This window comes from Flavobacterium sp. LMO8 (genome assembly GCF_009495755.1).
GTDB lineage: Bacteria > Bacteroidota > Bacteroidia > Flavobacteriales > Flavobacteriaceae > Flavobacterium.
The window spans coordinates 1-56,560 of sequence record NZ_WIBJ01000033.1; the positions used below are offsets into that span (position 1 = coordinate 1).

The 56,560-nt window shown below is 30.7% G+C and carries 61 protein-coding genes, 1 other RNA gene and 1 riboswitch (1 of these 63 cut by a window edge); of the genes, 22 read left to right on the plus strand and 40 right to left on the minus strand.

Annotation, left to right across the window (positions count from 1 at the left end):
* Positions 1–125: 125 nt before the first annotated feature.
* The 10 genes from GFJ94_RS11450 to rmuC all read right to left on the minus strand — a co-directional run bounded on the left by GFJ94_RS11450 (position 126) and on the right by rmuC (position 13,724).
* On the minus strand, positions 126–977 hold the full coding sequence (locus GFJ94_RS11450) for a sulfurtransferase (protein ID WP_153199845.1): 852 nt from the start codon (positions 975–977) through the stop codon (positions 126–128).
* A 97-nt stretch (positions 978–1,074) separates the two neighbouring features.
* Positions 1,075–2,817, minus strand: coding sequence for a tyrosine-type recombinase/integrase (locus tag GFJ94_RS11455; protein ID WP_153201669.1), 1,743 nt, complete (start codon positions 2,815–2,817; stop codon positions 1,075–1,077).
* A 358-nt stretch (positions 2,818–3,175) separates the two neighbouring features.
* Positions 3,176–3,847, minus strand: a complete 672-nt coding sequence (locus tag GFJ94_RS11460) for a hypothetical protein (RefSeq protein ID WP_153201670.1) — start codon at positions 3,845–3,847, stop codon at positions 3,176–3,178.
* Positions 3,848–3,936: 89 nt separating this feature from the next.
* Entirely contained in the window at positions 3,937–6,081 is a 2,145-nt protein-coding gene (locus GFJ94_RS11465; protein ID WP_153201671.1) for a DUF3857 domain-containing protein, read from the minus strand.
* 9 nt (positions 6,082–6,090) lie between these two features.
* Positions 6,091–7,998 carry a transglutaminase family protein gene (locus tag GFJ94_RS11470; RefSeq protein ID WP_153201672.1) on the minus strand — a complete coding sequence of 636 codons (1,908 nt, stop codon included), beginning with the start codon at positions 7,996–7,998 and terminating at the stop codon, positions 6,091–6,093.
* A gap of 102 nt (positions 7,999–8,100) precedes the next feature.
* Positions 8,101–10,161 (minus strand): FG-GAP-like repeat-containing protein, encoded by a 2,061-nt coding sequence (locus GFJ94_RS11475; protein WP_153201673.1) that lies wholly within the window; start codon positions 10,159–10,161, stop codon positions 8,101–8,103.
* Positions 10,162–10,194: 33 nt separating this feature from the next.
* Positions 10,195–11,322, minus strand: a complete 1,128-nt coding sequence (locus GFJ94_RS11480) for a hypothetical protein (RefSeq protein ID WP_153201674.1) — start codon at positions 11,320–11,322, stop codon at positions 10,195–10,197.
* Between the two features lie 78 nt (positions 11,323–11,400).
* Positions 11,401–11,958, minus strand: coding sequence for an acyl-CoA thioesterase (locus GFJ94_RS11485; RefSeq protein WP_153201675.1), 558 nt, complete (start codon positions 11,956–11,958; stop codon positions 11,401–11,403).
* Between the two features lie 3 nt (positions 11,959–11,961).
* Positions 11,962–12,330, minus strand: a complete 369-nt coding sequence (locus GFJ94_RS11490; protein WP_153201676.1) for a 6-phosphogluconate dehydrogenase — start codon at positions 12,328–12,330, stop codon at positions 11,962–11,964.
* A gap of 11 nt (positions 12,331–12,341) precedes the next feature.
* Positions 12,342–13,724: a DNA recombination protein RmuC gene (gene rmuC, locus GFJ94_RS11495; RefSeq protein ID WP_153201677.1), complete on the minus strand. Its 1,383-nt coding sequence runs from the start codon at positions 13,722–13,724 to the stop codon at positions 12,342–12,344.
* 397 nt (positions 13,725–14,121) lie between these two features.
* Between rmuC and GFJ94_RS11500 the strand changes: the two genes are divergently transcribed.
* The gene (locus tag GFJ94_RS11500; protein WP_153201678.1) at positions 14,122–14,688 is read left to right on the plus strand and encodes a pseudouridine synthase; all 567 of its coding nucleotides are present in this window, start codon (positions 14,122–14,124) and stop codon (positions 14,686–14,688) included.
* A 55-nt stretch (positions 14,689–14,743) separates the two neighbouring features.
* On the opposite strand, the gene GFJ94_RS11505 is transcribed toward GFJ94_RS11500, so the two are convergent.
* The 5 genes from GFJ94_RS11505 to GFJ94_RS11525 all read right to left on the minus strand — a co-directional run bounded on the left by GFJ94_RS11505 (position 14,744) and on the right by GFJ94_RS11525 (position 19,288).
* Positions 14,744–15,505, minus strand: a complete 762-nt coding sequence (locus GFJ94_RS11505) for a dienelactone hydrolase family protein (protein WP_153201679.1) — start codon at positions 15,503–15,505, stop codon at positions 14,744–14,746.
* 69 nt (positions 15,506–15,574) lie between these two features.
* Positions 15,575–16,360, minus strand: coding sequence for an ABC transporter ATP-binding protein (locus tag GFJ94_RS11510; RefSeq protein ID WP_153201680.1), 786 nt, complete (start codon positions 16,358–16,360; stop codon positions 15,575–15,577).
* 84 nt (positions 16,361–16,444) lie between these two features.
* A complete protein-coding gene (locus tag GFJ94_RS11515; protein ID WP_153201681.1) occupies positions 16,445–16,855 on the minus strand; it encodes a GxxExxY protein in 411 nt (136 codons plus the stop codon).
* A 146-nt stretch (positions 16,856–17,001) separates the two neighbouring features.
* Positions 17,002–18,027, minus strand: coding sequence for an iron ABC transporter permease (locus GFJ94_RS11520; RefSeq protein WP_153201682.1), 1,026 nt, complete (start codon positions 18,025–18,027; stop codon positions 17,002–17,004).
* 130 nt (positions 18,028–18,157) lie between these two features.
* Entirely contained in the window at positions 18,158–19,288 is a 1,131-nt protein-coding gene (locus GFJ94_RS11525) for an ABC transporter substrate-binding protein (protein ID WP_153201683.1), read from the minus strand.
* Positions 19,289–19,604: 316 nt separating this feature from the next.
* Positions 19,605–19,806: riboswitch (cobalamin riboswitch) on the plus strand.
* A 79-nt stretch (positions 19,807–19,885) separates the two neighbouring features.
* On the opposite strand from GFJ94_RS11525, the gene GFJ94_RS11530 reads away from it, so the two are divergent.
* The 5 genes from GFJ94_RS11530 to GFJ94_RS11550 all read left to right on the plus strand — a co-directional run bounded on the left by GFJ94_RS11530 (position 19,886) and on the right by GFJ94_RS11550 (position 23,950).
* Positions 19,886–21,823 carry a TonB-dependent siderophore receptor gene (locus GFJ94_RS11530; RefSeq protein ID WP_153201684.1) on the plus strand — a complete coding sequence of 646 codons (1,938 nt, stop codon included), beginning with the start codon at positions 19,886–19,888 and terminating at the stop codon, positions 21,821–21,823.
* 115 nt (positions 21,824–21,938) lie between these two features.
* Positions 21,939–22,454 (plus strand): RNA polymerase sigma factor, encoded by a 516-nt coding sequence (locus GFJ94_RS11535; RefSeq protein ID WP_153201685.1) that lies wholly within the window; start codon positions 21,939–21,941, stop codon positions 22,452–22,454.
* On the plus strand, positions 22,435–22,878 hold the full coding sequence (locus tag GFJ94_RS11540; RefSeq protein WP_153201686.1) for a hypothetical protein: 444 nt from the start codon (positions 22,435–22,437) through the stop codon (positions 22,876–22,878). The genes GFJ94_RS11535 and GFJ94_RS11540 overlap by 20 nt, the downstream gene beginning before the upstream one ends.
* 7 nt (positions 22,879–22,885) lie before the next feature.
* A complete protein-coding gene (locus tag GFJ94_RS11545) occupies positions 22,886–23,413 on the plus strand; it encodes a DUF4252 domain-containing protein (protein ID WP_153201687.1) in 528 nt (175 codons plus the stop codon).
* A 3-nt stretch (positions 23,414–23,416) separates the two neighbouring features.
* Positions 23,417–23,950 carry a DUF4252 domain-containing protein gene (locus GFJ94_RS11550; RefSeq protein ID WP_153201688.1) on the plus strand — a complete coding sequence of 178 codons (534 nt, stop codon included), beginning with the start codon at positions 23,417–23,419 and terminating at the stop codon, positions 23,948–23,950.
* Between the two features lie 25 nt (positions 23,951–23,975).
* Here the strand turns inward: GFJ94_RS11550 and GFJ94_RS11555 are convergent, their stop codons facing one another.
* From GFJ94_RS11555 to GFJ94_RS11570, 4 genes are read right to left on the minus strand one after another with little or no spacing between them, the layout of a single operon-like run.
* Positions 23,976–24,419 carry a sterol desaturase family protein gene (locus GFJ94_RS11555; protein WP_153201689.1) on the minus strand — a complete coding sequence of 148 codons (444 nt, stop codon included), beginning with the start codon at positions 24,417–24,419 and terminating at the stop codon, positions 23,976–23,978.
* Between the two features lie 13 nt (positions 24,420–24,432).
* Positions 24,433–25,272, minus strand: coding sequence for a phytoene/squalene synthase family protein (locus tag GFJ94_RS11560; RefSeq protein WP_153201690.1), 840 nt, complete (start codon positions 25,270–25,272; stop codon positions 24,433–24,435).
* A 2-nt stretch (positions 25,273–25,274) separates the two neighbouring features.
* A complete protein-coding gene (locus tag GFJ94_RS11565) occupies positions 25,275–26,735 on the minus strand; it encodes an oleate hydratase (protein ID WP_162523857.1) in 1,461 nt (486 codons plus the stop codon).
* 55 nt (positions 26,736–26,790) lie between these two features.
* Entirely contained in the window at positions 26,791–27,690 is a 900-nt protein-coding gene (locus GFJ94_RS11570; RefSeq protein WP_153201691.1) for a MerR family transcriptional regulator, read from the minus strand.
* A gap of 101 nt (positions 27,691–27,791) precedes the next feature.
* Here GFJ94_RS11570 and GFJ94_RS11575 point away from each other — a divergent pair, with 101 nt between their 5' ends.
* Entirely contained in the window at positions 27,792–28,400 is a 609-nt protein-coding gene (locus tag GFJ94_RS11575) for a hypothetical protein (RefSeq protein WP_162523858.1), read from the plus strand.
* Between the two features lie 62 nt (positions 28,401–28,462).
* Here the strand turns inward: GFJ94_RS11575 and GFJ94_RS11580 are convergent, their stop codons facing one another.
* Positions 28,463–28,837: a PUR family DNA/RNA-binding protein gene (locus GFJ94_RS11580; protein ID WP_133607344.1), complete on the minus strand. Its 375-nt coding sequence runs from the start codon at positions 28,835–28,837 to the stop codon at positions 28,463–28,465.
* A 70-nt stretch (positions 28,838–28,907) separates the two neighbouring features.
* On the minus strand, positions 28,908–30,674 hold the full coding sequence (locus GFJ94_RS11585) for an ABC transporter ATP-binding protein (protein ID WP_153201692.1): 1,767 nt from the start codon (positions 30,672–30,674) through the stop codon (positions 28,908–28,910).
* A gap of 194 nt (positions 30,675–30,868) precedes the next feature.
* Here GFJ94_RS11585 and GFJ94_RS11590 point away from each other — a divergent pair, with 194 nt between their 5' ends.
* The 4 genes from GFJ94_RS11590 (at position 30,869) to yajC (ending at position 33,763) form a co-directional block, all read left to right on the plus strand.
* Positions 30,869–31,972, plus strand: a complete 1,104-nt coding sequence (locus tag GFJ94_RS11590) for a Glu/Leu/Phe/Val dehydrogenase dimerization domain-containing protein (protein WP_153201693.1) — start codon at positions 30,869–30,871, stop codon at positions 31,970–31,972.
* Between the two features lie 83 nt (positions 31,973–32,055).
* Positions 32,056–32,997: a transcription antitermination factor NusB gene (gene nusB / locus GFJ94_RS11595; RefSeq protein WP_238989463.1), complete on the plus strand. Its 942-nt coding sequence runs from the start codon at positions 32,056–32,058 to the stop codon at positions 32,995–32,997.
* 11 nt (positions 32,998–33,008) lie between these two features.
* Positions 33,009–33,494 (plus strand): DUF1573 domain-containing protein, encoded by a 486-nt coding sequence (locus GFJ94_RS11600; RefSeq protein ID WP_153201694.1) that lies wholly within the window; start codon positions 33,009–33,011, stop codon positions 33,492–33,494.
* Positions 33,495–33,496: 2 nt separating this feature from the next.
* Entirely contained in the window at positions 33,497–33,763 is a 267-nt protein-coding gene (gene yajC / locus GFJ94_RS11605; protein WP_153201695.1) for a preprotein translocase subunit YajC, read from the plus strand.
* Positions 33,764–33,839: 76 nt separating this feature from the next.
* Here the strand turns inward: yajC and pepT are convergent, their stop codons facing one another.
* Both pepT and ssrA read right to left on the minus strand, forming a co-directional pair.
* A complete protein-coding gene (pepT, locus tag GFJ94_RS11610) occupies positions 33,840–35,084 on the minus strand; it encodes a peptidase T (RefSeq protein ID WP_153201696.1) in 1,245 nt (414 codons plus the stop codon).
* Between the two features lie 206 nt (positions 35,085–35,290).
* Positions 35,291–35,688: a transfer-messenger RNA gene (ssrA, locus tag GFJ94_RS11615) on the minus strand.
* A 154-nt stretch (positions 35,689–35,842) separates the two neighbouring features.
* Between ssrA and GFJ94_RS11620 the strand changes: the two genes are divergently transcribed.
* Both GFJ94_RS11620 and GFJ94_RS11625 read left to right on the plus strand, forming a co-directional pair.
* A complete protein-coding gene (locus GFJ94_RS11620) occupies positions 35,843–37,066 on the plus strand; it encodes an NAD(P)-dependent oxidoreductase (RefSeq protein WP_153201697.1) in 1,224 nt (407 codons plus the stop codon).
* Positions 37,067–37,276: 210 nt separating this feature from the next.
* Entirely contained in the window at positions 37,277–39,058 is a 1,782-nt protein-coding gene (locus tag GFJ94_RS11625; protein WP_153201698.1) for an MFS transporter, read from the plus strand.
* Positions 39,059–39,127: 69 nt separating this feature from the next.
* On the opposite strand, the gene creD is transcribed toward GFJ94_RS11625, so the two are convergent.
* The 6 genes from creD to GFJ94_RS11655 all read right to left on the minus strand — a co-directional run bounded on the left by creD (position 39,128) and on the right by GFJ94_RS11655 (position 42,659).
* A complete protein-coding gene (gene creD / locus GFJ94_RS11630; protein ID WP_153201699.1) occupies positions 39,128–40,423 on the minus strand; it encodes a cell envelope integrity protein CreD in 1,296 nt (431 codons plus the stop codon).
* A 9-nt stretch (positions 40,424–40,432) separates the two neighbouring features.
* On the minus strand, positions 40,433–40,750 hold the full coding sequence (locus tag GFJ94_RS11635; protein WP_153201700.1) for a hypothetical protein: 318 nt from the start codon (positions 40,748–40,750) through the stop codon (positions 40,433–40,435).
* A 92-nt stretch (positions 40,751–40,842) separates the two neighbouring features.
* Positions 40,843–41,307, minus strand: a complete 465-nt coding sequence (locus GFJ94_RS11640) for a hypothetical protein (protein WP_153201701.1) — start codon at positions 41,305–41,307, stop codon at positions 40,843–40,845.
* Positions 41,308–41,362: 55 nt separating this feature from the next.
* On the minus strand, positions 41,363–41,659 hold the full coding sequence (locus GFJ94_RS11645) for a transcriptional regulator (protein WP_133606851.1): 297 nt from the start codon (positions 41,657–41,659) through the stop codon (positions 41,363–41,365).
* On the minus strand, positions 41,660–42,034 hold the full coding sequence (locus GFJ94_RS12630) for a hypothetical protein (protein WP_203228658.1): 375 nt from the start codon (positions 42,032–42,034) through the stop codon (positions 41,660–41,662). It abuts the gene before it with no gap.
* A gap of 1 nt (position 42,035) precedes the next feature.
* Positions 42,036–42,659 (minus strand): hypothetical protein, encoded by a 624-nt coding sequence (locus GFJ94_RS11655; protein WP_153201703.1) that lies wholly within the window; start codon positions 42,657–42,659, stop codon positions 42,036–42,038.
* An 86-nt stretch (positions 42,660–42,745) separates the two neighbouring features.
* On the opposite strand from GFJ94_RS11655, the gene GFJ94_RS11660 reads away from it, so the two are divergent.
* Positions 42,746–43,093 carry a DUF1801 domain-containing protein gene (locus tag GFJ94_RS11660; RefSeq protein ID WP_153201704.1) on the plus strand — a complete coding sequence of 116 codons (348 nt, stop codon included), beginning with the start codon at positions 42,746–42,748 and terminating at the stop codon, positions 43,091–43,093.
* 53 nt (positions 43,094–43,146) lie between these two features.
* On the opposite strand, the gene GFJ94_RS11665 is transcribed toward GFJ94_RS11660, so the two are convergent.
* The 4 genes from GFJ94_RS11665 to GFJ94_RS11680 form a co-directional block, all read right to left on the minus strand.
* Positions 43,147–43,992 (minus strand): hypothetical protein, encoded by an 846-nt coding sequence (locus GFJ94_RS11665; RefSeq protein ID WP_153201705.1) that lies wholly within the window; start codon positions 43,990–43,992, stop codon positions 43,147–43,149.
* Between the two features lie 13 nt (positions 43,993–44,005).
* Complete coding sequence (kdsA, locus tag GFJ94_RS11670) at positions 44,006–44,824, minus strand: 3-deoxy-8-phosphooctulonate synthase (RefSeq protein ID WP_153201706.1); 819 nt, start codon at positions 44,822–44,824, stop codon at positions 44,006–44,008.
* Between the two features lie 95 nt (positions 44,825–44,919).
* The gene (locus GFJ94_RS11675) at positions 44,920–45,381 is read right to left on the minus strand and encodes a 2-dehydro-3-deoxyphosphooctonate aldolase (protein ID WP_153201707.1); all 462 of its coding nucleotides are present in this window, start codon (positions 45,379–45,381) and stop codon (positions 44,920–44,922) included.
* A 1-nt stretch (position 45,382) separates the two neighbouring features.
* Positions 45,383–45,886, minus strand: coding sequence for a DUF4199 domain-containing protein (locus GFJ94_RS11680; protein ID WP_153201708.1), 504 nt, complete (start codon positions 45,884–45,886; stop codon positions 45,383–45,385).
* A gap of 101 nt (positions 45,887–45,987) precedes the next feature.
* On the opposite strand from GFJ94_RS11680, the gene GFJ94_RS11685 reads away from it, so the two are divergent.
* From GFJ94_RS11685 to GFJ94_RS11695, 3 genes are all read left to right on the plus strand, one after another.
* On the plus strand, positions 45,988–46,554 hold the full coding sequence (locus GFJ94_RS11685; protein ID WP_153201709.1) for a YeeE/YedE family protein: 567 nt from the start codon (positions 45,988–45,990) through the stop codon (positions 46,552–46,554).
* A 2-nt stretch (positions 46,555–46,556) separates the two neighbouring features.
* Positions 46,557–46,970, plus strand: a complete 414-nt coding sequence (locus GFJ94_RS11690; RefSeq protein ID WP_153201710.1) for a DUF6691 family protein — start codon at positions 46,557–46,559, stop codon at positions 46,968–46,970.
* Between the two features lie 77 nt (positions 46,971–47,047).
* A complete protein-coding gene (locus tag GFJ94_RS11695) occupies positions 47,048–47,314 on the plus strand; it encodes a heavy-metal-associated domain-containing protein (RefSeq protein WP_153201711.1) in 267 nt (88 codons plus the stop codon).
* A gap of 35 nt (positions 47,315–47,349) precedes the next feature.
* Here GFJ94_RS11695 and GFJ94_RS11700 read toward each other — a convergent pair whose 3' ends face one another.
* Positions 47,350–47,625: an ATP-dependent Clp protease adaptor ClpS gene (locus GFJ94_RS11700; protein ID WP_153201712.1), complete on the minus strand. Its 276-nt coding sequence runs from the start codon at positions 47,623–47,625 to the stop codon at positions 47,350–47,352.
* Positions 47,626–47,771: 146 nt separating this feature from the next.
* Complete coding sequence (gene prmA, locus GFJ94_RS11705; protein ID WP_153201713.1) at positions 47,772–48,605, minus strand: 50S ribosomal protein L11 methyltransferase; 834 nt, start codon at positions 48,603–48,605, stop codon at positions 47,772–47,774.
* Positions 48,606–48,682: 77 nt separating this feature from the next.
* On the opposite strand from prmA, the gene GFJ94_RS11710 reads away from it, so the two are divergent.
* The 3 genes from GFJ94_RS11710 to GFJ94_RS11720 all read left to right on the plus strand — a co-directional run bounded on the left by GFJ94_RS11710 (position 48,683) and on the right by GFJ94_RS11720 (position 51,143).
* On the plus strand, positions 48,683–49,897 hold the full coding sequence (locus tag GFJ94_RS11710; protein ID WP_153201714.1) for a porin: 1,215 nt from the start codon (positions 48,683–48,685) through the stop codon (positions 49,895–49,897).
* Positions 49,898–50,023: 126 nt separating this feature from the next.
* Positions 50,024–50,860, plus strand: coding sequence for a S1 RNA-binding domain-containing protein (locus GFJ94_RS11715; protein ID WP_153201715.1), 837 nt, complete (start codon positions 50,024–50,026; stop codon positions 50,858–50,860).
* A gap of 1 nt (position 50,861) precedes the next feature.
* Positions 50,862–51,143, plus strand: coding sequence for a hypothetical protein (locus tag GFJ94_RS11720; RefSeq protein WP_153201716.1), 282 nt, complete (start codon positions 50,862–50,864; stop codon positions 51,141–51,143).
* On the opposite strand, the gene GFJ94_RS11725 is transcribed toward GFJ94_RS11720, so the two are convergent.
* The 5 genes from GFJ94_RS11725 to GFJ94_RS11745 all read right to left on the minus strand — a co-directional run bounded on the left by GFJ94_RS11725 (position 51,140) and on the right by GFJ94_RS11745 (position 55,383).
* The gene (locus tag GFJ94_RS11725) at positions 51,140–51,523 is read right to left on the minus strand and encodes a hypothetical protein (protein WP_153201717.1); all 384 of its coding nucleotides are present in this window, start codon (positions 51,521–51,523) and stop codon (positions 51,140–51,142) included. The genes GFJ94_RS11720 and GFJ94_RS11725 overlap by 4 nt on opposite strands.
* Positions 51,524–51,595: 72 nt before the next feature.
* A complete protein-coding gene (locus GFJ94_RS11730; protein ID WP_153201718.1) occupies positions 51,596–52,777 on the minus strand; it encodes a serine hydrolase in 1,182 nt (393 codons plus the stop codon).
* A gap of 5 nt (positions 52,778–52,782) precedes the next feature.
* Positions 52,783–53,214, minus strand: a complete 432-nt coding sequence (locus GFJ94_RS11735) for a PH domain-containing protein (protein ID WP_153201719.1) — start codon at positions 53,212–53,214, stop codon at positions 52,783–52,785.
* Positions 53,204–54,265 carry a hypothetical protein gene (locus GFJ94_RS11740; protein WP_153201720.1) on the minus strand — a complete coding sequence of 354 codons (1,062 nt, stop codon included), beginning with the start codon at positions 54,263–54,265 and terminating at the stop codon, positions 53,204–53,206. Before GFJ94_RS11740 ends, GFJ94_RS11735 begins: the two co-directional genes overlap by 11 nt.
* Complete coding sequence (locus tag GFJ94_RS11745) at positions 54,265–55,383, minus strand: C1 family peptidase (RefSeq protein WP_203228659.1); 1,119 nt, start codon at positions 55,381–55,383, stop codon at positions 54,265–54,267. The genes GFJ94_RS11740 and GFJ94_RS11745 overlap by 1 nt, the downstream gene beginning before the upstream one ends.
* 118 nt (positions 55,384–55,501) lie before the next feature.
* Between GFJ94_RS11745 and GFJ94_RS11750 the strand changes: the two genes are divergently transcribed.
* A complete protein-coding gene (locus GFJ94_RS11750) occupies positions 55,502–55,870 on the plus strand; it encodes a four helix bundle protein (protein WP_153201722.1) in 369 nt (122 codons plus the stop codon).
* A gap of 76 nt (positions 55,871–55,946) precedes the next feature.
* Positions 55,947–56,560: the 5' portion of a 1,4-dihydroxy-2-naphthoyl-CoA synthase gene (locus tag GFJ94_RS11755; protein ID WP_153201723.1), read on the plus strand. Its footprint extends 226 nt past the window's final position; the window shows 614 of its 840 coding nt (coding positions 1–614); its start codon is at positions 55,947–55,949; the stop codon falls past the right edge of the window.

The window sequence follows — 56,560 nt, forward strand, 5'->3', positions numbered from 1 at the left end:
CTAACGTTTCGGGGCTTTGCGTTCGGGCGGGAAATCGAAGCACAAAAGCTGATATTATTACTAATGTTCAATTGAAAATCTGCCGTTGAATTTTGCACTTCAGCCCGCCTGACGCAAAACCCTTGTTAGGCGTTCGTTTTTTCTATCTGTTTGTTGTTTCTACTCCATTCACTCCACGAACCGACATATAGCTTTGGGGTTTCCATTTCAGCATATGTCAGTGCTAATAAAGTATGACAAGCTGTTACTCCTGAACCACAATGAACTATAATGTTTCCAATGCTAATATCTCCAAATATTGTTTCATATTTATTTTTTAGTTCGTTGGGTTTAAGGAATAATCCGTTCTGGTCTATATTTTCCGTAAATGGAACATTTATTGCACCTGGAATATGTCCTGCAATTAAATCGATTGGTTCGGTTATTCCGTCATATCGTTCTTTGTCCCGAACATCAACTACTAAATAATTAGGATTTTGCGATACGCTTTCTACCTCATCAATTTCGATTGTTGGTAAATTCCATTGGTTAAACTGATATAGTTCTGAATTTCTTTTAATGTTTTCGGTTTTCGAACTCAATGGAAAATGTAATTCTTTAGCCGTCTTTAATCCACCATTTAATACTTGTACTTTTTCGTGTCCAATTGATTTTAGCATCCACCAAAATCTTGCAGAAGCATTTGAACCATTTTTATCGTCATAAATAATAATATGCTTGTCGTTGGAAATGCCAAAATCTGACAAAGTTTTTGCAAAATTTTCTATTTTAGGTAATGGGTGGCGTCCTCCGTCCGAAAAATCAGTTTTAATATCTGCCAATTGAGAATTTAAGTCAATAAAAAAAGCACCTTCTAAATGTTCTGTTTCGTAGTTAGCTTTAGCATTTTTACCGTTGCTAACATCGAAAGTCATCACATCAGGATTTTTGTATATTTTCAGTAATTCGTCCACTTCTATTATTGGTGATATTTTCATTTTTTCTTTAAATTTCTATTTCTGACCGTGGTTGTGCAAAATGACGCCTAACTAGTAAATATCATCAAATATATACAACTTTTTTAAATCTTTAAAATTATTCTTCAAGTTTTTTCTTACTTTTTAAATCAACCATACGATCTAGAGGACTTTGTATTTTATCTACAGCAGTTTTAGTTAAATGGGTATAAATAGTAGTGGTTTTAATGCTTGAATGGCCTAAAAATTGCTGAATGTAGCGTATATCGGTTCCATTCTCTAATAAATGTGTTGCAAAACTGTGACGTAAAGTATGAACTGTTGCTTTTTTTTCTAATCCCGTTAGTTTTAAAGCATTTCGCATCACTTGTTGCACGCTTCCAGTGCTATAAGGCTCGCCAGCAAATTGGCCTTCAAAAACATAATGCTTGCCCTTGTAAAGCTCTCTATAAAGTTGTAACGAGGTTACAATAGAATAGGGCAACATAACCATTCTATCTTTTTTTCCTTTAGCATTTTTAATATGAATTTTTTGCTCTTCAAATAAAATATCACTCCATTTTAAACTCACAATCTCACTAACACGCAAGCCAGCTCCATAACCTATTAATAATAATAGTTTGTGTTTTGGATTATCTACAACTTTAAAAATCTGTAAACATTCCTCCATAGTCAATACAACAGGTAATTTTTTCTCTTTTTTTGGTCGAGGTAAAACAAAACTATAATCAACTTTTCCCAATACTTGTTGGTAATAAAATTGAACACCATTCACCATGCTATGTCCACTTGTGGCCGATAAGCCACGTTCCATTAATGAACCTAAAAATCGAATAATTTCTTCTCTATTAATACTTTCTGGATTTCGAAATTCAAAATAACGCAAAAACTGAATAAAAGCACCGCAATACGTTCGCAATGTCGAACTACTGTAATTCAAAGCTAACAAGGTGTCAATCATACTACTTAAGTAAGTTTGCGCTTGTACCGGAACCATGTCTAACAAACTTTTCTTTGTTTTAGATAAATCTAATTGTTTTTTATTAGGCAAATTTCGCTTATCTAAATAGTTTTTTGGAAGCAAATTCTCAATGTCAATTCCAGTAGATTCAAATTGCAAATGCAACGAATCCATTACAATTGGTGCTGCCGGAAGTAAATAACAATTTTTAGATTTGCTAAAACGTGCCAAAGAAAAACGTTTTAATTTTTCATGAACCGCCACTAGTTTCGGAACATAAACTTCCATCCATGAGGTTGCTTCTGTGTGTGGTAAAATCTTAATCTTTCCTTTAACAGGTAGTAAATCTTTGGTAAAATAATCTGATCCAAAAAAGGAACCAACACCTAAAACTGCTTCCACATGCTGCTTTACAGTTTCATTTCTAAAAACCATATAGCTTTTATAATTTCCGTTCCAATAAACCCCTTTTATCTTTAAAAGTTGTTTGCTAATTTCATGATGAAAATGCATTTTAAAAACCCAATACTTACCTATACTTGGCAACAATTGCAACTTCAATTTTTCTGAAGTTATCTGAGTTTGTTTATGTTCAGGATTACTCAAAGTTGAGTCTAACTGAAGTACGCTTGAAGAAGCTATGGGTGAAAGGTCACGGTTATTAATACCGGTCACCAAAGTAGTATTAGAAGATTCGGTTACCACAACCAAATCAGGAAAGTGAAAACGTAATTTATGATAAGAAGCTTTGGAATAATCTAAATACCAACAACGACGTGAACCACTGTAAGTTGCACCAATTCTTTTTAAAATTGCAATAACTTCAAAATCCTTATCAAAAAACACCCCAATCCGATAGGCATTATGGTGAAAAATCTTTTCAATTTGAATACGTTTCATGGCAAATACTAATTAAATGGCTTATAATAATACAAATATATGAAAAATAGAATAACAAACAAATCATATAAATACCAAACTCAAGTAACCTTCTGTCAAGTCGAGCGAAGTCGAGACAAAACAAAACAACATCAAAAAATCACCATGTTAGCTTTGTTAATTCAAGCGAAGTCAAGACTCAGTAGATATTAAGAAGATACGAAGTATAAAAGGCACAGATTTAGCTCCGATAAAGTATAGATACTATATAGATACTATATGGATAGTGTATGCTTTAAGTATATTTTGACCATCTATAATCAAAAGAAAAAAAAGCACCGATTTCTCAGTGCTTTTAAAATTTTAGTATGTGTTAGAATTACATGCCTCCCATTTGTTTCTGAAATTCTTCCATAGTTACTTTTGTATATCCTTCACCTACAACAAAAGCGTCTGTTGGAATATCTTTAGAAAACTTTGTTGCTTTCATAATCATTTCACCTTGAGCGGTTTGAGTCGTAATTTCTAATGGATATCCCGAAAGTTTTAATTTTGATTCAGAAGATTCAACTTGTGGAGCGATTGCTTCAGTAATGTAAAATGTATTTTTAGAACCATCGTTCAATGTAACAGTAGCTTTATAACATTTGAAACCTACAATTTCTTTAGTATCTTTCTTATCGTAAATAATTTCTTTTGCATTTTCTAAATTGGCAAGCCCACGAGATTGTTTAGAAGCTTCCTCTCCAGCATCTGTTATTTCATACTTCATACCCATAACTTCCATTGTCATTTTAGTCTCTTTTTTATTCTCAGTAGGAATTATAGTCTTCATTAACATCATTCCTGCCATCATATCCATATTCATGGCTTGTGTTTTTTCGTCAAAGTTTACAGTCATGGTGCTTTCTCCCATAGCGGCCATTTGTTCATTTGCACTTGGCATAGTTAAACTGTATGTTACAGAACCTTTTTTTAATTGTGTTTGTGCATGGGCTGTAATTCCTAAAAATAATAAAGAAGTTAAAGCAATTTGTGTGATTTTTTTCATGTTAGTTTTTTGTTTGTATAATTATTGTAAATATAATAAAATACTATTTTAATACAAATGGAATTAGTATTTTACTTACAGTTGTATCTTTAATTCTTCTTTAGTAATATTTTCTCTTGTGAAAATTGGTATGCCGCATCTAAGAAAGCAATCATTTTTTTCCAATTGGCATTAGGTTCATATGAATTGAAATAATTTTTTGTAGAAACAATGACTAATTTATTGTCTTTTATTTCGGCTCTGCTTACAAAACTCCCGGTTTCGTTTTCCACTTTTACATTTAGTTTTTCTAAGCCACTAACGGTATATCCTTCAGGAATATCTAAGTTGATAGTGTATTCAAATGAACGTGGAAAAATGGTATAAATATTATAGGTTCTTTCGTATTCTTTTTCTTCAATATCTACTTGTGAACTGATGAATTTTCCAATATCTAATATATAATTGTTTCCTGCTTTTTTGATAAAATTTGAAGTAATAGTAAAAATTTCTGTAATCACTAATGGTTCATCGATACCAAATCTTCCTGTTTTGTCAATTTTTAAATCGTGTTTATCTACTTTAATGTCATAATCATCTTCAATTTCTTTTTTATATTTTTCAACCTGATTTTGTTTGAATTTTTCAATTAATGCAGCATATTCTTTTTTGTATTTATCCTTGTTTTTTTGTTTTCGAACTAAATCTATAACCGGACTTGTACCATATTTTTCATAATCTTCATTGATATAATCGTAAAACTGAATCTTACTATTATGCTCAAATTCTTTATTATGACCATAAAGCGAAGCTATTTTTGTTGCATTTGCAGCTGTAAAGTCTTGGTTTAAAGAAAGGTTAGTGGTTACTTTTGTAACATTGTCTTTATATGTTAAACCTGGAAGTGTTATTTCTTCAATATCGCTTACTTTTTTACTTTTTGAAACTTTAAGTGCATAAGCTTTTGTGTTTTCTAGCGTGCTATCAAACTGATTTGGGATAGAAAAAGGATCAAAAATTCCGAAATAAATAGGTTTTTCTGTATTTACTTTTAGTAAAATTCTAATATTTTCCTGAATTAAAGCATCGCTAATTGGACCATTTTCTCTTCCAGTTGCAACAATAATATCAAATTCGATTTTATGTTTCTTTAGAAATTGCATAAAGTAATTAATGAACTGTTCTTCTTTAGTAAAAAAAATAGGTGCATATCCATATAGCATAAACGGATTCATAATATTAGCATCGTTAATTACAAAAGCTTCAATATATCTTGTGTAAAACTGATGGCGCATAAAATAGTATACCGCTTTTACTTTTTCTTCTTTAGAATCATATTTCTTGTCTTTTAAAAAGTTTTCTACATCATTTAAATTACCTTCAGGATAAAATTTTGAATCATAATAATTAAAAATATCTTCTTTTGAAACCGTTCTTTTAATGATACTTTCTTTTTCAGGTAAAAACGCAGCTGCTCTTTGCTCAAATTTTCCCGAACGGGCAAAATAAACCTGAAATTTGTATGATGGAAGTTCTACTAATGGTAAGAACCATCTTGGAAAATCGTTTTTAGGAATGTCTGTAGCCACAATTTCATATTTGCGTTCGCCACTTTTTTCTAATGGAATTTGTTTTAATTCGGGTCCATTATTGTAGGTGTTGAAGTTAACAAAGAAATCATTTTCGGTTTGAAAAGTTAATTTATAATTTAAAATTGGATACGTTTCACCCAGTGTTCGTTCTACAGCATCAAATCCAAATTCATAAGTAGAACTGAAGGTTTCTGTGCTATAATTATAGAAATCAATAATATCGCCAATTTCTAAATTTGGAACTGCAATTTTTTTCTCTTTGTCAACGGTAACGGCTTCTTTTTCTGTGTTTATGATGTTTTCTGTTCCGTTTGGTTTAATAACTTTTATGCCAATAACCGTTTTAAGAACAGCTCCATATCTTGGATTTGATTTTTCGGAATAACTAAATTCTGAAAAACTTGTTACAGCGGCTTGGTCGTTTAGTTTTACTCTTTTTCTGAAAGCAGCTCTATACGTTACACTTTTACCAAATTTATGAAAATCGTAATCTTCGTATTTATAGATTACGACTGCAGATTCGTTTTTATATTTATCTGGTATAGTATTGTTGTTTTTGTATTCGTCGTTTTTGCCCCAAAAGAAATCTTTAATCTCGTCTTTTGTTTGTGCTTGTGTAAGGCTAACCCAAAGTAAGGTTAGTAAAAATAATTTGAATTTCATTTTGGTTTTTTATTTGGTTAAAACAACTTGTTCTGAATAGTTTTTTTGAATTGTGGCATAATGATTTTTCCAATCATTAAATTTTGATGACTTGATGATTCCGTTTTTAAATTGAAATTGTTTGGTGTAAAACAGTGTATTTCCTTTTACTTCATATGTCATTAAAATGATATAATCATCAGTTATTATCGAAATGTTTTCAGGAGTTTTTGATACTTTGTATCCTTCAGGAATTTGTAAACTAATTGTAATATCGTCAAATGATTTATAACTTAACAAAAAATCGGTTTTACGCTCTTTAAAATCGAATGAATTGAACTCTTTGTTATAATTCAAATCCACATAAATTTCATTATCAAATGAAGAAACATGATTGGCAATGGAAACATCATAATCCAAACTTAATTTTTGATCTCTATTTGATAAATCAGACGTTTTAATATTTGTTACGGTACAATTTTTATCTTTCGAGTTTAAGAACCATCGTAAAGCATCTTCTTTTTTGTCATTTTTTATCGAGTTATAGCTGTATAAGAAGGAAGCTCTACTTTCGCCAAGATAATCAATTTTTACTTTTCCTTTCAAGGTTTCGTTCTCAATAACGTAGTTAATTACACTTTTTTCGGTATTTGAAGCTGCATTTAGAACGGGAATTTTATCTATAACGAATTTATCTCCATCTTCAATTAAAACTTCTTTTCCTTGAATTCTTTGTGCGTATTCTCCAAACGAATTGTATTTTTCTGTTCCATCTAAAAAGTAGTTTTTACCATCTTTAATCAAAGCACAAATCATATGATTGTCTACAGATAGAGAAGGAGTGCTGTAATTATAAGCAATATGATTGGTTCCGATCCAACATAATCTAGCATCAAAACCAGCAAGTTTTAGCATTTGTTTAGTTAAGTTGGCCATTCCTTTACAATCGCCATATCTTTTTTGGAAAACATTTTGCGAGTCATCGGGTTTAAAACCTGCAATTCCATCTTCAAAAGCAATGTATCGGATATTATCTTGAACCCAATAGTAGATGTTTTTTATTTTTTCATCATCGGTTTTTGCATTGGCTGTTAACTCTTTAACTTTTTCTGCGAAAATTGATGTATCATCTTTCATGGAATCTACAAGTGATTTGTACCATTTATATAAATCGGCAGTAGAACTAAAAAGTGTTTTCTTTTCGTTTTTAACTGAAAATGATTTTGCAACAAATAAGATATGTGGATATAAAAAACTTGGTCCTGGACTATAGTTTTCTTTTGGATTTCCGTTTAAATTTTCGATTGTGTAAGTGTAAATTGTATTTTCACCATTTTGCGTTATTGCTTTTTTGATATCAAAACCATCGAAGTTAAATTCTTTAATTTCTAAATCTAACCATTTTGGAATTTCAATAATTACTTTTTTTTCTAAAACAGGAAATTCATCGCTAAAATAAATACTTGTAAAATATTTGCTGTCTTTGATTTTCTTTTCCATTTGATATTTATAGGTATAACCTTGAACAGGAAAATCAACTTGCATGAATTTTACTCTTGCATCATTATAGAATAAGTCATCGCTTTTGTAAAATTCATCTTTTACAAAAAAGTTAGCTTGTTTATCAGTTTTGTATTTTAAAGAGAAGTTTTCAATTGTAGATTGACTGTCATAAAACTCATATTTTTGTATATCAGCTCTATGATTTATGTTCATTAAGTTTTCTTTTACATTGTAATTAACTTCTAGAAGATCGTTTGTTTTGTTACTATTAAAAGTTACTTTTTCGGTACTATTAAGAATTGCAATGTCGAATTTATCGTACTTTTCTCGTATCGATTTTGCGGTTTTAATTTCTTCAGGAGATGGATCTGCATTTTTTTGAGCAACAGATGATATACAAAAGAAAAGGGCGAATAAAAGTGAATATATTTTCATGTTGAAATAATTTGCAATAATATAAAAAAATAGTTTACATATAAAAATAAAAACTGCCTTTTAGTAAAGACAGTTTTAAAATTTTAATTAAAAACAGAGGTTTTATTTTTTTATAAAACTTTCTGAATATTTTTTACCATCTTCTGTTTCAATTAAAAGAATATAAACTCCTTCAGATAAGTCTGAAACTGAAATATTTGAATTCGAAAGTTGAACTTTTTTAACTACTTTCCCTAAAGTTGAAACGATAGAAATATTTTTAATAGTTAGTATTTCGATATTTGAAAGCGTAAGAATATCAGATGTTGGGTTAGGATATAATTTAATTTTTGAATTACCGTTATCAATTAAGCTTAACGGACTTGAACCTTCAATTACTGTTAAAGCTTGATTAATAGCTGGGTTGTTAATTATATCTACTACTCCAGATGGCCAAATAATTACAACTTGAGAAATTGTTGTTTCTGTGCCTATTCCAAAATGAGCATTTAAAGTACTCATATGTCTAAATCCTTCACCACTTCTAATGTCTCTAATTTGTTTTCCCCAAGCACCATGAATTTCAATTCTTGCGCCAATTCCGTTTCTATTGCTTTGAACACCTTGAAGATTAAACTTTATCCAATTGTTTCCATTAGGAACTGCATATCTTATAGTTGTTCCGTTTTGAAAATCTAAAAAGCCATCATCGTTTAAATCTCCTACAGATGAAACTCCTAATCCTGTGTATGTAACCGGTGCAAAGATATTATTACCTTGATTAAACATAATTTTATTTCCGCCACCAATAACATCTACTTTACCATCATTATCAAAGTCATAAGCTAGGTTGTCAATATTTGTTGATACATTTATGTCCCATCCTGAACCTACAGTAATATTAGAGTAAGCTTCTTCAGTTCCATTAGTAGTGTCTAAATTATTTCTAAAAAAATTATGTGTACCAGAACTTGCTGTGATTATAATATCCATATCGCCATCGTTGTCAAAATCTGCAATAGCAGATGACCAAGTTTGTATAGGTGTGATGTTAATTCCAGCTAAAGCAGAAATGTCTGTATATAGCCCGTTTCCATCGTTACGATATAACTCACAAGGAGGACCTGAACATTTTGATACAAAAACATCAGAATCACCATCGTTATCAAAATCTGTGAATAAAGTAGCGTAATTTCCTGTAGTTGTTGCAATGCTCATTGCACCTGGAGTTACTGTTGATTGATAAAAAGTTAAAGCTCCAGTTCCATCATTTAAATAGTAACAACTAGGAGCAATATCATGACAAACAAAAACATCTAAATTGCCGTCATTGTTTAGGTCGGTAAAATTCGTTCTTTGCGAAAATATGTATTCTCCTGGTGTGTTTGTACCATACGCTGTTCCTGTACTATTTGAAGTTAAGATTGTAGCGCCACTTCCATTACCTAGAACAATATCGTTAAAACCATCTTTGTTATAATCTCCAGCAGCTAAACTCCAATTTGGTTGTAAAACGGTTCCAGATAATGGATAATCTGTAACTGTATATGTTCCTGGAGTAGAAGTTTGATAGTGTATTCTCATATTGGCAGCACTTATACCAACAATATCATCTTTGTAGTCTCCATTCATATCAACAACGCAAATATTATAACCACTATCAATTGTAGCAACAGTTTGTGTTGTATATGAAACCGGTGTTGTAGGTATTATAATTGTACTCTCAGATAATTGAAAACTAAAACCTGTATTGTTTGTTGTGTTTAACCATCTGTTGTCCCATGCAATATAATAGGTTGTTCCAGCCACAACGTTAAAACTAACCACAGAAGAATAACCAGAACCAGTATCATCATCACCTGCAAAACAAGTTAAAGTTGCGCAATTACCAGTATAAATATGAACACGAGTGTCTTTTCTTGGTGTGTTTGCAGCAATATCAGAGGTTATGGTAACTGAATAATTTTGTGATGGAGTATAAGCATACCATTCTCCAGCAGGAATATTTCCTACAGGAATAGCACCATTAGCTGCACAAAAAGTGCTAGGTTGTACTCCATTAATAACTCCAACAGTGTAAATTCCAGGACCTGAAATTGGTAAGGCAGTATCACAATTGTCTTGTGCGTAAATACCTAAGGTAGTTAGTAATGAGAATAAATAATAAAAAGTAGTTTTTTTCATAGTTGAGATGTTTTTGTTAGTAGGTTTGTTTTTTTAATTGCAAGGTGTTGTTAATGAATTAATCCATTCTTCAACAAGGAGTACGCCTTCTTCATGAATAACAGTTCTACCATGTAATGGCATTCTATAGGTTTCGTCTACAGTATTAAGTCTATGATACAGCATAGATCTGTAAATATTTCCAGGCGTAACAAGTTTAGAAAGAGCAGGTTCAAAATTTTGCATATCCTGAGTATCTACACAAACTCCCATGTTTGTTAAATTGTTATAAGTTTCCGAAAAAGCAAATTTCATTGGTCGGTAATCGCAATGACCGTGTTCTTTGTGGCAATGAGCGCAATTAATATCAAAGTAAGAGCGAACTCTTTTTTCTAGTGGTTTTGTACTATCATTGTAATCAACAATAGTGTTTGTTTCTGAAGGTAAACTAAAATCATTAGTTAAAATTCCAGTGTCAATCCATTTTGTTAACTGATTTTTAGTTTCGTTTCCATAATTAAACAAACTATTAAGGTTTTGAGGTTTTATGCCAATAGGAATATTTTTTTGCACATAATTTCCGTTTTCATAGCTTTTAGTTTTATGACAAACAATACATTGAGATTCATTTGGAATGCGATAATCTACAGTTCGGGTTACATCATTTTCATCTTTAAAAGTAATATTTTTTGTGCTTCCATTCAAATCTAAATAAGCTTCAGTTTGCTCATCATTCCAAACATAGTCAGCAAAAATCCATCCATCAGATTTACGAATCATAATTCGAGTTTCAATTATTTTTGTGGTATTAGAAGGTTGTACGTTATCGTAATAAAATGTTTTAATTAGTACAGCTCCAACAGGAAGATCTAAGATTTGATCATCACCATTGTAAGTTGCCTTCATACCATTTGGTAACCAAATAAATCTTTTTTTATGAGCATAATCCGTAAATAAAGAAGAAATGGGTTCATAAGGCAAAACATTTAATGAAGGAACTTGATTTTTCATTTCTCCTTCAAAAAAGTGATAATCCGATAAGTTAGGATATGGGACTTGAGTTAAATCTACAATTACAGGTGAAATTGGTATGTATTCTTCTTCATCGTCTTGATCTGTACAAGAAAAAAACACAAATAATGAAATAGCAAAAAAGGATAAAATTGCGTATTTTTTTGTCATATTGATAAAGTTTGTTTGTTTTTGTTTAAACAAATATAACTTTTTTTTTAAAATAACAAATTTTTACAGAGTTAAAAACTAAATATTTAACAGTTTTTCTGAAATTTCAACATTATAATTTTTTAAATTGTTTAAAGCGTCTTTTGAATGATAATCAAATGACATTTCCAATTCTTTGTATTTCTTTTTGTGTTCAATTCTATTAATAGTATCATAAAAGCGTCGAACTTCCTCTAAGCTTGAAAGTAATAAACGAGGAACTTTGACGCTTTTACCTTCTTCATTTTTAGCAACCATTGTAAAATAACTCGAATTACAATGTTTGATTATTCCTGTTTGTATATTTTCAGAAACGATTCTTATACCTACAACCATTGAAGTGTTTCCAACAAAATTAACAGATGCTTTAAGTGTCACTAACTCGCCAATTTCAACCGGATTTAAAAAATCTACTGTATCTACTGAAGCTGTTACACAATAACAACCCGAATATTTGGAAGCACTAGCAAACGCAATTTGATCCATTAAACTTAATAAATAACCACCATGAATTTTTCCACTAAAATTTGAATGAGATGGTAACATTAATTCGGATAATGTTATTTTAGAAGCTTCTACAGTGTTTACAGTATTCATAACTTAACGGTTAGAAAAAGGAGAATTTTCAAGGTTTACTTTGGTGATATAATAACGTGTATCACCCCACCAAAAAAATGTTTTGTATCGTTCCTCGTATTCTAGTTTTACATATTTTCCTTGATATTTCTTGAGATCTTCAATAACTTCTGGTTGATTATCCATTACTGAAAACTGAAAAATTTGAGCACCAGAAATTCCTTGACTCAATTCGCCTTCCCAAGTTTTTACGACATATCCTTTGTGGCTTATTTTTATTAATTCGCCAGATCGTACGCCTTCACTATAAGGTATAAAATAAATAAAAGAGAAATAACCAATTACTACTAATGTAATTGATAAAATAGAGTAAAGAATTATTTTTCGTATCATAACTTTTTATTTTAATTGTTTTCAGTTTCTAGATTAATTTGTTCTTCATTACCCGCTCTTTTTAATATTGATTCTGGTAGCGATTTTTTGGCTTTTGCTCCCATTTTCTTTAATTTTTCAACGCTGGTAATAAGGTTTCCTTTCCCTTCTGTAAGTTTGTTCATAGCGTTTCCATATTCAACTTTAGCTTCATCCATTTTTTTACCAATTTTTATCAAATCGGAAACAAAACCTTCAAATTTATCATATAATGCACCTGCCTGACGCGCAATTTCAATTGCATTTTCTTGTTGCTTTTGATTCGTCCACATGCTATCAATTGTACGTAAAGTAGCCAAAAGGGTAGAAGGTGTAACAATTACAATATTTTTCTCGAAAGCTTTATTATATAAACTTGTGTCTTCATTCAAAGCCACAGCAAAAGCAGATTCAATTGGTATGAACAACAATACAAAATCCGGACTTTCCATGTGGTACAAATCGTGGTAATTTTTGCTACCCAATTGCTCCACATGACGATTAATCGAAACTATATGTTCTTTTAAATACTGATTTTTTACTTCCGAATCTTCTTCGTTGATGTAACGTTCGTAAGCGGTTAAGGTTACTTTCGAATCGATAATCATTTTTTTGCCATCCGGAAGATTGATGATAACATCCGGAAAAACACGATTGCCATCTTCCGTAACATGACTTTGTTGCACAAAATATTCTCTGTCTTTCTCTAATCCTGATTTTTCTAACACGCGTTCTAAAACCAATTCGCCCCAATTTCCTTGCATTTTGCTATCACCTTTTAAGGCTTTGGTTAAATTGATGGTTTCCTTGCTCATTTGTTCGTTCATTTCGCGAAGGCCCAAAATTTGTTGGCGTAAAGCTGCGTGATAATCGATACTTTCTTTATGTGTGTCTTCGACTTTCTTTTCAAAAAGTTGGATTTTATCTTGTAAAGGCGATAAAATGGTTTTCAAATTCTCCTTGTTCTGCTCGGTGAATTTAATCGTCTTTTCTTCCAGAATTTTATTGGCTAAATTTTCAAATTCTTTAGTAAATTTTTCTTGAAGTTGCTCTACTTCTTGCTTTTGTTCTTTATTGCGTTCCCAAAGATTTTCAAAATCATTCTCTTTTTTAGCCAAATGAATAGCTAAACTTTCCTTTTCTTTTTGAAGATTTTCTTTTTCGGAAGAAAGTTGGACAAATGATTTTTCAAACTGATTTCGCTCGGTTTGAAATTGAATTTTTAATTGTTCAATTTGACCTAAAAGTCCGTTAATACGTTCTTCTAAACCTGATTTTTCGGATTGTGATTTGGCAGAAAATAATATTTTCCCAATGAAAATTCCAATTCCTGATGCGATAATAAATGCGGCAAGTACTAACAGTGTTTGTGACATGGTTGCTTATTTTTTTAAAATGTAAATGTACTAAAAATATAAATTTGAGGACATATTTGATTGTAAAAGTCTTTGATATTTTGTAAAAATGCTAATTAACGGTAATATGAATCATTCATCTAATTTTTATATTAAATATTTGTTAAATGCTTTTTAATCAGTTGTTTATATAAAAGTGTTTTTTATCTTTACCATGTGATTTTGATTCGTTATTGAATATTTCGTTAGTTAAATATCTAATATGAGATTCGTTTGTTTATTCTTTTGGGTTATAGTAAATTAGAAAAACATAATAAATCAAAATCGACACAGGGAGGTCTTAATCAAGGCCTCCTTATTTTTTGTTTCACTCCAACAGTTTTTACTATCTTCGCCACACTTAAAACGGATTATCTAAATGCATCATCACTTTCTTATTCATAAGCCTTACGGATATTTATCTCAGTTTATTTACCAATTAAAACGCAAAAAAAAGTTGTTGGGCGAATTATACGATTTTCCCGAAAACACTATGGCGATTGGACGTTTAGACGAAGATTCTGAAGGTTTACTTTTGTTGACGACAGATGGCATGATGAGCGAAATTGTCCGAAGCAAAAAAGTAGAAAAAGAATATTACGCTCAAGTAGATGGATTAATTACTGAAGAAGCCGTCGAACAATTGAGAAACGGAGTTGAAATCGGTTTACATGGTAAAAAATACAAAACCAAAAAGTGCAAAGCTTTTAAATTAGAATCTGTTCCCAATTTAGGCGAACGCGGTAAAAAGATTAGAGATGAGCGTCACGGTCCAACTTCTTGGGTTTCGATAACTTTAACTGAAGGTAAATTTCGTCAAGTGCGAAAAATGACATCAGCGGTTGGTTTTCCTACGTTGCGATTAGTTCGTGTGCGAGTAGGAAACATACATTTGAATGATTTAAAAGCAGGTGAAGTTTTAGAAGTCAGTGGTTTTGATGTATAAAAAAACAGCTATTTCAGGTGAAATAACTGTTTCTCTTATTGAATTAATATAACGATTATTTGAAAATCTCCATAAAAAATGTTTTCATCGCTTCCCAACTTCTTTTATCCGCTAATTCGTTGTAAGCAGCGCCTTTACTGTTATTGCTTCCAGCATCTTTGTGAGTAAATGCATGAACCGAATTTGCATAATAAATCATTTGCCAATCGGCTTTTGTCTCGCGCATTTCGTTTTGGAAAGCTTCCACCTCTTTTGCAGGAACATAAGGATCATCCGCTCCATGTAATACTAAAACTTTTGCTTTAATTTCATTAGTTGGACTATTCGCAGCTTTTCCTAAACCGCCATGAAAAGAAACTACTCCTTTTACGTTTAAGTTACCACGAGCCGTTTCGATAGCACCAGTTCCACCAAAACAATATCCAATTACTGCGATTTGATTTTTATCAGCACCGGCTTTTACTAATTGGTCAATCGCCAATTGAATTCTTTTTTGATATTCAGCAGGATTATTTTTGTAGAAACCTGCATTTTTACCTGCTTCACTTGTGTTTTTTGGATTGTTTCCAACTCCGTAAATATCCGCTACAAAAGCATGATAGCCTAATTTAGATAAATTTTCAGCTGATTCTTTTGCGTGAGTATCAACACCCATCCAAGCTGGAAGAACTATAACACCTGCTTTCTTAGGATTAGCTTTTTTTGCTTTAGCAAAAAAGCCTTCTAATTTTTGATTACCATCTGCGTAATCTATTTTTACTAATTGCCCAAAACTATTCAATGTTGCTAAGAGTAAGGTAATGTAAATGTGCTTCATAATTTTTTTTAGTAAAATTATGAAAATTGAAGACACTTAGCGTTAAACAAAAGGTAAAATTGGGATAAATTATTTGATTTTGAACTTACCAATAGAAGCATCAAAAATCAGGTGTTCGGTATCAAATAATGTATTAAAAATCCCAGTTTGAATCAAATTACAAGGTTGGTCTTGTACGATTTGAGTTGGTGTGAACACTATCATTTCGTCTGTCATTTGAATCGCTAAATCAATGTCATGCGTAGAGTAGAGGATGGTTTTGCCAGTTTCGTGCGTAAGTTTTTGCAATAATTTCAACAAAGTCGCTTTGTGAACCAAATCTAAATGTGTCGTAGGTTCATCTAAAATTATAATAGAAGTATCTTGCGCCAAAGCGCGTGCAATCAAAGCAATTTGTAACTGACCATCACTAATTTCATCGTGTTTTTTGTGAACCAAATGTTGGATTTCAGTAAGTGAAATAGCTTCTTCAATTTTGATTGTATCTTCTTCGGATAAAGTTCCTAACCAATTAGTATATGGCTGCCTTCCTAAAGCGATGATTTCGTAAACAGTTAAATTACTTGGTGGCAATTTTTCAGTTAAAACGATGCTTAATTCTTGCGCTAAATCAAGTGGTTTGTAGCTTTGAAGTGACTTATGGAGTAAAGAAACTTCACCTTGTAAAGGAGGAATGATTCCTGTTAATGTTTTTAGTAATGTTGATTTCCCAATTCCGTTTTCACCAATTAAAGCGATTAATTTGCCTTTTTCTAAATCAAGATTGATATTTTGAGCAATAGTAATCGTTTCCGATTTTGACTTGTAGCCAATCGAAAGGTTTTGGGTTTGTATGGTGAAATTTTGTTTAGTCATTATGAAATACAAAAATAGGTTTTACCACATAGAAACATAGTTTTTTAAGAGGTTTGTCTAGAAACTAAAGTTTAATTTAGTTTTTTATTCTTTTTCTAACTTTTTGAAATACTCGTTTACAAATGTTTTTTGACCTTCTCTAAAAATATTGAAACAATTAAAATTAATAATAATTCCTTTCGGAACCTTTAATAAATTCATGTAATTTAAAACTTGAGCATCATGAATTGGTTTTATTTCAGAAACTGATTTCAATTCAACTACTAAACAATTTTCTACAAATAAATCACAACGAAATTCAATATCAAGTTCTTTTCCTTTATAAACAACAGGAATTTTAAATTCGGATATAAAATTTATGTTTCTATTGGTTAATTCCTCTATTATACACTGTTGGTAAACACTTTCCAATAATCCACTTCCCATGTTTTTATGCACTTCAATTGCAGCTCCAATAACATTAAATGTCAGTTCGTCTAAATGTTTTTGTGTCATATTTATTTTAGGTATTTATCACATAGAAACATAGATTAATATTATTTCATTTACTCTATCTGTAAAAACAAGTTTTCTATATTATTCTCAACATAAAATAAACCTATGTTTCTATGTGGTTATATCTCAATTTTTATAACGTTAATCTAAAATCGTTTCTTTCTAACTAACAGCCAAATTACTACTGGTGCTCCAATTACTGAGGTTATCGCATTTATTGGTAAGGTTATATCATTTCCTGGAACTTGAGCAATCGTATCACAACAAAGCATGACAATCGCACCAAGTAACAGCGTACTCCAAAATAACACAAAATGATTACTCGTTTGAAACAATAATTTTGCCATATGAGGAACCGCCAAACCTATAAAAGCGATAGGACCTGCAAATGCGGTAATGCTACCTGCTAGAATACTGGTGGAAATAATGATTAAAAATCGTGTTTTCTTATAATTTATTCCGATGCTTTGAGCGTATTTTTCTCCCAATAATAAAGCATTCAAAGGTTTGATAACCATGAAACTAATTCCAATTCCTGTGATAACAAAAACGGATAAAAGTGAAATTTCATTCCATGATAAATTCGAAATGCTTCCCATCGACCAAAAAGTAAATTTCTGTAATTTTTCAGCCGAAGTAAAATACGATAAAACCGAAACTATCGCACTAGTGAAACTTCCAAACATCAATCCGACAATCAGAATTGCCATGGTGTCTTTTAATTTTTGAGACACCAATAAAACCGCCATCAAAACTAAAAAACTACCTAAACTAGAAGCTAAAACCAATCCATAATTCGATAAAAAGAAGGATGAGATAAAGGTTGGTAAAAATCCAGTTCCTAAAATGATAAATGCTACTCCCAAACTCGCACCCGAACTCAATCCTAATACATATGGTCCAGCTAATGGATTTCTGAACAAAGTTTGCATTAAAAGCCCGCTCATCGAAAGTCCAATTCCTGCTAAAATTCCTGTGATTGCTTTTGGAAAACGGAAATTCCACAAAATGATTTCCCAACTTTCCTTACTCATTTCTTGTGATAAAAGTCCGTTAATCACTTCTTTTATCGGAATAGACACGGAACCTAAGCTAATATTCACCAAAAACAAAAACACCATTGCAACAAGCAAGAGGATAAAAAGAAGGTTTTGTTTTTTGGTTAATGGCATGCGTTGAATTTTTGGCTAAATTACGTTTTTAGAATCTATTTTCGTTTAGTAGTGTAGCACAAAGTTACACGAAGTTTTCACAAAGTTTCACAAATTTATCTTTGCGACTTAGCGTTTTTGCGAGCAATAATTATTTCAACTTCTCGAAAAAGAACAACTCATAATCAGGCAACACTTCAGGATGTAGAATCTTCACAATATCTTTTAAAACTAAATCAGGTCGATTTTGCGCTAATTCGTAATAAATTACACCACCTGTTTTGCCTTTTTTGGTACTAAATGAGTAAACGTTTTTGTTTGCAACCGCTTTGAAGTGAATGTAATTTGGATTATTATCCAAAATTTGTTGAATTGAACCAAATTGCCCTGGACCAATCCAAAAATCAGCATCTTTGGCTTTGTCTAAAACACTTTCGAACGATAAAGCTAAACTTCCCGTTCCTTTGGAATCTTTCCATAGATAATTTCCGTTAGCTTCTTTTAAGAAATAGGCTGCCCAACTATCGCCTTGTGGTAAAAACCATTGGTCTTCGTAAATAGCTCCTGCAAAAATCGTAGGTTGGGTTTTAGCGTTTTTAGCTAAAGCTAATACAGAATTGTATTCTTTCTCAATCGAATTAAAGATTTCTGTCGCTTTTTCGTCTAAATCATACAAAGCGCCGAAAAACTTAATCCATTCGGCTTTTCCCAAAGGTGTTTTTTCGGTCCAATCGCCGTTAAAGATGATTTTTTGACCGTTTTTTTCTAAATTTTTATACGTTTTTAAATCGCCATCCACACTAAAACCAACGATTACATCAGGTTGAATGTCTAAAATAACTTCGGTATTTAATCCTTGATTGGAGCCTAAATCTCTCACTTTTCCAGCATCGATTAAAGCTCGAGTTTTTTCAGATGAAATGTATTGTGTTGTTGGAAAACCAATTAATGTATTTTCTACACCTAATGATTCTAAAGCAGGAATATGTGTTGTTGATGTTACAATTACTTTTTTAATTGGTACTTCAATCGAAGTAAATTGTTGTAAACTATCTGGAATTTGAACGCCTTTTTTATGAAGTATGTAAGTGTAATCATTTTTAGCTTCAGGATAAGCGTTAGAAACTTTTACAACCGAAAAACCATCGTATTTTTCAATAGAAAATCCTTCCGCATGTTGAATGCTATTTTGTGCAGAAGTATTCAGATTTGCAGAACTTTCCGATTCTTTACATTGGATAAATCCCAAAAATAAAACGACTAACAAGAAATAATGGCGCATGAAAATGTTTTTTGCAAATGTAGTATTTTATTTTTTTGCCACGGATTATAAAGATTATAAAGGATTTTTTTTGTGACACTTAGTAAAAACATCATGTAACTTTGTGTAACAAATAAGACATAAATAAACCATTAAACCACTAAATTTGTCATAAAAAACATGAGAACGGATTCAAATGCTTTCCTTTATGCAGTAGCAACAATTATTTTGGCGCATTTTATCATTGGCTTTATTTGGTTATGGCGCAAGATGAATAAGAAGAAGTAATTTTTTGAAAGATGTTTAGTAAATATTGCATTTTTATAAAAATATAATACCTTTGCCCTCGAATTTTGGTTGTTGTTTCTGAATTTTTCAAAACAACATTAAAAGGGAATTAGGTGTAAGACCTAAGCTGTACCCGCAACTGTAAGCTAAAAAGCTTGTTATTATCTACATTACCATTGTTCGCCTTGGCGAATGAGAAGGTTGATAACAAGACGCAAGCCAGGAGACCTGCCACATTCATTGAGTAACAAACTTTCGGGAAAAAAAGTTTGAGTATGGGTAAATTCTGTGCTTTTCTCCCCAATTTATTAAATTTTTATTAACCTTAAAATGAACAAAAAGTTTATTGGCTTAAGTGTATTTACACTAGCTACTGCTTTTGCGTATGCTCAAGAATCAGATACGCTAAAAGTTACTAATTTAAAAGAAGTTGTCGTTTCCGACACAAAATTTGCGCAAAGCAAAGAAAAATCAGGTAAAATTATCGAAGTGATTACCGCGCAAGACTTAGAAGCTAAAAAAGGTCAAAATTTAGCAAATGTTTTGAGTCAAGTTGCGGGAGTAGAAATCAACGGAAATCAATCGTTCAATGGAAAAAACTTAGGTTATTACATTCGTGGTGGACGTAATCGTCAAGTAGCCATTTATATTGATGGTGTTCCAGTTTCTGATGCTTCAGGAATTAATATTGAATACGATTTGCGTTTAATTCCAGTAGAACAAATCGAAAAAATTGAAGTCATGAAAGGCGCTTCGAGTACGTTATACGGAACTGGAGCAGCAACTGGAGTTATCAATATTACGTTAAAAAAATCAGCTAAAAAGGAAATTTCAGGTAATGCGTATATCAATATGGGAACGCAAAATACTTCGGAAACTTCAAAAACGAGCGCACAAGATTTCAATCAAGGATTGTCTGTAAACGGAACTATTAATAAAGTTTCTTACATGACTACTTTAAATAGCACGGAAACAAAAGGAATGTCGGAAGCCGCTGGAGAAGATTTTGAAGAAGATACATTTTCGAGAGTGAATGTGTTACAAAAAATAGGTTTCAAAGCAAATGATAAATTAAGTTTTGAGTTTTTTGGAAATTACGACCGAATTAAAAATACGTTTGACAATTCGTTTGATGGTTTTATTGCCAATTCTGATGATTTGAACAATAATAGTTTTTCGGAACAATTTAGAATTGGTTTCTTGCCAAAATACAAATACAATAAAGGAGAATTTGCCATTAATGCAGGAGCTTCAACTATTGATAGAGTTTTAAATATTTCAAATTCGTGGTCCGGAACGATTGATAATTATAATTATTCAGGAAGAAGTGTTTCGATTGATGCTTTCAATAAATACAATTTCAGCAAGCAAGTATATTTAGTTTTAGGTGCGCAATATCAATATTTCGATATGACGCAAAAAGATGCTTACACTGATGTGGCAAGAGAAGGAGCGAAATTCAATTTATTTGATCCGTATGCAACTTTGGTTTTTAATTCTGAATTTGGTTTGAACATTAACGCAGGAGCACGTTTCAATACACACAGCGAATACGGAAATCAAGTAGTGTATAACTTAAATCCGAGTTATTCTTTCGAGAATTTACCTTTGAAAGTGTTAGCTTCATATAGTACGGCTTTCATAACGCCAAGTTTATATCAATTGTATGGTCCTTACGGAAATTTAGACTTAACTCCAGAAGAAAATGCTACAGCTGAATTTGGTTTCGAATCGCAATTATTGAATAAAAAGTTAACGATAAATGCGGTTGGTTTTTATAGAGAAGAAGAAAATACTTTTGGATTCTTTTATAATTCAGCAACATTTGAATCGTATTATATTAATGTTGACGGAACTTACAACGCAAAAGGAGTTGAAGCAAGTGTTCGTTACACATTATCTGAAAGATTTAACATTGGAGGAAATTATACATTTACTCAAGTTGAAGAGCAATTAAACCGTTTAATTCCAAAGCACAAAGGAAACGTTGATTTGAATTACAAATTCAAAAGAGGAACATTTGGAATCAATTATCAATTTGTTGATAAAAGAAGTGATGCCTATTATGATTCGAATGTTTGGGCAACACAAGCTGTTAATTTAGCTGCTTATCAGTTGGTTAATTCTAATATTTCTTATGAATTATTACCAAATCGTTTACATGTTTTTGGAACTGTAACGAATATTTTAAATGACGATTTTCAGGAAGTAATTGGTTATAATACCAGAGGAAGAAATTACAAATTAGGTTTGAATTTTCTGTTTTAGATAAAGTTTAATTATTTGATTTTAAAAGGTTTTGGTATTTATTTATCAAAACCTTTTTTTCTTTTTGTAACAAAAATAAATTACATTCGTCTTCATTATAAACCAACTAACTAAAATGAATCAAAACGAGTTTGTACAGATAATTACTCCTTTTAAGGATAAGTTATTTCGTTTAGCGAAACGAATGCTCGTAAGTACCGAAGAAGCAGAAGATGCTACTCAGGAAGTGTTGGTAAGGTTGTGGAATAAAAATAGTGCTTTAGAGCAATATAACAGTGTGGAAGCTTTAGCGATGACAATGACCAAGAATTATTGTTTGGATCAACTCAAAAGCAAAAGAGCTACAAATTTGCAAATTGTACATGATAATTATCAAGACAAACAAGCAAGTGTTGAAACTCAAATAGAACACCAAAATACGTTGCAATGGGCAGAAAAGTTAATAAGTGACTTGCCAGAACAACAGAGATTGATATTACAACTTAGAGAAATTGAAGAATACGAATTTTCAGAAATAGCTCAAGTATTAGAAATGAATGAAACAGCGGTTCGAGTAGCTTTATCTAGAGCACGAAAAACCTTAAGAGAACAAATAGAAAAAGCACATAATTATGGAACTCAAGTTAGTTGAACAATTATTAGAAAAATACTTTCAAGGAGAAACTACAATAGCAGAAGAAAAACAATTAAAGGCCTATTTTTCTTCCAATGATGTGGCGCCACATTTGGCAAAATATCAATCGCTGTTTGGTTACTTTGAAATGCAAAAAGGAACGCAATTCGAGCAAAAACTTCCATTACAACCTAGAAAACAAAATACAGTAAAATGGATAGGTATAGCAGCAAGTTTTGTAGTGCTTTTTGGATTGGCAACCTTCTATTTTTATCCATCAGAACCTAAACCTGAAGATTTAGGAACGTATGAAAATCCAGAAGAAGCCTTTGAAGCTACACAAAAAGCTTTGTTAATGGTTTCAGAACAAGTAAATATTGGCATGGAAAGTGTAGTATATTTAGAAGAATACGAAAAAACAAAAAAAACAATTTTTAAATAAAATAGACATGAAAAATTTAGTAGTAGTTATAGCATTTTTAATGGCATCAACAGTTTCTTTTGCACAAGGAGCTTTTGATAAATTTGAAGATAAAGATGGAGTAGCATCAGTTATTGTAAACAAGAAGATGTTTGAAATGATGAGTAAAGTAAAAGTAGATGCAAAAGATAAAGAAATGCAACAATACATGAACTTGCTTAAAAAATTAGACAACTTAAAAGTGTTTACAACTAGCAATACAAAATTAGGTGCCGATATGAAAGCAACTGTAAATAGTTATTTAAAATCGAACCCTTTAGAAGAATTAATGCGTGTTAATGGCGATGGTAAAAACGTGAAAATTTACGTAAAATCAGGTGCGAATGAAAACATAGTAAGAGAACTTTTAATGTTTATTGAAGGAGCTAATATGAAAGATGCTAGTACAGTTGTTTTGTCATTAACTGGAAACTTTAGTTTAGATGAAATTTCTATGTTAACAGAGAAAATGAATTTACCTGGTGGTGATGATTTGAAAAAAGCTTCTAAAAAATAAGAAATGAAAAAGTTAATAGTGCTTATTTCGGGATTACTTTTACTTTGGAGTTGTGAAGACAAACCTACACTTCAAAAGTATTTTGTAGAAAATACCGAATCGTCAAAGTTTATCGCAATTGATTTAGCGTCAAATATCATTAAAACCGATAAAGTTGCTTTATCTGAAACAGAGAAAGCAGCTTTAGAATCGTTCGAAAAAATGAATATTTTAGCTTTTAGAACTGATTCTACAGATATTACTGGATATGATAAAGAAATCAAAGAAGTAAAAGCTATTTTGAAAGACGAAAGTTATCAGCAATTAATGAAAGCAGGTTCTGGAAACGATGGTGCGGCTATTTATTTCGTTGGAAATGATGACGAACACATTGAAGAATTTGTTGTTTTAGCTGGAAAGAAAGAAAATGGTTTTGCAGTAGTTCGCGTTTTAGGAAACGATATGAATCCAACTCATATAATGAATATGCTGACTCTACTCCAAAAATCACAAGTAGATATGGAGCAATTGAAACCCTTGCAACAACTTATGAAATAAAAAAATCCCGCTTCAGCGGGATTTTTTAGTTTTTATAGTATTTCAATGGAACGATTAACATTCCAAAACATTCACCATGTTCTTTTCCAATATGTTTGTGATGCATTTTGTGAGCGCGTCTTACGGCTTTAGCATAACGATTGTTTGCGTTTCTAAACAACTTAAAGCGTTGGTGAATAAAAATATCATGAACTAAGAAATAAGCTAATCCGTAGGCGAAAATCCCTAATCCAATAGCTAATCCTAAATTAAAAATTTCATATTTCCAAAGTAAGAAACATCCAATACTTACTACTGCATAAAAAATAAAGAAAGCATCATTACGTTCAAACCAAGAATTGTGGTCTTTCTTGTGATGATCGGCGTGCAAGCTCCATAAAAATCCGTGCATGATGTATTTGTGACTAAACCAAGCCATAAATTCCATAAAGAAAAAGGTTGTAAAAAAAACCAAAACGTGTAACCACATAATAACAATAGTATTAAATTATATTTAATCTGTATTTGACATAGCATCTTGCTAATAATTCTACTTTTTGATAATCAGAAACTCTTATACGCGTATTTTTGATTTCTAAAGAAGGTGTTTTTTGAAGTTTTTTTAATAACTTTTTATAATATCTATAAGCAGTATACACTCCAAATTTAGCTTCTAAAGGTAAGTTTTTAATACCTTCAAATGCAGCTTCAAAATCACTTTCAATATCCGCAATAATTTCTTGTTTTGATTTTTCATCTAAATGATTCAAATCGGTATTAGGAAAATAAGTTCTACTTAATTCTTCAAAATCTGCTTTTAAATCGCGTAAGAAATTCACTTTTTGAAAAGCTGAACCTAATCGCATGGCTGAATCTTTTAATTCATTGTATTTTTCTTCATTTCCGTTAACGAAAACTTTCAAGCACATTAAACCTACTACATCTGCCGAACCATAAATATATTCTTGATATTCTTCTGTGGTTTTGTATTCACTTTTACTTAAATCTAATCTCATACTTTTCATGAAAGCATCAATCATTTCCTGTGGAATGTTATATTTATTCACAGTATATTGAAATGAATTTAAAATTGGATTTAAACTTATTTGATGTTTTAAAGCATCTGCTAAATCTTGTTCAAATTTTGAAAAAAGGAATTCTTTATCATAATCATGAAATGAATCCACAATTTCGTCGGCAAAGCGAACAAATCCGTAAATGTTATAAATATCTTGTCTAATACTTGGTGCTAACATCTTTACAGCACTAGAAAAAGAAGTACTGTAAGCCTTAGTGACTTTTACACTGCAATCATTAGAAACTTTGTCAAATAGTGCCTTCATTCTTATTGATATTTTTCTATTAAATCTGAAACTAGTTTTCCTGAGATTAAGGAAGGAGGAACTCCTGGTCCAGGAACAGTTAATTGTCCAGTAAAATATAAGTTTTTTACTTTTTTACTTTTCAATTTAGGTCTTAAAAAAGCAGTTTGCAGTAAAGTATTTGCCATACCATATGCATTCCCTTTATATGAATTATAGTCTTTTATGAAATCATTCACGCAAAATGATTCTTTAAAGATAATATTATTTTTTACTTTTTGATTAGTTAATTGTTCAAGACGTGTAATTATTTTTTCAAAATACAGTTCTCTTAACTCTTTTGTGTCTTCTAATCCTGGCGCTAGTGGAATTAAAAAGATTCCCGCTTCTTTTCCTTCTGGAGCACAATTCTCATCTGTTTTAGATGGAAAACTAGCGTAAAACAATGGTTCTTCTGGCCATTTTGGATTGTCATAAATCGCTTCGGCATGAATATCGAAATCTACATCAAAGAACAAAGAATGATGTTCTACGTTTTCAATTTTCTTATCAAAACCAACATAAAATAAGAGTGAAGAAGGTGCAAATGTTTTACTTTCCCAATAATTTTCTGAATACTGACGGTAATTTTCATCTAATAAAGTCTCTGAATGATGATAATCTGCACCGCTTAAAATTACATCACCTGTTACAATTTTATTATTGACTAATATACCTGTGGCTTTTCCGTTGGTAACATCAATCTTCTCTACATTAGCATTGGTTTCGATTTTTACACCTAACTCCCTAGCTAATGTTTCCATAGCCAATATTACCGAATACATTCCATTTTTTGGATGCCAAGTTCCTAGTCCAAAATCGGCATAATTCATGAAGTTATAAAAAGAAGGTGTATCGCTTGGTTTTGCTCCTAAGAATAAAACTGGAAATTCTAAAATTTGAACCAATTTAATGTTTTTGAATCGTTTTCGAACATCTTTTTTAATGTTACTGAAAAATTGATTCACTTTTTTAGCTGTTTCCAAGGTGATTAATTCCATTGGAGATTCACCAGGCCGATAAACTAAATCTTTGATGGCAATATCATAATTACCTTTAGCTTCTGCCATAAATTGTTCTAATTGCTTACCGCTTCCTTTTTCAATTGATTCAAAAGTGGTTACAATTTCTGGTAAATTATCAGCAATGGTTACAAAATCTAAATGCCCAAAGTATACTTGATAAGCTGGAGAAAGTTTTATCAGTTCGTAATAATCAGATGGTTTTTTATTAAAATCACCAAAAAAGCGTTCAAAAACGTCAGGCATCCAATACCATGTTGGGCCAATATCAAAAGTAAACCCCTCTTTTTTAAGTTGACGAGCTCTTCCTCCTATGGTACTGTTTTTTTCAAAGATTGTAACATCATTCCCTTGTTTTGCTAGATAACACGCTGCAGACAATGATGAAAATCCAGAACCGATTATTATAATTTTTTTACGCACTTGGTTTAATTTTGTTTAACAAAAATAACAAAAAAGTTAAACAAAACAAATATTTTTACAAAGTATTTGAAAGTTCTTCTATGCTATTGTAAATATGTATGTTGTTAGGTAGAGTTTTGGATGTAATGAATTGAGTCATTCTTCCTAATAATAAAACTTCGTGGTTTGTATTTTCAAGTAGTTTCGCTTGCATGTCAACAATATAACTATCAATTTCTTCTTGGTTAGGTTCTACAGTTAAATAGCTTACAAAAGTTATCTTTTCATAAGAGTTTTTTAAATCGAACAAACTTTCTGTTGGAATACTTTCTCCTAAATAGATGGTTTGATAGCCTTTTAATAGAATTTCATAATTTAAGTACATCAATCCTAGTTCATGAACTTCATTTAAAGGGAGGAATAATACAAAAACTTTATCCGTTTTAGTAGGTTCAAGAATTTGAACTTTTTCTGTATTTATTAGAAGTTTTTGTTTGATGAGGTAACTTATAAAATGCTCGTGAGCTGGAGTAATAGTTTCGGTTTGCCAAAGAAATCCAATTTCTTCCATCAAAGGTATGAAAACAGTGTAAAATACTTCTCTAAAAGATTTTTCGCTTAGTAATTGATTGTAAGTATTAAAAAATAACGATTGATCAAAATTCATCATCGCCATTTTAAAGGTGCTAATAGCATGATTTTTGGCACTTTTTTCGGAAATAATCTCGTTAGCCAGTTTGTTAATTTGCTCTTGAGTTAACGAACCAATTTTAGATATTTTATACCCGTAGTTATGAAGTAATACGATGTTTAGTAGTTTTTGAAGATTCTTAATGTCATAAGAACGGATGTTAGTATCAGAGCGCATGGGTTCTAAAACATTATAGCGTTTTTCCCAAATACGAATGGTATGAGCTTTTATACCTGAAAGGTTTTCTAAGTCTTTGATACTGAATACGTTTTTAACATTGTTCATCTTTTCTGTAAATTTATTAAACAAAAGTATGAAAAAAGATTTGTAAATAATCAAATTATTTCATTTAAATTTGTGAAATATAACTTAAACAAATCTTAATTATGAAAAAATTTTTAATGCTAATGTTGTTTGCAGCCTCTTCTTTAACAATGGCTCAAAAGGTTAAAATTGAAAAAGGTGATTTCAAATTTTTAGCAGGACAAACTGAAGTTAATGTTGAATTTGATTATTCAAATTTGAAATTAATGAAAGAAAATTTAACTGAATCTCAATATGTAGCTGAAAGAACCGCAGAATTAAATAAAAAAGCTAAAGGAAACGGTGATTCTTGGGCAAAAAAATGGGAAGCTAGTAAACAATTAGCTTGGCAACCTAAATTTACTGAATTAGTTAATGTTGTTTTATCAAAAAAGAAAAAAAATATTAGTTTTCAAGAAGGTTTATCTACTGCAAAATATACTTTAATTGTTGATGTTGTTTGGATGTATCCAGGTTATAATGTAGTTATGGCTAAAAAAGGAGCAAAAGTTACAACCGTTTTAAAATTTGTAGAAACAGCAAATAAATCGAATGTTTTAGCTGAAATTTCAAGTGAAAATGCACCTGGAGATGTTTTTGGTGGATCATTTAGTAATGAAGATAGAATTAGAGAAGGTTTTGCTAAAACAGGCAAAACATTAGCAGGATTAATTTTAAAGGATTTAAAATAATCATACAAAAATAAAAAAAAGGGCAATTTTAAAATTGCCCTTTTTTTTATTTGGTTTAAAAATCAAATATCGTCAAAATCAATATTAGTAAAACTTTCTGCTGATTTTATTTCTTCGTTATCTTCAGCATAAATTTCTCTTTTGAAATCTTTTTGGTGTCTTTCTGAAATTACTTCTTCACCTTTTTGGTCTAAAACAAAATCAGTCATTTCATCCAAAATTTCTCTGAAAGCAGCGAAATCTTCTTTGTACAAATAAATTTTGTGTTTTTTAAAGTGAAATGAACCATCTTCTTCTGTAAACTTTTTACTTTCAGTAATGGTAATGTAGTAATCATCTGCTTTTGTAGCTCTTACATCAAAGAAATACGTTCTTCTTCCTGCACGCAATACTTTAGAAAAAATATCTTCTTTTTCTAACATGTCATTTTCTCTCATAATCCTACTGTCAATTAATTAGTGTTATAGCGTCTCAAAAATCTAAAAAAAAATCGGATTAAACAAAAGTTTAGTCAATTTCTTTTTCCGAAAGTTGTTTTAAGTATAACTCTTTGTAGTAGCCGTTTTGTTCTAATAGTTGATTATGAGTGCCTTGCTCAACAATTTTTCCTTCCTCTAAAATGATAATCCAATCCGCATTTTTAGCCGATGATACTCGGTGACTTACAATAATGGTAGTTTTGTCTTTGCAATATGCTAACAAGTTGTTCAGTATAGTTTCTTCGGTTTCGGTGTCAACTGCGCTCAAACAATCATCTAAAAGTAATATAGGAGCGTTTTTAATTAAAGCTCTTGCGATTGAAACTCGTTGCTTTTGTCCACCTGATAATGTAATACCTCGTTCACCTAAAATGGTTTCGTATTGTTGATTAAAATTCACAATGTTGTCATGCACTACCGCTTTTTTAGCCGCTTCCATCACTTCTTCATCACTAGCATTTTCATTTCCAAATTTGATATTGTTTTTAATACTATCCGAAAACAAAAATGCATCTTGCGGTACCACACTAATTTGATTACGTAAATCAAATAAATTTAAATCTTTGATATCTTTGTTATCAATGGATACCGTTCCCGAATTAGTATCATATAAACGACTAATTAAAGTTAAAAGAGTCGATTTTCCTGAACCTGTTTTTCCTAAAATAGCTAATGTTTTTCCTTTTTTAACTTCAAACGAAATTTGGTCTAAAGCTTTAATGTTCGTATCCTCGTATTCAAACGAGACCTTGTCAAATTTAATATCACCTTCAATTGTAGAATGGCTGCTGTTGGTGTTTTTAATTTCAGGCTCTTCTTTAAGGAATTCGTTAATACGTTTCTGAGAAGCTTCTGCCTCTTGAACCAATGACGAAACCCAACCTAAAGAGGCAACAGGCCAAGTTAACATGTTGATGTATAAAATGAATTGGGCAATTACTCCAATACTTGAAATTTCAGAATCGCCATTAATATACATAGAACCACCAACATACACCACAACTAAGTTACTCAATCCAATAAGCAAAATCATCAATGGTCCAAAAAGTGAGTTTACTTTTGCTAAATCCATTGCTTTTACTTTGCTTTCATTGCTTAAATCATTGAATTCTTTTTGCTTTTTATTTTCAATTGCGTATGCTTTTATAACTCTTATTCCCGAAAAGATTTCTTGTGTATATGAAGAAAGTGTAGAAAGATTCTTTTGAAATTCCCCACTTCGTTTATGAATCATTGAACTAATTTTGAAAATACTATAAGATAAAAGCGGTAATGGTAATAACGAATATAAAGTAAGAGTTGGTGATATGTTGTACATATAAATCACAACAATAGTAAAACGCATTAAAGTGTTTAATGAATACATAACGGCAGGACCTACGTACATTCTCACTTTCCCAACGTCTTCGCTTATTCGACTCATTAGATCTCCGGTACGATTGCGTTTATAGAAACTTTGCGTAAGCGTTTGGTAATGATTAAAAATTTCATTTTTTAAATCAAATTCTACATGGCGCGACATAACAATTAATGTTTGACGCATTAAGAAGGTGAAAAATCCGGCAACAATAGTAGTTCCTAAAATAAGTAAAATGTTATGAAATAATGTTTTTTGAAAGCTAAGTAGGTTACCATCAGTATTTTTAACATAATCTTCGATTATTTTTATGGAGTTTCCAATCAACTCAGGAGTAAATAAAGAGAAGATTTGCGCTACAATAGTAATAAATATTCCAAGTAGGAAACGATATTTGTATTTGACAAAGTATTTGTTTAAATATTGTAATTCTTTCATAGTATTCTTTAGAGCGATAACATTTTTATATAAAATTCATTAAAAAGATAATCAATTGATAATGAACGATTATCGTATTTTTTTGCTTTTCATTGCTAATTTATTAAAAAAAATATAATTTTTCGAATCATTTTAAAATTATTCGTAATATTGTAATTGAATTTTGAATAATTTTTCAACTCAACTCAAATCGCATGACAGCAGAATTATTAAAAGCAAATGAACTTCATAAAGTAGACCCAGTTTTTGGTCAGGTATCTTTTGATGGTCATGAACAAGTTGTATTTTGTCACGACAAAGATACAGGATTAAAAGCAATTATTGGAATTCATAACACAGTTTTAGGACCTGCTTTAGGAGGAACTAGAATGTGGAATTATACAAACGAATGGGAAGCGTTAAATGATGTTTTGCGTTTGTCTCGTGGAATGACTTTCAAAAACTCGATTTCGGGATTAAATTTAGGTGGTGGAAAAGCGGTTATCATTGGTGATGCTAAAACTCAAAAATCTCCTGAATTAATGCGTCGTTTTGGACAATTTGTAGATTCATTATCTGGAAAATATATCACTGCTGAAGACGTAGGAATGGAAACCAAAGACATGGATACAGTTAACGAAGTTACAAAACACGTTGCCGGTATTTCAGTTGAAAGAGGTGGTTCGGGAAATCCTTCTCCTACTACAGCTTACGGTGTTTTCATGGGGATGAAAGCAGCGGCTAAATACAAATATGGTTCTGATAATTTAGAAGGGAAAAGTGTTTTAGTACAAGGAATTGGTCATGTAGGCGAAGTTTTAGTACAACATTTAACAGAAAGTGGTGCAATTGTTACGATTACTGATATCAACGAAGATAGAGTTCATCAAGTAGGAGCAAAGTACGGAGCTAAAATTTTTACAGGTGCTGATTTATACAGTGCAGATGTAGATATTTATGCACCTTGTGCTTTAGGAGCTACTATTAATGATGCTACTATTAATAATATTAAAGCTTCTATCATTGCTGGAGCGGCTAATAACCAATTAGCTAACGAAGCAGTTCACGGAAAAATCTTAAAAGAAAAAGGTATTTTATATGCACCTGATTTCTTAATCAATGCTGGTGGTGTTATTAATGTCTATTCTGAATTAGTAAAATGGACGAATGCTCAGGTGATGGAGAAAACAGAAAACATCTACAACACGGCATTAGAGATTTTTAAATTTGCAGATGATAATAACATTACTACGCATCAAGCAGCCTTTTCAATGGCGCAAAAACGTATTGATGACGCAAAAAATGAATTAAAGAAGTAATTCGCTTTAAATAAAATTGTATTTTTGCAGAGCGAAAGAGGAAACTTTTTCGCTCTCTTAATTTTATAAAGTTCTTAATTAGTATGTTAAATAGAAGACATATCCGAGTAAAAGTGATGCAGAGTATTTATACCATGCACCAACATCAATCTGATAATTTGGATAAAGAAGAAAAATTCCTTTTTCAAAGTATTGAAAACACCCAAAACTTATACCTTTTATTGCTTTCAGCACTTATTGAAATCAAAAAGAAAGAGTCAACATACATCGAATTGGCTTCAAAAAAACACTTAGCTACTAAAGAAGAAAGTAATCCCAATTTAAAATTCATCAACAATAAAGTTTTGGTTTTATTAGCCGAATCTGAAGCTTTGGAAACTGCTTTAGAGGAAAATAACATCAATAACTGGAAACTAAATGATGATATTATTTTAGGTTTGATTGAAGTAATTAAAGAAAGTGAATTGTACCAAAACTATATGGATGAACCAACCAATAGTTTTGAACAAGATAAAAGTTTTATTGTTGATTTATACACTGAAGTAATTGCACCAAGCGATCGTTTATATGATTATTTAGAAGATTATAAATTGACTTGGGTAGATGATTTACCAGGAATTAATACTCTAATTGTAAAGCAAATCAAACAATTAAATGGTGAGAATGATACTTTAATTGTTCCAAAAGTTTACAAAGATGAAGATGATAAAGAATTTGTAAAAAACTTGTTTAGAAAAACAGTTTTAAACGAAGTTGAATTATCTAAAGAATATATCGATAAAACGCCTAATTGGGATGTGGAGCGTATTGCTGAAATTGATACGATTATTTTAAAAATGGCAATTTGTGAGTTATTGAAATTTCCATCTATACCTACTAAAGTAACAATTAATGAATATTTAGAAATTGCAAAAGAATATTCTACACCAAAAAGTAGTATTTTTATCAACGGAATTTTAGACAACTTAGTAAAAGAGTTCGACCGCGATGGAAAATTAAAAAAAGCAGGTAGAGGTTTATTATAAAATTTTAAAAAATGATAAGAAAATCAGTCGGGTTATTCGCCCTTTCGTTAGTTTTGTTAACATCAGCTTGTAAACAAGAAAGTGCAGCTGATAAAATTACAGATGCTGATATGAGAACCATTGAAGCAGAGAGAGCTTTAATTGGTAAATATCCTAAAGTAGAATTAGATAAAGAAGTTCACGATTTTGGAAACATCAAAGAAGGGGACGTAGTTGAAACTGAATTTATTGTTAAAAATGTTGGTGAAACTGATTTAGTAATTTCTGATGCAAAAGGAAGTTGTGGTTGTACTGTTCCAGAACCTCCAAAAGAACCAATTAAACCAGGAGAATCAGCACCAATAAAAGTTTCTTTTGATTCTAAAAATAAACCAGGAACTCAAGAAAAAACAGTAACATTAACGACTAATTCAGAAAACGGTCACGAAATGTTCAAAATTAAAGCAAATGTAACACCAACAGCTGGAAAACCAGTTTATATACCAAATAACAAATAATTATGAATCCAAGTTTAGCAATACAAATCGTATTAATGATTGCTGTGTTTTATTTTTTATTAATAAGACCACAACAACAAAGAGCAAAAAAAGAGAAAGCATTTGAAACCGGATTAAAAGTAGGTGATAAAATAATCACTAAAGCTGGAATTCATGGAAAAATTGCTGAAATGAATGAAGATACAATCGTTGTAGAAACAATGGCAGGAAAAATCAAAATGGAAAAATCTGCTATTTCAATGGAAATGAGTGCTAAATTAAAAGCATAATTTCATTCAAAAATAATAGAAAAGCCGAATTTCAAATAAGAAATTCGGCTTTTCTATCGTTAATTAAATTAATAATTTATTTGCCATTTAAAGCGGTAATTTCGGCAATTTTAACAATCACTTCAGTAGCTTTTACCATACTTTCAACTGGAACATATTCATATTTTCCATGAAAATTATGACCACCAGCAAAAATATTCGGACAAGGTAAACCTTTGTAAGATAATTGGCAACCATCAGTTCCGCCACGAATTGGTTTAATTAATGGTTTTATTCCTAATTCTTTCATAGCTTTTTCGGCAATTTCTACAATATGAAAAACAGGTTTTACCTTTTCTTTCATGTTATAGTATTGGTCTTTTACTTCTGCAATTGCGATTTCTTCACCAAATTGCTTTTTCCACTTTTTGTTGAATTTATTTGATAATTCGTAGATAAACTTTTTTCTCTCTTTGAATTTTTTTGCACTATGGTCGCGAATAATTAATTCTAACACAGTTTCTTCAATACTTCCAGAAATTCCAACTACGTGAAAGAAACCTTCATATCCTTTCGTTTTTTCGGGAATTTCATTCTTTGGCAATTTCGAAATAAATTGATTCGCTAAAAGCATTGAGTTAATCATTTTTCCTTTAGCATAACCCGGGTGAACACTTTTTCCTTTGAAAATTATTTTAGCTCCAGCGGCATTAAAATTTTCATATTCTAGTTCACCAATTTGACTTCCGTCCATTGTGTAAGCCCATTCGCAACCAAATTTTTCAACATCAAATTTATGAGCGCCACGACCAATTTCTTCATCAGGCGTAAATCCCACACGAATTTTTCCATGCTTGATTTCAGGATGTTGAATTAAATATTCCATTGCCGACATGATTTCGGTAATTCCTGCTTTATCATCGGCTCCTAAAAGTGTAGTCCCGTCAGTAGTAATTAAAGTTTGCCCTTTGTATTGTAACAAATCTTTAAAGTAACTTGGTGATAAAATGATGTTTTGTTTTTTGTTTAAAACAATATCACCACCATCATAATTTTTTACAATTTGAGGTTTTACGTTAGCACCTGTAAAATCTGGAGTTGTATCATAATGCGATACAAATCCTATAGTAGGAACTTCATGTTTGACATTGCTTTCTAAAGTTGCCATTACATAGCCATTTTTATCAATAGTTACCTCAGTCATTCCCATTGCTTTTAGTTCTTTGACTAATAAATTGGCAAGGTCTAATTGTTTTTTTGTACTTGGAGTAGTATCAGAATTAGGATCTGATTCAGTGTCTATAGTTACGTAGCTTATAAAGCGATCAATTATATGTTGCATGAATTTTTAAATTTATACAAATATAGAAAAAGGAATTGTTAAACTTATGATTTCGTAATAATTGCTTGATATCAAAAGATATTGAGAAAAATTTTAATTTGAATTAATAAAATTAGAACTGTTTTTGAAGAAAATGTAATACATTTATAGTTAAAATGAAGTGTAAAAATTAAAAACCCTGTAAAATCAATACTTTACAGGGTTTTTGGTGGAGTCGGAGAGAATCGAACTCTCGTCCAAACAAGCAATCAAATAGCTTTCTACACGCTTAGTTTCATCTTGGATTTTCGACAAAGAGCAAGGCTAGAAACCGCCACTCTTTACTTAGCTCTGTCAGTGTCAGAACGGATTTAAAGCATTACCGTTCCTAGGTCTACTTTTACGGTTCCCCTAAACCAACCGCCATAAACCAAGGCTTTTGAGGAGAATCTAGCTTTCCTACCTGGTAGGAACTAGGCAAATCTTACTATAATTCAGATTAAGCAGCTAAAGCGTAATTATTTTCGCCGTTTATAGGTTTGTACATTTGGATTTACGAGCTAAACATACAATGCTCGACGTGCTTACTAATCAATTCCACTCGCTGTCAAAACCAGTCGACCCCTTGTGAAATAAGTAGATTTTTTTGAATAAAATTATACTCAAAAAGTGAGCCAAAAATACTACCATTTTTTCAATAAAAAAACTATTGCGCAAACTAAAGTAAAAAGTTATATTTGTAACATTAAATCATTATTCAGTTATATATACTGTTGGCTATGAAGTTTGGAATCATCAAAGAAAGAAAAAATCCACCGGATAGAAGAGTAGTTTTTACTCCAGAAGAGTTAGTACGCTTACAATCAGAGCATACCGATGCAGTAATAAAAGTGGAAAGTTCCGATATCAGAATTTTTTCTGATGACCAATATCGTAATTTAGGACTTAATGTCACTACCGATTTATCAGATTGTGATGTGCTTTTTGGTGTAAAAGAAGTGCCAGTAGATGCCTTAATTCCAAACAAAAAATACTTTTTCTTTTCGCATACGATTAAAAAACAGCCATTCAACAGCAAATTGTTAAAAGCTATTTTAGATAAAAATATCGAATTATACGATCACGAAACTATTGTAGATGCTACCAATCACAGATTAATTGGCTTTGGTCGTTATGCTGGACTAGTTGGTGCTTATAATGGATTTAGAGGATTCGGAATTAAATACGATTTATTCACTTTGCCAAAAGCGGAAACCTTAAGTGGTAAAGAAGATTTAATTGCACGTTTAAAACGACAAACACTTCCAAATATTAAAATTGTACTTACCGGACATGGTAAAGTTGGAATGGGAGCTAAAGAAATTTTAGATGGAATAAAAATCAAACAAGTTAGTGTTGATGATTTTTTAAATAAAAACTACACAGAACCTGTTTACACTCAAATCGACGTATTGGATTATAACAAACGTGTTGATGGACAGATTTTGAATAATACTGATTTCTACAAAAATCCTCAAGATTACGTTTCTAATTTCGAACGATTTACTAAAGTTTCTGACATGTTTATTGCAGGGCATTTTCATGGAAATGGTTCGCCAGATATTTTAACTAGAGAAATGTTAAAAGCAGCTGATAATAAAATTCAAGTGGTTGCAGATGTTTCATGTGATGTTGATGGTCCAATTGCTTGTACTCTTAAAGCATCGACCATTGCTGAACCATTTTTTGGTTATTTACCAAGTGAACACAAAGAGGTTTCTTATACACATCCAGCATCTATCATGGTAATGTCGGTAGATAATTTACCTTGTGAATTACCTAAAGACGCCAGTGAAGGTTTTGGAGAAATGTTTATGAAATATGTAATTCCAGCTTTCTTCAATGGAGATAAAGACGGAATTCTTCAAAGAGCCAAAATTACAGAAAACGGCAAATTGGCAGAACGTTTTAAATATCTACAAGATTACGTAGATGATAAACAAGAAATGGCAACAGCTCAATAATATTATGAAACTCGATCTTAATCGGGTTTTTTTATTGAAATACAATTTATATTCTTTTTTTTAAAATGTAAATATTTAAAAATGAAATCTTTATGTTTTTTAACGTAAGCTTCTTATTTCATAAATCAACACAATTAAGTATTTATTCAAAAATTAAATTAAATTTGATGAATTGAAACAAACCAATTATAACTAACCATACATTTTCTTATGAATACCAATCAAAATTCAACAAACTATCCAGCTTTATATACGCTGATTACTGTTTTCTTTTTCTGGGGATTTATTGCAGCTGGAAATAATATTTTTATTCCATTTTGTAAAAGTTATTTCTCTTTAGATCAATTTCAATCGCAATTAGTAGATTTTGCCTTCTATACAGCTTACTATATTGGAGCTTTATTGCTTTTTGCTCTAGGAAATGCATCTGGAAAAGACGTAGTAGGAAAATGGGGATATAAGAAAAGTATCGTATACGGTTTATTATTTTCTGCTTTAGGAGCAGGAGCAATGATTGTTGCAGTTGAAGCTAATTTATATGCCGGAATGTTAGTAGGTTTATTTATTGTAGCATTAGGATTTTCATTGCAACAAACCGCAGCCAATCCTTTCGCGATTCTATTGGGTGATCCAAAAACGGGAGCTAGTCGTGTAAATTTAGGAGGAGGAATCAATTCTTTAGGAACGACAATTGGACCTCTTATTGTGGCTTTTGCGTTATTTGGTTCAGCCAAAACAATATCGGATGATAAAATTAAATCATTAGGTTTAGATAAAGTAGTTTTACTTTACATAGGAGTAGGTTTCTTATTTATTGCAGCTGCAGCCTTATTTTATTTTTCGAAGAAAGTACCAACAGGAATTGCAAATGAACCTATTGAAAAAGCAAATAAAGCACTTCGCACATTAGTTGTTATGACGATTTTATTAGCGGTGATGTTTACTCCTGTTTTTAATAGTTATAAAACAGAAGAAGCTAAGAAAATTGAAACTTTAGAATACGATTTAAGTGTAGCTAAAACTCAAAAGGCATTCAATTCATTAAAAGAAATGACGGGAAATGAAATAGGAGCCTACAAAGCAAAATTAGAAAAGAAACAAGCTGAATTAACAATACTTAAGAAAGACATTGAACAATTCAGAATGTATTGGTTAACTGGTGCTTTGTTAGTTGTTATTGGAGGATTGTTGTTTTCTTACACAGCAGCACAAAAGAAAGCCGAAGGTTGGGGAGCTATGCAATATCCACAATTGGTTTTAGGTATGTTGGCCATTTTTACGTATGTTGGAGTTGAAGTTGCTATAGGAAGTAATCTAGGTGAACTATTAAAATTAGAAGAATTTGGAAGTTTACAATCATCTGATATTGCACCTTATGTTTCTATGTATTGGGGAAGTTTAATGATTGGACGTTGGGCAGGAGCCATTAGTGTATTTAATTTACAAGGAATGAAAAGAACAATTGCATTAATTGTGGTGCCATTACTTGCATTTGCTATCATTTTAGGTATTAATATAATTTCAGGAAAAGACATGAAACCTCTGTATTACTACGTAATTTGTGTGGTGTTACAAATTGCAGCTTTCTTTTGGAGTAAAGATAAACCTGCAAGAACGTTAATGATTTTTGGAACTTTTGGAATTGCCGCTATGATAATCGGATTAATGTCTACTGGAACTATTGCTATTTATGCCTTTTTAGCTGGAGGATTAGCTTGTAGTATCATGTGGCCAGCTATTTTTAGTTTGTCGATTATTGGATTAGGAAAATATACTTCGCAAGGTTCAGCTTTCTTGGTAATGATGATTTTAGGAGGTGGAATTATTCCTCCATTACAAGGAAAATTATCTGATATTATTGGTATTCACCAATCGTACATCGTAGGTGTTGTTTGTTTTGCTTACCTAACATTATTCGCTGTATTAGTTAAAGGTATTTTAAAGAAACAAAACATTGATGTAGATGCTATTGAAGTAGAGGGAAGTCACTAAAAGTAAAAAGGATAATGGACAAAGTATAAACCTCCGTCAGAAATAATATTCTGACGGAGTTCTGTTTTTTTATTTATTCCACTCAATTTTTCTGGAGAAATACATCACAGCAGCTAGTATTAAAAACAATCCAATACTTCCTACTAGTAAAGCATAATCTTCTAATTGGATAATCACATAAATAAAAGTATATAAAACACTTAATGAAGCGCCAATAAACATTGGAAACTTTTTGTCTTTTAATATCGAAATCGAATAAAGCGAAATCATAATGATGACAGATGCTCCGGCAATCAAATAAGCAAAAGAAAACGTACTGTGTTCAGTAATCGAAATTAGTAAAGTGTAAAACATAATCAAAGCAATTCCAATCATCGAATACTGAAAAATATGAATGTTAATTTTACTAATCGACTGAATCAAAAAGAAGATTAAAAAGGTTAATCCAATGACCAAAAATCCATATTTAGAAGCGCGTTCGTTTTGTTGGTATTCGTCAACCGGCGTAATAAAATCTACTGCAAAAGCGTATTTGCCTAATTCAGGTAAAACTTCAAAATAGTTTTGAGCAAACGGTCTATTAAAGTGTAGTATTTTCCAATTGGCTTCAAAGCCGTTATCCGTAATTTCTCTAGAAATAGGCGAGAAGTTACCATTGAAGTTCGGCGAATTCCAATTTGAAGTCATTTTAGCATCAGTCGTTTTTCCAATGGGAACCATTTTTATTTGCTTGCTTCCGTTGAATGAAATATCAAAGTTAAATTGACATTTATTTTGAAGTGATTTATAATCAAAATAATTGGTTTCCAAACTTTCAATACTGTCATTTGTTGCATTGGCAACCGATTCAAACGCTAAATTCTGATTGCCAATTTTTATTTTTACTTCATCTTTTAAGCTTTTTAAATTGGTAGTTCGAATTATAATTTTGGCACGATTCCAGTAAATGTTTTCGGACGGAATACCTTTTGACCCAAAATTAGGATTGTTGTATTTTCCGTTAAATTGCATTTTTGTGGTAAAAACATTTGATTTATAAATACTTCTTTCCAAAGGTTTTACCATGGTAACTTCGGTTTTGTTGTTCAAAGTTTCTGGAAAGAAATAGCCATAATTATTAGCTCCCGACATAGGGTCTTTGTAAGGTACTTTTAAAATTGGACCATAAAAATAAACGGAATTTCCCCATTTTGAAGTGGTTTCCGAAATAACTTCTTTTTGTCGCACACTGCGTTCTACAATTAATTCTTGTACTAAGGCTAATGGAATGATTAATATTATTGTTAAAATTCCTACCATTATCATTTTGGCGGTTGTGGTTTGAAAGAATGGTATTTTTGGTTCTTGTTGCATTGGTGTTTCCATGATTTTTAATTAAAAAGGTGAATTTGATGTGATTGATTTGATAATAATTGAAAAATAGACAAATGCAATAGGAACATTTGCTAATACTATTGCAGTTTGAATTGCAATTTTTTTTCTCTGAGACGGTTCTGTTATGAAGTTTATGAATAAATTAATTGCTACAATTATGTTTGTAAATAGAGCAGCAATTACATACAGAATTCCGATGTAAATAATGTTATCCCATTTTGGAAATATGAAATAGCTCAAAAAAAGTATTGTTCCTATTAAAAATGAAAGTAAGGCAACTTGTATGGGAAATGGTAACATTAAAATTTTATTTTCCATGGTAAATTGATTTTAGATTATTGATTAAATTTTTAGTAATTTCTTTAAAAAGGAATAAAACAATAAGAATTGTCATGATAAGAGTAATGAGCTTATTCATTTTGGTTCAGATTAAATGTTTGTTGAATTGTTGAAAGTGGAATTGTAAGCATTTTGTAAAAGTCTAAATCGTAAAAACGATGTGCTTTTTTCCCTTGTTTGTATTTTTCATAAAAGTTTTTATATTCGAATGGATAAAATAGTATTCCAGTGGCGATTACTATAAATACAAACGGACTCCTTTTTCCGTTTCCTAACAGAATAAATTGCATGTCTATTTCATCTTTAACAGATATTCCTGTATTGGTAAGTACATGAAAAACATCGTGTTCTTCCAAAGTAGCCTGAATATTAAAATTGTATTTTAACAAAAAACAACCATACTGAAATCCTAAACTTTCTTGCGGAAGCTTTAGAAAATCTTGCATAGAAATATCCCAAGCTTTAGTTTGTTTAAATAGAAATTGATAAGGCACTTTGATGATTCTGTACAGAGTTTCGATTATGATTTCTTTCATTTTATTAAATTTAAAAGTACTTTGAATTTCAAAGTAAATAGATAAAAAAATAGGTTTAACTTTTCTTAATTAATTTTTCAAGCGCTTCGATGTGAGAAGTAAAGGCAATTCTTCCTTCTTTTGTAGCACTATATTTTGTGTTGGGTTTTTTGCCAATAAATTGTTTTTCAATTTGAATGTAATTTTCTAATTCTAATGCTTTGGTGTGCGAGGCTAAGTTGCCATCGGTTACACCTAAAAGTTCCTTTAGCATATTAAAATCTGCACTTTCATTCACCATCAATACCGACATAATCCCCAAACGAATTCGGTGATCAAAGGCTTTGTTGATATTTTGGATGATGTTTAGCATTTAAAAGGTTAAAAGTTTTGGTTTTATAAATTTTGTTGTGACATGAAATATTAAAGTTATCATTATTGTATATAACAAGCAAAAAGGGTAACCAAAAAAGACAAAAATTCCAAATCCAGAATCATTTATTAAATTATTTTCAAGTTCTTCCAACTCATATGTCATTTCCTCTTTTGAGAAAAATCCGTCGTTATTAATGTCATACTTTTTCATTTCTTGTTTAATCTTATAACTTTCATATTGAAAAGCTAAAATGGGGATTAAATATAAAATAACTGATGAAAAAAAGATAATTTTAAAATAACTTATTTTTTTCTTTCTAAGCCAAAATATACATAATAATAAAAGAGAACTTAATCCAACCAAAAAATACATCTTACTTTCTCTCGTATTTAAAATACATTAAACTTCCATATAAAATATGGCAACCTCCAAAACCTAATGCCCAGAACAACAATCCGTAGCCTAAGAACCAAGTCGAAAATAAACCTAAAGCTATCATCGTAATTCCTAAATAACGAACATCTCCTAAAGTATATTTGCTAGCATTTACACAAGCTAATCCGTAGAATATCAAAGTTAATGGAGCAACTAAACCCAACATATTTTTTTCGATTAAAAAGATAATAAAAAATCCACCAGTTGCCAAAGGAATCATAAAGTTGATAACTAATCTTTTAGAAGCGCTGTTCCATACTTTGTCATGACTTTTTCTCGCTTTGCTGATACTCAACACAATTCCTGTTACAATCGACAACACTAAAACAGAAGTGGCAATAATCAATAATCGAATTACTGCATCTTCAGAAATGATTAAATCACGATAAGCTCCCATTGTTGAAGTATCAAAGTAAATGGTTTTATAAGCTAACCATGCTCCAACCAAAGCATAAACGCCTGCTAAAATTCCCGATAAGCCACTCAAAGATATAAAACGTGATGATTTGTTCATCAAATTTTTGATTTCGGTAATGTCGTTAAGATATTTTTCGTTTTCCATTTTAAAGTACTTTGAAATACAAAGTAAATAATAAATATTTTGTTGACCAAACATTTTTTACATTATTTTTGAAGAAATCATTTTCTATGAAACCTACAGAAGCCTATATACTCCGTCAACCCGAACAATTCCAAGTGATGATGTTACATGTGCTTGCAGTAGTAGAGGAGGAGCTTTCGCAATCAGAATTGCTATTTAAATGGGGAATTCCGTACGTGTATTATAAAAAAAAGCCATTTTGTTATTTAGCTCCTAATCATAAAAAGGGGTTTTTAGATGTTGGTTTTGCCAAAGGATTTGAGTTGAAAAGGAATCAAGAAACTCTAGTTGATGAAAAGAGAAATACCGTTAAATCGTTACGTTATTTTTCTATTGAAGAAATAGATAACGCTGTTTTAAATGATGTTATTTCGGAAGCAAAATTGCTTTATTAATAAAAAATCACGAACTCGTTCAGAATCCGTGATTTGTATAGTAAGCAATTTGATTACAATCTGAAAATTCCACCAACCGCTATAATACGTTGGAAAAACCAAAAATTTTGTTCAGCATAATCAGCTTTATCATTAGTAGTTCTGATATTATTCATATCAATATAACCTCCTTTTAATTCGGTTTGTATGAAAAAGTATTTAAAGAAGGTAAAATTTAATCCTACTTTTGCTGAAAGACCATATCCGGCAACATTAAAATCATCATGACGTTCTTTGCCTAATAAAGTTGCATTTGTTTTAGGATATAAAAATCCACCACCAATTCCTTCAGTTAAATTGATTTGAAATTTATCGGTATTTGGTAATCCAATTAAGCCAGATATATCATCTACACGAGAAATTTCGGTATTTACATAATTTAAACCATCAGTGTGCTCAAACAATAAAAAATCTTCATCTAATGTTAGTTGGCCATCTGCTGGATTTTCGTTATAGCTCCCTGCATTTGGATAATAACCTGTGTAGTCAACTCTTCTATCGTTATACATTACATATTTCATATGGTCAAAACCAATTGAAATGTTGTAATGGTCGTTTATGAAATATCCAATTCTTAAATTAGTTTGAGGAATAGTCATTCGCGCCGGATTTACATAATCAATATGCCATCCTTTTGGTTTGTCATGTGCCGAAACATTGTGAATTGTAAAATCGTAATCCGCACCTTTAAAACGAATGTCAGATTTGGAATAGGTTTCGCGATTTCCACCCCAAAAAACATAAAATTTACCTTTGTTTTTACTCGTGTATTTTTCAGGATTTTCGACTGTTTCTTGCGAAAAGGTGTACTGTGAAAAAACACAAAAAGTTAGTACAACCATTAAAAATGGATGTTTCATTAAGATATTAAAATTAAAATTGATTTACGGTTTTGCGAATGGCAACTAATTTAGTCATTAAGTTTTCGAAATAATCTAAGTGTAACATATTAGCACCATCGCTTTTTGCATTTGCTGGATCGAAGTGTGTTTCAATAAAAATTCCGTCAACACCAACAGCGATTCCTGCTTTTGCAACAGTTTCAATCATATCTGGACGACCACCTGTTACACCAGCTGTTTGATTAGGTTGTTGTAATGAATGTGTTACATCTAAAACTGTAGTGGCATAGTTTTGCATGGTTGGAATTCCTCTAAAATCTACAATCATATCTTGGTAGCCAAACATTGTTCCTCTATCGGTAACCATTACATTTTGATTTTGGCAATCCAAAACTTTTTGAACGGCATGTTTCATACTTTCTGGACTCATAAATTGTCCTTTTTTCAAGTTTACCGTTTTACCTGTATTTGCAGCGGCAACTACTAAATCAGTTTGACGTACAAGAAAGGCTGGAATTTGTAAAACATCAACATATTCAGCTGCCATAGCAGCATCTTCGTTAGTGTGAATATCGGTTACAGTTGGTACACCAAATTCTTTTGATACTTTTTGTAAAATTTTCAATGCTTTTTCATCTCCAATTCCAGAAAAACTATCAATTCTAGAACGATTTGCTTTCTTGAAAGAACCTTTAAAAACGTATGGAATTTGTAATTTATCAGTAACCGAAACTAATTTTTCAGCAATTCGCATAGCCATTTCTTCGCCTTCAATAGCGCAAGGACCAGCTAATAAGAAAAAATTACCACTGTCTAAATGTTTAATTTGAGGTATGTTTTGTAAATTCATGTTGTGTTGATTTTGAAGTTGCAAAGATAAAAATAAAAACCTTCTAAACAGCGGTTTAAAAGGTTACTTATGTTACACTTTATTTAAAATGTTTTTTATTTATCACGGGTAGTTAGTTTTTTTATAGAAAATCCTTTTGGGCACACTATTTTTCCTTTTTCAAAAATATTGAAATACATTGTAATTTTTTTTGTGGTACCTTCAAAAGTAACTTCATAAATTCCAATAGTTCCTGCACCCATATTAGTGTTTTTTGTTGGAAAAGGGCAACAAGTATCTACTTTTCTGAAGCTAATTTTTTCACCATTCGGACCTTCTAAACCATTAAAATAATATTCAATGTTTATAGTTTCTTGTTTTTCATGAATAAAACCAATATTAACGGGATAATCTGGATCAAACCCATATTTGTTATTTTCAGCATATTCTGTAATAACATATCTATTATCAGTAAATGAAGGTCTTTTGGCATTATTATCAACATTTTTCAAAGTTGATTTAGTACTTACACAACTGGTAATTAAAAATGTGGTAAAAATTAAAAGTAAGTATTTCATTTTAATTTGGTTTAATCGTTGAATCTGAAGTTTTTGGTTTTAAAATATAAGCAACAATCGCGCCAATTACTATTCCAAATGACAAACCTCCAGAAATACTTTGCCAAATATAGGCTGTTAAATTAAAGTAACTTTTTGCTTCTTCTAAAGTTAACCTTTTACTTTCTACTGAAAGAGTAATAAGCTTATCAAAATAGTTTGGAGTAATAAATTCATGTGTAATAAATTGTGTTATTGGACTAAATATTACCACAATAAAAGAAATAACTACTCCTGAAATAAAACCTTGTTTCCAATTCATTTCTCCGTTGTAATAGTTTTTCTTTTTATCACTTAAAGCTAAATAATACAATAGAAAATTCGGAAAAATAATTAACATCGTAAAAAACATTTGCCATTTAATTTTTTCGTCATGAAATCCCAATTGTTTTTCTAATGTCATCCATGCCAAAAATATAATTGACATAATTACAGCCCATTTTAATTCTATTTTAAACTTTTTCATTTTCTATAAAGTATTTTATTGCATCAAAATTAGCCAAAATTGTAACAATTGTTACCAAAACCAATCTTAATTTCTATTTTTGTACAAAATTGCAAAAAAATATGGAATTTATCTACGGAACATGGCATTGGTTAATTTCTGGTTTTTTAATCGGAATTACTATGCTTATTTTAACCTACTTTGGAAAAAACTTTGGAATGTCGTCTAACTTAAGAACGATGTGTTCTATGGCTGGAGCAGGAAAATTTAGTGACTTTTTTAAATTTGATTGGCGCGAACAGAAATGGAGTTTAGCAGTTGTTTTAGGAGCAATTGTTGGTGGATTCATTGCTTATCATTTTTTATCAAATGGAACTGGAGTTAACTTAAATCCTGAAACAGTAAACCAATTACAAACGCTTGGTATTGAAGCTCCAAACGGAAAATTGCTTCCAGATGCGATCTTTAGCGTTGAAACATTACAAACACCAAAAGGATTTGCCATTTTATTAATTGGCGGATTACTAATTGGTTTTGGAACGCGTTATGCAGGCGGATGCACATCAGGTCACGCTATTTCAGGTTTGAGCAATTTGCAATTACCATCATTAGTAGCAGTAATTGGATTTTTTATAGGCGGATTACTGATGGCACATTATTTATTACCACTAATTTTTAAAGCAGCATAATTATGAAGTTAGCACGTTTTTTTCTAACCGGAATTTTTTTCGGAATTGTTTTAACTAAGGCAGAAGCTGTTTCTTGGTATCGTATTTACGAAATGTTTCATTTTCAATCATTTCATATGTTTGGAATTATAGGAACGGCTCTTTTTACAGGAATTGTGGGTTTACAAATCATAAAACGTAAAAAACTTAAAGATTTTAACGGTTTTCCAATTAAAATTATTGAAAAAGAACCTGGTTTTTGGAGGTATATAATTGGAGGATCACTTTTTGGTCTTGGTTGGGCATTGGTTGGAAGCTGTCCTGGTCCCATTTATATTTTATTAGGAACAGGAACTTATGCAATAGCAGTTGTATTATTAGGAGCATTATTAGGAACCTATATTTACGGGTTATTGAAAGATAAATTGCCTCATTAAAGTTGCGTTAAAGTAACAAAAGTTACGGTGTTTAGTTTGTAGATTTTGTAAATTTGTATTTCTTAAAATATAATATCATGAAAGCTACAGTATATATACAAAATTTGAAATGTGGCGGTTGTGCCAATACAATTACTAAAAATATTGCAACCCTTGATTCAATTATTGATGTTTCAGTAAATGTTGAGGAAAGTTCCGTTTCTTTTGATTATACAACAGAGGAAAAACTTATTGAAGTTAAAGATAAATTAAAAGCTTTGGGTTATCCAGAAGATGGAGAAGCAAATAGTTTAGGTTCAAAAGCCAAATCGTATGTGAGTTGTGCTATTGGTAAAATGAGTTAAATAAAAAAATCCCGCAAATAGCGAGATTTTTTTATTTATATAATTTCTGCACTTAATCCAGCATCTAATAATGCTGAACATTGCGGCTTAAGTTGGTCAATCGGACCCGTTTTAACCGTGCATTTGCCTTTATAATGTACTAATAATGCACATTGTTCAGCCTGTAATTCATCATGTTTACAAACTCTTATTAGAGTATCAATAACATGGTCAAATGTATTTACATCATCGTTGTGTAAAACAATTTCGTTATTAACGCCAACAGCTTCTGCTACTAAAACTTCTTCTTGTACTTTTTCTATCGTGCTCATTTTCTTTACGTTTGAAAGTTCTTTACAAAAATACTGAAATCAAATTCAATTTCAAAAGTCAATTTCAAAAATCAATTTCAAAATTCAAGTTCAATTTCATTATTTAAAAAAAGTTAAACTCCCAACTTCCATCTCCCAACTCCTAACTATTTGACAAACTTCAAAGCAACCCAATTGTTTCTTTCAAATTGTTTTACATAAGTTAATCCTTTAGATGTACAACTTTCAGAAATCACAGGAATATCTTCAGTATAAAAACCGCTTAAGAATAGAATCCCGTTTTCGTTAAGACAATCTACATATTGTTGCATATCGTTTAAAAGAATATTACGATTGATGTTTGCAATGATAATATCGTATTTTTTACCCAATAACAAAGACGCATCCCCTTCGTAAACCGAAATATACTTGCAATTATTACGTTCGGCATTTTCAATGGAATTTAGGTAACACCAGTTGTCAATATCAATGGCATCAATTGGTTGAGCACCTTTCATTTCAGCTAAAATGGCTAAAATAGCAGTTCCGCAACCCATGTCTAAGGTTTTTTTATTCGTAAAATCGGTTTCCAAAATATGTTGAATCATCATGTGAGTGGTTTCATGATGACCTGTTCCAAAACTCATTTTTGGTTCAATTACAATATCATATTCGGCATTAGTTTTTTCATGAAATGGCGCTCTTACATGACATTTTCCGTCTACTTCAATCGCTTCAAAGTTTTTTTCCCATTCTTCATTCCAATTCACTTGTTCAATTTCTTCAAAAGTATAATCGATTTTAAATTCGGGATTATCTAAAATTTGAATATCTTCTAAAATAGTTTCGCTCCACAAATCTTTTTGAACGTAGGCTGAAATCCCTGTTTCGGTTTCAATAAAACTTTCAAATGCTTTTTCTCCTAACTCAGCAATTAAAATTTCACTTCCTAATTCTAATGGAGTAATCGTAAAATGATATCCAATGTATATGTTCGACATAACTGTATTTTTTGCAAAGGTAGTATTTAGTTGATATTTAATTTTACTTTTGCAAAAAATAAACTAATTTCAGCATAATGAAAAAACTAATTTCTTTTTTCCTACTTTTTTTATCATCAGTATCATTATCACAAATTAAACTTGAAACAAAAAATAATGATTTAAAATTAGAAGCATTACCTTATTATAGCTATGGAAAAGGACTTGGAATAACATCACCAGATAGTTTATTTCAATTGAATATTCGTTTTAGAATGCAAAATCGTGTAACTTATTTTGAAAATGAAGGTGAAGATGCTGCATATTCTGGCGAAATTAGACGTTTACGTTTGCGTTTTGATGGTTATGTTGGTAATCCTCACTTTTTGTATGTAATTCAATTATCATTTGCACCGGGTGATGTAGGAGAAATTCAAGATGGAGAAAACATCAATATTATTCGTGATGCTGCCGTTTTTTATCGCCCAAATAAACATTGGAGTTTTCTTTTTGGACAAACCAAATTACCAGGAAATCGTCAACGTATAAATTCATCTGGAGCTTTACAATTAACCGATAGAAGTATCAACAATGCTCGATTTACTATAGATAGGGATTTTGGTTTTCAAGCCTATTATTTGAACGAAAATAAAGATAAATTTTCATACAATGTAAAAACGGCTGTTTCTACTGGAGAAGGAAGAAATTTTACAAAATCTTCAGATGATGGAGTAGCTTTAACTGGAAAATTAGAGTTGATGCCTTTTGGTTCATTTAAAAACGATGGTACTAATTTTGAAGGAGATTTAGGCCGAGAAAAATCACCAAAATTATTACTTTCTGGAGCTTTTCATCAAAATAATTTAGCTAAAAGAGCACAAGGTCAACTTGGAAACGATTTATTTGAACAAAAAACCATGAAATCGGTTTTATTAGATGCGATGTTAAAATATAACGGTTGGAGTTTAATGTCGAGTTATATGTCGCGTTCTGCTAAAGATCCAATTGCATTTAACCCTGAGGACATTACAGAATTTAATTATGTACCAGTAGGAAGTGGAATGGATTATCAATTGAGTTATGTTTTTCCAACAAATTATGAAATTATTGGTCGTTTTTCTACTCAAAAAATGCACGAAGATATTCAGGCTTTGACTCCTGATTCGAAACAATATTCGTTAGGTGTTACTAAATATTTATGGGAGCATGCTTTTAAATTACAAGGAGAAGTTACTTTGTCTGATTTAGATTATTTTGACGGAAGTAATAAACAAAATTGGTATGTTCGATTACAGCTTGAAATCGGAATCTAAGTTTTAGAAAATATCGCTTAAAACCACAATTCAGTAATTGATTTGTGGTTTTTTTATTTTCTGTATTTCGGATTTTAAACTTCTAATTTTTAAAATGCTTACCTTTGCACTATATTTATTTTTATTATGTTACAAATAGGGGAGTTTAATACGTTGAAAATTCTTAGAGATACTAAGGTCGGTTTATTTTTAGGAAGCGAAGAAACACAAGAAGATGATGTTTTGTTGCCTAATAAATATGTACCTAAAGAATTTTCTATTGGAGAAGATTTAACTGTATTTATATATTTAGATCATGAAGAACGTCCTGTAGCAACTATACTTAAACCTTATATTAAACTGAACGAATTTGCGCATTTAAAAGTAAATTACATGAATCAGTTTGGTGCTTTTTTAGATTGGGGATTAGAGAAAGATTTATTTGTTCCGTTTAAAGAGCAAGCGCGTCCTATGGAAGTTGGAAAACGTTATTTGGTTTACATGCACATGGACGATAAAACGAATCGTTTGGTAGCTTCAAGTAGAACGAATAAGTATTTGACGAATGAAAATGTTGATTTGGAACCCAATGAAGAAGTAAATATCTTAATTTCTCATATTACCGATGGAGGAATCAATGTTATCATCAATCAGAAATACAAAGGTTTAGCTTATAAAAATGAAGTTTATACAGATGTGAAACCTGGAATGAAAACCATTGGTTACATCAAAAACATTCGTCCTGACGGAAAAATTGATGTCTTACTTCGTAAAGTTGGAGTGGAAGCAATTGAACCTTCATCTCAAATTATTTTAGACGAATTAAAAGCCAATCGTGGTTTCTTAAGATTAACAGATAATTCACATCCAGAAGACATTAAAACGGTATTGAAAATGAGTAAAAAGAATTTCAAAAAAGCCGTTGGGAATTTATACAAACAACAATTAATCGAAATAAAAGAAGACGGAATTTATTTGGTTTAAAATGACAAAAAAGAATAAAATATATCTTTTTCTTAGCGTTTTAGTTTTATTACTAACGTTTGTTGCCATTTTTCAAAATTTTGAAACCGTTCACTTTATTGGTTTTGAAACCGAAATTATTTGGATTCCAATTTGGATTGCTGTTGTAATTTTACCACTTTTAAATTTATATAAAATTGCTACAAATACGGACGATTATAACAAATATTATTGGATATCGTTAGTCTTAAACGTCCTTACAATCCTTTTTGTTCTTCGCTATTTTAAGATGAATTTGTTTTAATCTGTTAATAGTTCTAAAGCTATATGATCTACTTCAGTAGCTGTTCCATTTGCTGTTATTCTTAAAGTGTATAAACCATTTGATAGATTTGTAGTTTCATCATTATAAAATGTATTCGAAAAATTATTTCCGTTAATTGTAAATTCAACAAAACTATCGCTATCAATAATACTAAAAGTATTATAATTTGAAACTTGATTTGAAGCAATGTTATTATATACAATTTCGCCACCTGTTGTATGTATAATTACATTTTCATAATTATACTGACTATTATTTGAAACTCTTATTTGAATCTGATTATCTTGAATACTATTGTCATCATTATCAGAGCAACTAATAAACAAAATAAGTAGCGTAAAAAGCATTAATTTGTTCATAGATTTTTTTATTGAATTAAAAAGTTTTGAATTGAATTAACTTATATAAGTAAAATTAGTATTTTATTCTAATTATTTGCCTTCTTCGTCATTAAATTTAAACGGATAATCGCCAAATTTTGGAGCCAATCTCTTAGTTTGATAAGGTTTTCTTGTAAATCTATTAGAAATAGCAATTATCGTAACCGAATCTTTTTGTAAAGTTACGTAAGCTGAAGTATTTCCGTGCCACCAACCGTTGTGAAAGAAATATTGTTGTCCTGTTTCAAATTCTAACATACGAATTCCTAAACCATAATTTCTTGTTCCTTTGCGTTCGTAGCTATACCCTTTGAACATTTCGGCTTTCATAGCTGGACTCAAAAATTTATCTGAATATAAAGCCAAATCAAATTGTAATAAATCGCGTGGTGTTGAGTAGATATTTTTATCGCCATACACTTGGTCTAGATATTCAAAAGCTAATCGTAAATAATTATTTTTGTAGGACTGACTCACGCTGTCTTGCTTTGTTAAATCATCAAAAACAAAAGTATTTTTCATACCTAATGGATCAAAAATTAATTCTTGCAGTACTTGTGAATAGGTCTTTTTCTCAACTTTTTCAATGATTAATGCCAATAAAGCATAATTAGTATTACAATATCCAAAACGAGTTCCAGGTTTTGATTCTAACCCAATATTTTTAGTTGCTAATAACGTTAAAACATCTTGATTGGTTAATGTTTTCTTTTTATCCCAAACGCCTTTGTCATCAGTAAAATAAGCGTAATTTCGTAACCCACTTCTGTGATTTAACAACATTCTTACCGTTGTTTTTTCGTGTGGAAATTCAGGTAAAATAGAGGTTACTAAATCATCTAATTTTAGTTTTTTTGCATCAACTAATTTTAAAATGGTTACAGCAGTTATTACTTTACTCACAGATGCTACGTGCAAAGGTGTATTTTGTTTGATGGAATCACCTTTTTCTTTGTAGGCATATCCGCTATAATTTTCATAAAGAATTTCACCATTTTTTGCGACTAAAAACGAACCACTAAAATCTTTTGAATTAAATTTCTTATCATAAAAAGCTTCCACTTCATTACCCATTTTATTTTTATAAATAGTGGTAAGTGGCGAAAAATTAACAGCAAATTCAGATACGTCTCCATTCATATCTTTAACTGTAGACTCTTTTGCTTTGTCTGGCTTATCTTGGCAACTTATAACTAAAAATAATAGGCTTATGGTGAGTAATTTATAAATCATAGGGGTTATTTCTTAATCGTAATATTTGGGTTTAGTTGTGTTAGTTCTAATGTAAATTGATCTCTGTTTTTAGGAGAAATAAATACATCATCAAATTGATTATAATGAATAATTAATCCTTTATGACTCCAACCTAATTTTAAAGTGATCGCCACAAATATAGAATTATTGTACTCAATTTTCCGAATTTTTTGAATAGGAATTTCACCTTTTATAACACCACATTGGTATTTTAATTCAGTTTTATAAATGGTATAATTTGTATTGAAAAAACTATGCAATAAAAATCCAGTTAAAAGTCCAATGATTCCCATTCCAAAAAGTACTCCAATTGGATCTTTTTCGGTAGTGTAAGCAAAAATCATAATTCCGAAAACACTTATTAGAATTCCGAAAACAAAATAAATAAAAATGGTTTTTTCTGATTTATACTGCATTTTTATTCATTCTTTTTAAAATTAGAGCATCAGTAATAAATATGATTATTATGAATCCTATTGCAAACAAGGGTAGAGTTATTAAAAAAATATCATAAAAATTACAAAGTCCATTTTTGCCTATTGTAACTTTAACTAAATCATAAAAAATATAATATGCAAAATAAAAAGTAATGGTTAAAATAATAGAATAAACTAATTTCCAAAGTATTATTTTAAGTTTTGAAAGTAGCTTTTTTCTAATTTTAATAGTAAGATAAATAAACAAACCATAGAGTAAAGTAGCAATAAATAAAGCAAATTTTAAAGGGCCAATTGCTATTAAAAATTCAGATAAACCAGAAATTTCTGGAACCATTTTAAATTTGAAATCCTTATAATTTTGGTTAATCTGAAAATGATAATTATTTTGATTACTACTTGCTAGTTTATGAGACAAATTGGTTAAATTGTAATCTTTAGGTACTGTAACATCAATAGTAATTGTTCCAAATTCTTTCCAATATTTAGAAGGATATAATAAATACTCAAAATCATAATTTTGTGTATATCCATAAGTATTAGAACCTAAATTGGCTTTGTATGTTACTTCAATAACGTTTGATCCTTTTTTCAAATGGGCTTCAAATAAAAAAACATCCATTATGTTTTCTGAAAATTCAGTTTCTTTATCAAATTTAAAGTGCAAATTATATTCACTATCATTTAAAACGGTAGAAATACCATATTCTTTAAAAAATGGAGAATCATAAGAATAATATTGTTTTTCAATAGTAACACCATTCATCTTCACCAAAGCTTCTTTTCTTAAATCTTTTGCCAAGAAAAGCAAAGGGAGTTTTCCAGCTTTATCCGATTCTATAAAATAAGTAATATGTAAAGTAGCAACACCTTCATATACAACAATCTTAATCTTTTCCTTTTTTACAGAAATTTTTTTGGAAGATAATATAGTAGAATGTTTGCTACCGTCAAAATAAGGATTTGCCATATTACCATTAGATACTATGGAGAAAAACAATAAAAGTAATACGTAAAGTTTCTTTAACATTAAATGCCTAATTTCTTCTTAGTTTCCTTTAAAATTCCATCTTTATGAACCAAAACAGAAATAGCTTTTAATTTCATATAAGGCACACTCATGTATACATATCCTCCGTTAGCTACTTTTTTTTCGTCACTTCCCCAAGAATTTTTTACTTTGTAATACGTGTTTCCTTTTTGATCTTTTACTTTTCCAACTATGTGCATTAAATGGTCGTCAGTGGTAGATAAATTTTCAAATTCTTGTTGGCGATATTCTGGTGTGATATTTTTTTCAATTATAATTTCGGCTAAACCAGTTTTAGTATCTTCTTCTTTTTCTGGAACAAAAGCCATTCCATATTTTCCTGAAAATGTTGCTTCCGAAACATCACAATCTAAAGAAAGCGAGTAACCATTAGCCAAAGCATTGTCAATATTAGCAATGAATTCGTCTAATGGCAAATTATACATACCTCCGTTTGAAAAATTATCTGGGATATTTAAAATGAACGGTTTGTAATTCGCTTCATGTGTAAACGAAGTCAGTGTAACATAATTTTCAGTCTTAATTTTAGTAAATTCAGCAAATGATTTCGGAGTGTAATTTTTGCCTTCGTATTCAAATTTTGTTGGAATACTTCCCAAATAAATATCCAAAACAGCATTAACCGCTTGTTTCCAATTTTTAGATAATTTACCACTTGGATTTGAAACGTATGTTTTTAACATGGCTTCTAAAACCGCCACCATTTCAGCATGATTATGTTTGTTGGCGTCATCATTTAGTCCATCAAAAATGCTATTCGGAACCAAACCATTTTTAGCAACACTATTTAATACATCATGTGCCAAAGCACCTTCACTAAAATTTGCTTTTCCTTGACGCATTACATAGTTTTCGGCTTTAGCCAAATATGTGGTTCGGGCTTGAAACATCTCCGAAAGGTCGATTTTCTTTCCTGTCAAACGAATAATTTCGGATTCTAAAAACGAAGAAGTAGAGAAACTCCAACACGTTCCCGTAATATCTTGAGAGATGACCGGCAAACATTCCACATCATTAACTTTCTGAAATTCATAGTTTTGAGCCGAAGCCGAAAATAGTCCAGATGCAAACAGCAATCCGATATATAGGTTTTTCATAAATCTTATTGTTTTGAACTTGCAATATAATGCAAAAAATGAATTATTTTTACCAAAACAAATACAAAAATCAAGGGCAAGTTCAAATTCAATTTTAAAAGAAAATATCAAGACATTCATGGAATTAAACGAACCAACAGAAAGAATATTCAATTTAGATGAAAGATTAGTTAGATTTGCTGGAGAATCGATTTTCTTTGTTAGAAAATTAGCTAAGGCATATGAATTAGAATACTACAAGAATCAATTAATTCGTTCTTCTGGAAGTGCTTCTTTAAACTATGGTGAATCTCAAGGAACAATTACGGATAAAGATTACGTTTTTAAATTGTCATTAGTTGTAAAAGAATTAAAAGAATCAAGAAATTCACTCCGAGTTTTAAATTACATTAAAGAAGGTGAAGAGAATGAAAGAAATTGGCTTTTGTTAGAAGTAGAAGAATTAATTGCAATTACATCAAGAATGATGTTGAACAAATTGAAATAATATTTTTGAATGCAATACTTTTGAAATTGAACTTGAATTTGCCCTTGTCATTGAAAAATAAAATAAATTTAAAATTATGACCACAATCAACTGGAAAACCGTAAGAGAATTTGAAGATATAACGTATAAAAAATGCGATGGCGTTGCCAGAATTGCTTTCAACCGACCTGATGTTAGAAACGCCTTTCGTCCTAAAACAACAAAAGAATTAATTGAAGCATTTTATGATGCTCAAGAAGATACGTCAATAGGAGTAGTGTTGCTTTCTGCGGAAGGACCAAGTTCTAAAGACGGTATTTGGAGTTTTTGTAGTGGTGGCGACCAAAAAGCACGTGGACACCAAGGTTATGTTGGTGAAGACGGTTACCACAGATTGAATATTTTAGAGGTACAACGTATGATTCGTTTTATGCCAAAAGCCGTGATTTGTGTAGTTCCAGGTTGGGCTGTTGGTGGCGGACATTCGCTTCATGTGGTTTGTGATTTAACGTTAGCCAGTAAAGAACACGCTATTTTTAAACAAACCGATGCTGATGTAACGAGTTTTGATGGTGGTTACGGTTCTGCTTATTTAGCAAAAATGGTGGGACAAAAGAAAGCGAGAGAAATTTTCTTCTTAGGTAGAAATTATTCCGCTCAAGACGCTTTTGAAATGGGAATGGTAAATGCAGTAATTCCACATGCTGAGTT

What these genes read in the sequence shown, in the direction of transcription:
- GFJ94_RS11620 (WP_153201697.1), top strand. Translation starts at nt 35,843, where the DNA reads ATGAAGTTTGGAATCATCAAAGAAAGAAAAAATCCACCGGATAGAAGA.
- GFJ94_RS11675 (WP_153201707.1), bottom strand. Translation starts at nt 45,381, where the DNA reads ATGAAATACTTACTTTTAATTTTTACCACATTTTTAATTACCAGTTGT.
- GFJ94_RS11490 (WP_153201676.1), bottom strand. Translation starts at nt 12,330, where the DNA reads ATGATACGAAAAATAATTCTTTACTCTATTTTATCAATTACATTAGTA.
- GFJ94_RS11535 (WP_153201685.1), top strand. Translation starts at nt 21,939, where the DNA reads ATGAATCAAAACGAGTTTGTACAGATAATTACTCCTTTTAAGGATAAG.
- GFJ94_RS11540 (WP_153201686.1), top strand. Translation starts at nt 22,435, where the DNA reads ATGGAACTCAAGTTAGTTGAACAATTATTAGAAAAATACTTTCAAGGA.
- kdsA (WP_153201706.1), bottom strand. Translation starts at nt 44,824, where the DNA reads ATGAATTTACAAAACATACCTCAAATTAAACATTTAGACAGTGGTAAT.
- GFJ94_RS11525 (WP_153201683.1), bottom strand. Translation starts at nt 19,288, where the DNA reads ATGCGCCATTATTTCTTGTTAGTCGTTTTATTTTTGGGATTTATCCAA.
- GFJ94_RS11600 (WP_153201694.1), top strand. Translation starts at nt 33,009, where the DNA reads ATGATAAGAAAATCAGTCGGGTTATTCGCCCTTTCGTTAGTTTTGTTA.
- GFJ94_RS11450 (WP_153199845.1), bottom strand. Translation starts at nt 977, where the DNA reads ATGAAAATATCACCAATAATAGAAGTGGACGAATTACTGAAAATATAC.
- GFJ94_RS11665 (WP_153201705.1), bottom strand. Translation starts at nt 43,992, where the DNA reads ATGAAACATCCATTTTTAATGGTTGTACTAACTTTTTGTGTTTTTTCA.
- GFJ94_RS11585 (WP_153201692.1), bottom strand. Translation starts at nt 30,674, where the DNA reads ATGAAAGAATTACAATATTTAAACAAATACTTTGTCAAATACAAATAT.
- GFJ94_RS11690 (WP_153201710.1), top strand. Translation starts at nt 46,557, where the DNA reads ATGAAGTTAGCACGTTTTTTTCTAACCGGAATTTTTTTCGGAATTGTT.
- GFJ94_RS11700 (WP_153201712.1), bottom strand. Translation starts at nt 47,625, where the DNA reads ATGAGCACGATAGAAAAAGTACAAGAAGAAGTTTTAGTAGCAGAAGCT.
- yajC (WP_153201695.1), top strand. Translation starts at nt 33,497, where the DNA reads ATGAATCCAAGTTTAGCAATACAAATCGTATTAATGATTGCTGTGTTT.
- GFJ94_RS11480 (WP_153201674.1), bottom strand. Translation starts at nt 11,322, where the DNA reads ATGACAAAAAAATACGCAATTTTATCCTTTTTTGCTATTTCATTATTT.
- rmuC (WP_153201677.1), bottom strand. Translation starts at nt 13,724, where the DNA reads ATGTCACAAACACTGTTAGTACTTGCCGCATTTATTATCGCATCAGGA.
- GFJ94_RS11465 (WP_153201671.1), bottom strand. Translation starts at nt 6,081, where the DNA reads ATGAAATTCAAATTATTTTTACTAACCTTACTTTGGGTTAGCCTTACA.
- GFJ94_RS11520 (WP_153201682.1), bottom strand. Translation starts at nt 18,027, where the DNA reads ATGCCATTAACCAAAAAACAAAACCTTCTTTTTATCCTCTTGCTTGTT.
- GFJ94_RS11500 (WP_153201678.1), top strand. Translation starts at nt 14,122, where the DNA reads ATGCATCATCACTTTCTTATTCATAAGCCTTACGGATATTTATCTCAG.
- GFJ94_RS11750 (WP_153201722.1), top strand. Translation starts at nt 55,502, where the DNA reads ATGGAATTAAACGAACCAACAGAAAGAATATTCAATTTAGATGAAAGA.
- GFJ94_RS11725 (WP_153201717.1), bottom strand. Translation starts at nt 51,523, where the DNA reads ATGAACAAATTAATGCTTTTTACGCTACTTATTTTGTTTATTAGTTGC.
- GFJ94_RS11635 (WP_153201700.1), bottom strand. Translation starts at nt 40,750, where the DNA reads ATGGAAAATAAAATTTTAATGTTACCATTTCCCATACAAGTTGCCTTA.
- GFJ94_RS11510 (WP_153201680.1), bottom strand. Translation starts at nt 16,360, where the DNA reads ATGACTAAACAAAATTTCACCATACAAACCCAAAACCTTTCGATTGGC.
- pepT (WP_153201696.1), bottom strand. Translation starts at nt 35,084, where the DNA reads ATGCAACATATAATTGATCGCTTTATAAGCTACGTAACTATAGACACT.
- GFJ94_RS11590 (WP_153201693.1), top strand. Translation starts at nt 30,869, where the DNA reads ATGACAGCAGAATTATTAAAAGCAAATGAACTTCATAAAGTAGACCCA.
- GFJ94_RS11695 (WP_153201711.1), top strand. Translation starts at nt 47,048, where the DNA reads ATGAAAGCTACAGTATATATACAAAATTTGAAATGTGGCGGTTGTGCC.
- GFJ94_RS11655 (WP_153201703.1), bottom strand. Translation starts at nt 42,659, where the DNA reads ATGGAAAACGAAAAATATCTTAACGACATTACCGAAATCAAAAATTTG.
- GFJ94_RS11625 (WP_153201698.1), top strand. Translation starts at nt 37,277, where the DNA reads ATGAATACCAATCAAAATTCAACAAACTATCCAGCTTTATATACGCTG.
- GFJ94_RS11485 (WP_153201675.1), bottom strand. Translation starts at nt 11,958, where the DNA reads ATGAATACTGTAAACACTGTAGAAGCTTCTAAAATAACATTATCCGAA.
- GFJ94_RS11645 (WP_133606851.1), bottom strand. Translation starts at nt 41,659, where the DNA reads ATGCTAAACATCATCCAAAATATCAACAAAGCCTTTGATCACCGAATT.
- GFJ94_RS11715 (WP_153201715.1), top strand. Translation starts at nt 50,024, where the DNA reads ATGTTACAAATAGGGGAGTTTAATACGTTGAAAATTCTTAGAGATACT.
- GFJ94_RS12630 (WP_203228658.1), bottom strand. Translation starts at nt 42,034, where the DNA reads ATGTATTTTTTGGTTGGATTAAGTTCTCTTTTATTATTATGTATATTT.
- GFJ94_RS11550 (WP_153201688.1), top strand. Translation starts at nt 23,417, where the DNA reads ATGAAAAAGTTAATAGTGCTTATTTCGGGATTACTTTTACTTTGGAGT.
- GFJ94_RS11455 (WP_153201669.1), bottom strand. Translation starts at nt 2,817, where the DNA reads ATGAAACGTATTCAAATTGAAAAGATTTTTCACCATAATGCCTATCGG.
- GFJ94_RS11505 (WP_153201679.1), bottom strand. Translation starts at nt 15,505, where the DNA reads ATGAAGCACATTTACATTACCTTACTCTTAGCAACATTGAATAGTTTT.
- GFJ94_RS11470 (WP_153201672.1), bottom strand. Translation starts at nt 7,998, where the DNA reads ATGAAAATATATTCACTTTTATTCGCCCTTTTCTTTTGTATATCATCT.
- GFJ94_RS11545 (WP_153201687.1), top strand. Translation starts at nt 22,886, where the DNA reads ATGAAAAATTTAGTAGTAGTTATAGCATTTTTAATGGCATCAACAGTT.
- GFJ94_RS11660 (WP_153201704.1), top strand. Translation starts at nt 42,746, where the DNA reads ATGAAACCTACAGAAGCCTATATACTCCGTCAACCCGAACAATTCCAA.
- GFJ94_RS11720 (WP_153201716.1), top strand. Translation starts at nt 50,862, where the DNA reads ATGACAAAAAAGAATAAAATATATCTTTTTCTTAGCGTTTTAGTTTTA.
- creD (WP_153201699.1), bottom strand. Translation starts at nt 40,423, where the DNA reads ATGGAAACACCAATGCAACAAGAACCAAAAATACCATTCTTTCAAACC.
- GFJ94_RS11730 (WP_153201718.1), bottom strand. Translation starts at nt 52,777, where the DNA reads ATGATTTATAAATTACTCACCATAAGCCTATTATTTTTAGTTATAAGT.
- GFJ94_RS11475 (WP_153201673.1), bottom strand. Translation starts at nt 10,161, where the DNA reads ATGAAAAAAACTACTTTTTATTATTTATTCTCATTACTAACTACCTTA.
- GFJ94_RS11530 (WP_153201684.1), top strand. Translation starts at nt 19,886, where the DNA reads ATGAACAAAAAGTTTATTGGCTTAAGTGTATTTACACTAGCTACTGCT.
- GFJ94_RS11560 (WP_153201690.1), bottom strand. Translation starts at nt 25,272, where the DNA reads ATGAAGGCACTATTTGACAAAGTTTCTAATGATTGCAGTGTAAAAGTC.
- GFJ94_RS11735 (WP_153201719.1), bottom strand. Translation starts at nt 53,214, where the DNA reads ATGCAGTATAAATCAGAAAAAACCATTTTTATTTATTTTGTTTTCGGA.
- GFJ94_RS11460 (WP_153201670.1), bottom strand. Translation starts at nt 3,847, where the DNA reads ATGAAAAAAATCACACAAATTGCTTTAACTTCTTTATTATTTTTAGGA.
- GFJ94_RS11515 (WP_153201681.1), bottom strand. Translation starts at nt 16,855, where the DNA reads ATGACACAAAAACATTTAGACGAACTGACATTTAATGTTATTGGAGCT.
- GFJ94_RS11680 (WP_153201708.1), bottom strand. Translation starts at nt 45,886, where the DNA reads ATGAAAAAGTTTAAAATAGAATTAAAATGGGCTGTAATTATGTCAATT.
- GFJ94_RS11740 (WP_153201720.1), bottom strand. Translation starts at nt 54,265, where the DNA reads ATGTTAAAGAAACTTTACGTATTACTTTTATTGTTTTTCTCCATAGTA.
- GFJ94_RS11575 (WP_162523858.1), top strand. Translation starts at nt 27,792, where the DNA reads ATGAAAAAATTTTTAATGCTAATGTTGTTTGCAGCCTCTTCTTTAACA.
- GFJ94_RS11710 (WP_153201714.1), top strand. Translation starts at nt 48,683, where the DNA reads ATGAAAAAACTAATTTCTTTTTTCCTACTTTTTTTATCATCAGTATCA.
- GFJ94_RS11570 (WP_153201691.1), bottom strand. Translation starts at nt 27,690, where the DNA reads ATGAACAATGTTAAAAACGTATTCAGTATCAAAGACTTAGAAAACCTT.
- GFJ94_RS11745 (WP_203228659.1), bottom strand. Translation starts at nt 55,383, where the DNA reads ATGAAAAACCTATATATCGGATTGCTGTTTGCATCTGGACTATTTTCG.
- GFJ94_RS11555 (WP_153201689.1), bottom strand. Translation starts at nt 24,419, where the DNA reads ATGTGGTTACACGTTTTGGTTTTTTTTACAACCTTTTTCTTTATGGAA.
- nusB (WP_238989463.1), top strand. Translation starts at nt 32,056, where the DNA reads ATGTTAAATAGAAGACATATCCGAGTAAAAGTGATGCAGAGTATTTAT.
- GFJ94_RS11685 (WP_153201709.1), top strand. Translation starts at nt 45,988, where the DNA reads ATGGAATTTATCTACGGAACATGGCATTGGTTAATTTCTGGTTTTTTA.
- GFJ94_RS11640 (WP_153201701.1), bottom strand. Translation starts at nt 41,307, where the DNA reads ATGAAAGAAATCATAATCGAAACTCTGTACAGAATCATCAAAGTGCCT.
- prmA (WP_153201713.1), bottom strand. Translation starts at nt 48,605, where the DNA reads ATGTCGAACATATACATTGGATATCATTTTACGATTACTCCATTAGAA.
- GFJ94_RS11580 (WP_133607344.1), bottom strand. Translation starts at nt 28,837, where the DNA reads ATGAGAGAAAATGACATGTTAGAAAAAGAAGATATTTTTTCTAAAGTA.